This window comes from Streptococcus pluranimalium, assembly GCF_047785745.1.
Classification (GTDB): Bacteria; Bacillota; Bacilli; order Lactobacillales; family Streptococcaceae; genus Streptococcus; species Streptococcus pluranimalium_B.
Genome location: NZ_JBLOJT010000003.1, coordinates 1 through 51826 on the forward strand (window position 1 = coordinate 1; position 51826 = coordinate 51826).

Genomic DNA, 51826 nt, shown 5'->3' on the forward strand with positions numbered 1-51826 from the left:
GCTTAAATAGTCATCTTGCCAAACTAAAACTAATGATTTCTTTGACGCCAATATCTTGTAAGGCTTTCTTTGCTAGAAATATGGTTTGCCCTGTAGTATAGATGTCATCTACAATAAGAACTTTCTTTGGTATTTTAATATCCAGTTTTAGTTCAAAGACTTGTTCTGAACTTAATCTTTCCTTCTTAGTCTTAGTTGTTTGTGAATCAACATCCTTTTTTTCAAGAATTCTCTCATAAGAAATTTCTGCTGCATCCAGTAGGGCTTCGACTTGATTAAATCGTCTGGTTGCCATTCGTTTCTTGCTTAAGGGAATTGGAACAACTGTAAAACCTTTATATAATTTTAATGTTTGTTTGATTTCTTCTGCAAATTGCCACGCCATCAGATAGTCACCTTGAAACTTAAATACTGAGAAATAGGCCTTCATCGCTTGATTATATCTATAAATACTTTTATGCTTAACCTCATTTCCTTTTGTTTCCCAGTCCAAACAATCTTGACATTTTTCTAAAGTTGTTTTTTGGTAACACGAAAAACAGGATTCTTCGTCAACTTTTTCAAACTGCTTTAGACAATCTTCACAAGTTTGAAAGCTTCTTCTTTTTAAAAATAGTACTGAAGTGAAACATCGCTTTTCACTGATATTTTTATAACAAAACTGACACGTCACTTGAAGCCTCCCAAATTGTTCATCTGTCGAATTTCTTTTTTAGTCTTTTTGATAGCCTTTGTAAGTCCTTCATGAAAGAATAGTAAATCTCCTGTCGGTCTCTCTAATGACCGCCCTACTCGACCACCTATCTGAATCAGGGGTTAGAAACTTTGTAATTCTATCGAAATATCAGAGACAAATCCAACTGTCATCGAAATAATGGATAGTAAAATTAGCGATAAAAAACCCCAATGTTTAGATGCATAATCTAAGCATTGGGGTTCAGTTTATATTCGTTTTTTAAGATAATTCTATACTAAGCAAAAAGTATTTTTCAATTTCAAATCATTACTTCCAGGTCTGTTGATTTTCTTCGTCTTCTCACTAATGTCAATTATTCCTTGAATTTTTGTATAGTGTTTTTCCGCTACACTTATTAAGATACATGCCAAGAAATACCATTTTATCACTTGCATAGCTGTTTCATTATTTTGTGTAATAGCAATATCTATCTCTTCGTGTAGTTTGTCTTTTAATTCTTTAGGAACTGTTCGTGTATGTTTTAATATTTTTTTTGAATCAAATCTATCATCAGAATATGTCATTGAAGATACAATTTCTGATATAATTGGAAATTCATTTTTTAAGGATTTAGCTTTTATTTCGATTAATTGTTTTTCTTGCCAATGAATGTCTTTTACTGATTTTATCATTAGTTTTTTATGATTATATGTATCCCATGCATAGAAAAACAATGCTAGCAAAACGCAGATGATAAATAAAAATAAAACACTCATATTACTTACCCCCTTTGCTCATCATTAGAGCATGTAACTCTCCTTCTAGTTCTCTTATAACTTTCTCTCGTTGAGATAATGTTTCGTTGAGTTGATTAATCAAATCTTTATTACTATTTAAGGAGATTTCATAATCTTTTCGTCGATTGGATTGTAATTTCATATATCCTGTTAAAAACAGTAGGCTTATAAAAATATGAACCCCAAGTGGAACATTATAAGATAAAAAATTTTTGAAATGAGTTAATAACTCTATAATAAATTTCACAACTTTTCCCTTTCGCCATAATTATAACGAAATATTATATTACGAGCAAGATACAAAAATGTTATGACCATGGGTATATTTTCATCAAAACACAATATATTGTACTTTAAAAAAAAGTAAGATAACAACTAGCACAATATATTGTTTAAAAATATTTTAAAACAGCCACCAATTTTCCTTCATCAATTGTCTATTTAATTTTAAAACTTCATAAGCATGGCTAAGCAATTCCTTTACATCAGATAAAACCATCTTTTCGATAATAGCCATATCTAAAATCACATCCTCATTAAGAATCAATTTTGTTAGATGGTAAGTTTTACGATCAATCTGGTATGTGATATCTACCCAGTGCTCATAGCCTAATTCTGTCTGTTCTGGTTTATTCATCTTCAATTCAATTATTTTCATGATTTTATTTCCTCCTACTTATTTATTCGTAAATTTTTTTGGAAATTCAAAATAATTTTTAAAGTCCACTAAAACAGACTTTTTGCAATAAGTCCGTTATAACGGCAATAAAAAAAGCCCTCGCAAATGCGAGGGTTGTCTTAATTACGTTTCTATTTTTATTTTTTTCCTATTACTAGATGGTTTTTGTTCCACGCAGACAGCCAAACTTCGCCAAATTGACCAAACGTAAACTTACGCCAGTAGTACCCATAGTTATAACCACCGACACCAGTATCAGAAATATGCGCTTCGTCTCCTGCAAAGGTAAAGTACATGCCTTTTTTAAATTGGTTGTCTTTACCGTCTGTAATGTTCTTGCCGTTTTTATCTACCCAGTTGACCATTGCGACGGGAATCCCGTTTTCAAGCCAAGTAAACTGAGTCGGCGTTAGATTATTACACTTGATTTGCCATAGGCCAGATAAAAATTTTACGTCGTCTGCAAAATAGACTTTATAAGTCTTTTGCGGAGCTGGTGTTGCTTTGACAGTGCTTCCGCTAAAGCCATTTTTTAGGTCTTTAGCGAATTGCGCTTTACTGATTCCCCACTTAGCTAAGTAAGGATAAGGATCAACATGATCAGACGCATTGTTTGGTTGGTGAGCTGTCGCATAAGCGTGCGTAATGATCCCTGACGTGCCAGTATCAAGGCTGTTGGATAATCCAGCTTGCTTAGCAAGGTCACGTAACAGTGTCACATATAGTTTGTAGTCTCGCTCAAACTCTGCTTTAGTTTTATGACTTTCTATCAATTCTACTGCTGCGTAGGTTTCGTAGTTCCAACCTCCGCCGACGTCCCAAGCACCGCGATTCACATTTGCCACTTGGATAACACTGCCGTTTCCGACAACATGTGTGTAAAAGCCTGTGTTAATATCCTTACGAGACATATAATCCGCTTCGTTTTGTGCGGTACTGTTGGGGTTACCTGTCGAATGCGCATGGATTTGCGTATATGGTGTCACACCGACTTGCGGGATACCACTTCTGATTTGTCGTTCCACTTGATTATTTCCTTTCTTTTTAATTCTAAAAGCAGTTGGATAGGTAGCTTCGTATGGTAATTTGACGAGATTAAAAGCACTACCTCCTTGCGGATTTGTGATTGTAGACCCTTGATTTTGACCTAAAAAGTAACCGTACTTACCGTCAATATCGCTATCAAAGATAGCTACATGACTATCTGGCGTCCATGGGTGTTTTTTAAAGATTGCTACATCATTTTGTTCCATGATTTTTACTTCGTCAAAATATTTAAGCATTCCATTGGTTTTTCTAAATTCCCATAAGTCTTGTACGTAGCCAGTGCCTCCTTGATTTACAGGTTTAGTGTTTATTTGCGGTATGCCATTTTCCTTGCACCACTCCACAAATCCGTCCCAGCATTGCCAGCCGTAATATCCGTCATGATCATATCCATGGTTTAGCACTCTATTTTTAAATGCTGTATAGTCCATTTTTCACCTCCATACAAAAACAAACCGCCCATTTTGTGAGCGGTCTTAATATTATCTGGGCTCTGTATAGCTCATCGCTCGTGAGCTGTCTGATACCCCTGTGGTCGTTGGGTCATTGACGATACCTAGAATTGTTGCAAATGCAAATACTGAATTAACAAATACTAGTAACTTAGCCCCAAAATCGTCCACTTCCAAAGTGTAGCCAAAGATCGCTGCAAATGCTTGGATAACCAACAATGCAGCTGGAATAGCCGCTAGCCAAAAGTTTTTATTTTTAAGTCTTAATTTCCAATTAATGTTCATGTTATTCTCCTTTTTCAAATTCATCCATTCGGCTATTCATTTGAACCATTTCCTTTTGAATATCACCGACAGCGTAAGTAATTGCACTTAATTCCTCAGTTGTTTTTTCCAGATGAGTCATCAAGCGTTCTTCACGTCTATTAGAGTCAGCTTTGGATTGTTCGTGAAAATCCATCAACTTCTTCTCCCGTTTGTCAGACGTGCGGACCAAGAAGCCCACAACCACAATGAAGAGGATAATGAATAGGATTTCCCAAGTCAACTGACTCTCTGCAATCCGTTGGGCTTCGTCAAAAGGCATAGTTTATTCTCCTTTCCGCACGTAATTCACAACTTTCTCATCCGCAAGTTCTGGATGCCCCATAAGCTCAAGCTGTGCTTTCACTTTTTTCTTGAAAATACGTGGGACATCCTTAAATGCAAAATTAAAGTTTTCATCAACAATATTCATCGCCATTAACATTACCATCATTATATTACTCCGTTTCTGTTTCTGTGTTATCGGTAGGATTGTCGCTACCGCCGACATGGTTACCTGTGTCAGGTTCTTCAATAAATGATTCATCTTCCACACCTTCCTCTGAACTTGCATAGAATTCCGTCAACATTTCCATCACCGAACCATTCAAGATTTGGAATTTATCTTCAACAACTTTGAAACGATCATTACGTTCTTTTTCCGCAACTTCTAAACGTTCAAGTAGCTCTGTTTGAGACGTCTCCATGCTAACGATCTTTTCTTCAGCTTCTTTCATGAACTTTTTGGCATCCTTTGTGATGATTTCCAGTTCATCTATTTTACGGACAGACTCAGCCATAGCACGGTCGGAAAACTCCGATTTAAAAAGCCCATCAAGCGCTAATGTAATTAGCTCTTTTTCAGTCTTATTTAGATGATCTCCAGCCACTCTCTCTGTAAAAGTCGCATAGCCATTAGAGGTTGATGCGATAACGATTTCGGTATGTGAAATTTTATTTTCATCATCGTAAATAGGATATTTACCAACTACAGTCCAATTTCTCATATTAGCCCTCCTGAGGTTTTGTGGCTTGGTCTAACTCAGCTGTTAATTGCTCAATCTGAGCTTGTAACATACCATTTTCTGCTTGTAGCGTCGCTTTCTCGAGTGATAATTGAGCGATTTGTAACGCTAAATTTGATTTAATTTGTTCTTCCATTTTTTACTCCTAAACCTTACTAGACCTTGGCAGGTATAGAGTATCTATAACCTCTTTCGGTCGTCTTGTTGTTGTGCAATAAATTTAAGTTATCGATAATCGAGTTTATCGTGTCTCGTAGACTAGAGTAAGTTGAGCTGTTTTTCCACAACCAAACATCACCGACTTTTACCCTCGAAGAAACACGATGATTAACATTGTGAGCGTCAATCTCTAGCTTGTTTGGCAAAGTGATGACATCCCAACCGTCTGCACTGTCAAAAGCAGAGCTGGCCAGTCTGACAGTGTCTCCTACAACATCTATCGTGTCAATGTTTGCACCGTTCCAAGCACGGATTCCAACAAATCCACCATCGTTAGACGATTCCGTTCCGTTTCTATTTGATCCAATGACCGTTACGCCAGCAAGACCTTTACCGGAAACAGTACCAGTTGCAAACTTGACAAATTGAGTCGGATATCCGCTCAAGATACGCTTCATAGCAGCCTGGTCTGTATAATGAAGTATCTGACCGCCATTAAGGTCTATTTTCATGGCATCGTTTTGGGCACTAATCGTCTTACCCCTCATCCAATCAATTATCGCTAACCCTATTTTAGACTTGATGAAATTTGCATCCAAACCAACAATTTTATTAGCATTTAAATTGATAACATTGACCTTACCTGCATCTAGCGTGCCTGTTGTCATCTTGCTTGCGGACACACTTGCTATATTTGCGTCTTTGATGACGGCTCGGTCAATCAACGTGCTACCAGTAATGTGCGTCAAACGACCGTCAATACGGTTAGTTCCGTTAGCCATCAGATTGATTTGATTAAGCACAGTTCCAGCACTCGTCAGATTTTTGACTGCCCACGACCCAGATAGCTGGCTTTGGACCGTAGATATCCCGCTTTGGACATTATCAACCCTGCTAACAAGCCCTTGAGCCGTCTGTACAACTTGGCTGATAGATTTGCCTTGTTCAGAGATGGTACGTGTATGACTGTCTACTGTATCTTGGATTTCGTGGAATTTTTGGGTATCTAAAGTTGCATCTTCAATCGCAAGTGAGTAATCTGTTGCAATCGTGCCAGTTTCGACCTTTATGCCTGTAACCCAAGCAGTCCCACTAGTAGCTCGCTCGACAATAAAATACAACTGTGTTTTGAGTTGGTCATAGTTAGTGTTTTGACCGTAGTCGTAAGTTACTGTTATTTTCTGCCAGTCAGATGTGCCAGTAAAACTTTTTAAGGTCATGTAGTCAGCTTTTGAGGTTGCACCCGTATTGCTATTCTTGCGATATAGCACATGCTTAAAGCAGTTAAAGACATTCCATGCATTAGCCCCTTGCACCACATTTTCGTACTTAACCCAAGCTGTAAACGTTACTTTGCCGTAAAGTCTAGAGCTAAATTCTGGTTCGATATTAAAAATTAGACCTGCCCCATTTTCTAAACGATAGCATTCTGTCTGTCCTGTGATGTGATTTTGTGGTAATTGCTCAATAGTGCTAGCACCAGTACTATCTTTTTTAATCCAAAGATTTCTACCACCGATCGACGTAGGAATCTTACTCTCAACCTCAGATATGCGCTGGATAGTCCCTTGCTCGAACTGCGTGATAGCATTTGTGACAATCTTATCTGCGTCAGTCTTAGACAGTTTTGTATCAATCTGGCCAGCGATTGCTTTGATGGTTGTTTCGGCGCTAGTGACTCTACCAGTAACTGTGTCAAAGTCTGATTTTAAAACTCTAGCTTCGATGGCATCCGACAGCATGGATAGACTTGCTGAGTTTTGAGACACTAGCTTATTGACAGTATCGACATAGCTTTTGTCCGCTTTAAGCAAAATCTGGTTGGCCTGCTGACTCAGCGTTGTCGCTTGACTAGAGACTGTATTGTTGAGTCTATCAAAAACTGTTTGTGAGACCTTGCTAGAGACCTCACCGATTAACTGATTTATTTGAGTCTCGGCTTTTGTGATTTTGCCTTGAGCCTGTGTCAATTGCGTTGATAGTTGCTCTTGACCTCGTGCAGTCTGATTGATTGTTGTTTTGACTGATTCGATGTCCTCTGTTAGATCCTCTGGTGCCAATGTATGATCTGATGGGATTTTACCAGTCTCTAACTGTACGTCATCAATTGCTAAAATAGCGTTTGTTGTAAAATTATAAGCATAAATGTAAAATAGGATACTTTTGGTAAAATCAGCTTTATCCTTTTCAAAAGGTACAGCTACATTAACACGTTGCCATTTTCCAACTTCAAAAGTTGCAGTATCAAATTGAAAACGACCAGAATAAAAATTATAGCTACCAGTTTTATCCGCATAGTAAAATCCACCAAAGAGCTTCGTTCCAGCGCCCGTTACAAAGACATCTGCTGATAAAATAAAATTGTTTGTTGTTTGAGGCATTCTATCATTTAAACTCTGTTGAATAGCCTTCCAGTTTCTACTACCGTTACTTTCGTTGTAAATGACCGCATTCTTTCGACCTGCGTAGTCTGCTACGTATGCGTGATAAGATGTTGTAGCATTAGCCATCCCAGGGTTAAAAGTTACCCAATTTTCCGCTGTTTGATTAATGGTTTGACCATCAACAATGAAGCTATAGCCTTTCTTGACCTTTTCAAAGTCACTATTGAGTAGTAAATTACGCCCACCGACTGAAGTCGGTATTTTTGCTACCGTCTCACTAATCTCCCTCTCAAAACTGCCAGCAGTCTCTCTGACTAATTGTTGCATGGTTGCGCTAGTCGCAAACCTCTTGTTGTTAACTAACTGCTCAACTTGTGTACTAGTCAAACGCTTGTTAATCTCGCTAGCATTTTGCTCAATTGCTGTCTGTTGGCTTGTAACTCTACCACTCAGATTGTCATATTCTGTTTGTGAGACCTTGCTAGAGACCTCGCCGACAAGTTGATTGATTTTGGTCTCAGCAGTTGAGATTTTACTATCGGTCTCTGTGACTTTTGTAGATAACTGCTTGACACCTTCGGCTGTCTGAGTGATGGTTGTTTTAACGGCTGTAATCTCGGATTCGAGATCTTCTGGGGCTGGAGACCAGTCGGTTGCTATATTCCCTGTCTCTAATTTCCAGTCACATAAATCTAGGTAAAAATCTTCTACAAATGCCGAGATGTCCGTTAAAACAGTCATAGGATTAGCTCTGATAAAACTGATATCACTACCCAAAGGGATGCTAAAACTAAAGGTTTGCCAATTCTGGCTAATAGTAATCTCTCTATTATCCCCATTTTCAGTTGTGCCGTTGTTTTTTATTGCGGCAATCATTGTTTTAAAGCGTAGATTGTGACTAGCTCTTGCTTTAAAACTAACGATTCCTTTTTCGAGTAATTTTACATCTTCGCTAAGTCCCGAAATAGAGGTATAAATAGAAAAAGTGTCAGGTCTCTTCTCAACCTCTATCCGTTTTGCTCGTATAAATGATTTTTCATTTTCTGTTTTAATTTCGGATGTTATAGGATATAAAATATTATTATTACTATATACTTTTTGAGTCTGACTACCTAAAATATAATTCCGTCCGCCAATCTCAGTAGGTATCTTACCCTCAATCCTATTGATTTCGGTCTCAATCTTGTCGCTCATGTGAGTGACACTAGATTCTGTACTTGATAGACGATTGTTGACTGTATCAAGCTCTGACTTTTTGGCAAGTGTCTTGATTTCGTCGTTTGTTTTCGTAATCTCGGTTTCTGCGGATAGTAATCTTTCGGATAGCTCACCTTTCGCACCATCGATTAGTCGGCTAGCTTCTTCGATTGCTTGGCTCTTAGCTGTGGATAGCTTGGTTTCTGTTGATTGTCTTTCGATTGTGTCAAGTCTTTGAGCTTCTTCGATTGCTTGGCTCTTAGCTGTTGCCAGTTTGGTTTCTGTTGACTGTCTTTCGATTGTGTCAAGTCTTTGCGCTTCTTCGATCGCTTCGTTTTTTGCTGCTTGTGCACTGGATAGAGCATTAGCAGCATCTAATTTAGCTTGGTCACCAACCCGCTTCGCTTCATCAGCTAGATTCTCGGCAGTGTTAGCCTTAGCCAAAACCTCTTTAACAGCCTCATCTTGTTTTGCTTGCTCAGCTAGATAAGATTCGTTGAAGTCGTCAAACTGTTGGTTAATTTCCCTCTTGACTCGCTCTGAATCTGCTGTTCTGAGAACTTCTTCCCAAACTTCGCCCGTCCAGCGCAACATAATTTTGTGACCCTCATGCTCTGGATCGGGCTTGTACCAAATATCATTGATAAGCACTTTACCTGGGTATTTCTTGCTAGGGTCTTCAGCACCATACCAATTATTGTTAAAGCCGTCAGCGCTCGGCAGGTAATCAGGTAGATTTTGGACAAAGTTTGAGAACTCATTGGCTACAAACTCGTCAATGGCTTTGTCAGCTATAGCCTGGATTCTAGTATTGCCATCATTGCTACTAGCTTTTAAGTTATCCCCAAGTTTTATATCATTCGAAGAATCATCTAAGCGGTTGAAGGTTATCTCAAAGATTCGCACTTCGTAATCTAAGTGTTTATCGTGACGAACAACGCGTATCACATCACCGATATGGGCACCTTTAAGGTAAACTGTTGATGTTTTAAACATGACCTGTGGTCTGCTGACATCAATCAATGTCTGATAAGTTTTTTCTAAGACTACTTCTTCATCAGTATCATCTTGAAAGTCGACAAAACCAATTTTAGGGCGTCTTGAACCATCTGCATTTTTTATTCCATATCGTGCCGTCATCTCTGGGATTTCAACGTATAGTTGCCCAAGTGGTTTATTGACAGGGTTTCCTTTAGCAACCGACCATTCAACGTTTTCAAAGGTTATCTTACGACCAAAGCCATCCGATTCTTGGATTTTTTCGTCTTTGCCAATATCTCCAGCGCTCGAAACCTGTTCGCCTCGACCACGACCTACTAAAGCCGTGTAGATGTTAGTACGTTCAACCTCTTGCAAAATTTCTAAAGCGTTATGCCCATAAACCACTCGCTTTCCAACTGCTGCACCCGTTCGTTGTTTAAAATCAATATATCTAGCGCCAATCTTATTGCCGTTCATCTCGACAAAAAACTGCATTTCTAATCCCCAAACAGAGCAGACTTTTTTTAAAGCTTCAAAAGTAGAAATATAGTAAAAATTAGTGCTTCGTGGGATAGTTTCACCAACAAAACGCGCTCTCCAGTTAGTCCCAGTAAGCAAATCATTAATGACTTCTCGTCCTCCAAGATTGTGAGGACGTTTATCAATAACAACAGTCTTCCTGAGTTCTTCAATCCCTGATTGCACACCGACAATTGTTGTGATGTTATCAACCATTGATTTTTGAGCTACCCAAAAAAGATGGAAATCGTGAGTATCTTCAATGGATTGAATACCCATAAATTCAACTGCTTCAAGCTCATCATTAAGGATGTTTTTCAGCTCGACAGTCAACCTGTCCGAAACGTAACCTTCTTTTAGCTCGTACTTCTGAAGAGCTGTCTTAACAGCCGTTTTTCTGACAATTTTGATGAGTTGCTCATCCTTATCAAATAAATAAATCATAAGCGCTCATCCCTCCAAATAATTTGCTTTATTGTTGCGTTTTTAGCGGTTACTCTATCGCTATTTTTAAGATAAAATGTTTCTAGCGGACTGTAGAGTTGTAACTCACTAAGTATATTTCTGCCACTATAAGTAGCCTTAACTTCGTCACTACCATAAGTAATGATGATGTCCGTTCCAGCGCTATAAGACCCTTTAAAATCAAGGATTTTATCACCGTTGACAATTTGTATCTGATTAACCGTGCCAGTTGCTTGCACCACGATTTTTTCAGGTAAAACTTGGATAGCATCAACCAAAGAGATAAGCCCAGTCGATGACTGAGCCTTTTTCTTTTTATAACCATCTGGGACAAGCAAGGTAAACTTACTGATGAGACTGAGTTTGGTTTCTTCTATATCTTCAGCGTTTAAAAGGTAGCCGTAATAAATATAGTCAGGCTCATCTTTAAATATAATTTCTAAAAAGCCATTCTCAGAAACCGTCCGCAAAACTTTATTCATTTTCGCAAAGCGTTCACGTAGTTCCTCGCTCGTTTGCGCTTCTAAACGATATTTAATTTCAAGCTCGCGCTCTGGATCTGATATATCATCTACCCATAGCCCTCTACGCCCTCTTATTTCCTGCGTTTTAACACGTTGACCGATAATACCTCTACCAGTTACTGTGAGGTGCCTGTAGCCTTCAACAAGCTGGTTTAAGGGTGTACCATTGACGGACATATTATCAGACGGCACAAAACTGTCTGATTTATCCGTTTTTTTCAAAGAATAGTAATCGTACATCGTACCCCTTCCTAATATGCTCCAAGCATAGCTTCCGCTGCTTGGTCATCCATAATGTTATTTGTAAATGCTCGGAAGTTTTGACCTCCGATGCTGACATTGATGTTAGCTGGTTGTTGATTGATCGAGAGTGAGCCGCCGTTAAAAGTTAAGTTTGGATCACTCGCTGTTAGAGCGTTAAGATTTCCTTGGACGTCATTAAGTCCGATGTTATCAGCAACACCGACGTTGTTAAAACCATCAATAGCACCTTGTGCCATATTAGACATTGTGCGTTTAACTTTATCAGCTTTAGCGTTGATACCAATCATAAAGCCTTGGTCGGTATAGATACCAAACTGTCTAAACACACGAGACGGTGAATGGATTCCAAGCAAATTTTTTGCAGCACTAATCGCATTACCGACTGCATTGCTAACAGCACTAATCAGCCTTCCTGCCGCTGAAGCAACACCATTGACAAAACCAGAAATCAAATCCCTACCGGCTGAAACAGCTTGACCAACAAAACTTCTAGCTGCGCTCACTGCGTTATTAAATGCATTTCTAACAGCGCTGACAATACGGCTTCCAGCGCTAGTGACAGTGCTAACGAGATTGTTCCAACCATTTGAAACAGTGGATTTAACATTGTTGATAGCATTGCTTACCGCTGATTTGATATTGTTCCAAGCTGTGCTAATTGCTGATTTGATACTATTCCAAATGCTTGTAGTTGTTGATTTTATTGCTGACCATTCTCTTTGCATTTCTGATTTTACAGCATTGATTTCTGATTTGACTGTATTAGATATAGTATTCCAAATGCTTGATAAAAAGTTTGAAACAGCTGACCATATGGTTTCCCAAAAACTTTTGATAGCTTCCAATTTATTTTGAATAAATTGTTGAACAAAATTCAAGGCGATATCAACAAGCTGTTTAATACCTTCCCAGATTGATGCAAGTGTTTCTTTGATGGTTTGCCAAGCACCAGACCAGTCTCCGTTGATAAGTTGCATTATTGCGGTGATAACCCCAGCGATAACAGTCAAAGCTGTTTCGATAATAACCTTGATAAATTCCCATGCCGTTTGAACCGTCAAGACAATTGCGTCCCAAGCGGTCGAAATGAATGGTGCCAAAAATTGAATGACTGTCATTATCACATTTTTTATGTTGTTCCATGCGTTTATAGCAGTTGACATAAACACATCGTTTTCTGTCGTCATTGACTTGAATTTATCAATCAACTGAATGATAAAATCTTTGATAGCAGTTACTGCCTGCATAACTGCTTCTTTAACGGTATTCCAAGCGCTGGTCACCATTGTTCTAAAGGTTTCGTTTGTCCTCCACAAATCCACTAATGCAACGACAACAATAGCGATAACAGTCACCCAAAACATAAAAGAGCCAGCCAAAGCTGTTAATGCCGTTCTAAGTAGCGTAAAACCTGCTTTGAGAGTTGCCACAGGGTGCATAATTGCTGAAAAAAACGTTTTTAATAATGCGGGTATTGCACTGAATGACGATAAGACTGTCCTACCGAAATTCATTATTGAAGACCCGACGCTTACAAAAACACCCTTTAAGGCCACGAAACCTGCTTTGAGAGTTGCCACAGGGTGCAGTGCGGCCGAAAATGCAGTTGAAATAACTGAACTTATCGATTTAACAATACTAAGACCTTGTAGAGCAACTTTTGCTAACAAAGATTCTCTTGCTAACATCTGTAACCCCAAAGACGCTGATTTAGATCCCATCGAAGCTGCTACAAAAGCTTGAGCAATGTTCAATGCAGGTGCTAAACTCATAGCGGCTAATTTTACTTTTCCGAATGCTGAAACAACCGGCGCAAGAGCGGTCACTATATTACCGAATGCTACTAATAATGGCCCTCCAGCTGTAATAATCAATCCCACCCACTTTTGCCATTCGGCCATGGGTAAGTTGTCCCAGATATTACCTAAAACACGCTTGATATTATCTACAAAAATACCGATTGACTCACTTAAATTAGACATCAATGTTTTGATATCTGCGTTCTTTTGACTAAACCCTGCTAAAAGATTTTGCCCGGCAGATACCATCTGACCAAAAGAGCCACTAACAGTTTCGCTAGCTTCTTTGGCAGTTGTGCCAGTGACTCCCATTTCCTCTTGAGTCTTATGTATAGCTTCGATTAATTTATCAAATGGAATATCCTTGACATTCTCAGCAGTAGCCTTAAAGGATTTGCCCATAACGCCAGATTCGTTAACTAACCTTGCCATTTCAGCTTGTGTGCCGCCAAAACCAAGTTTCAAGTTGTCCAGCATGGTAAAATTACCCTTTGCAAACCCTTGATAAGCATGCTGGATTTCGCCAATGCTTGTACCAAATTTATTAGCATTATCAGACATATCCACAATGGCCATATCTGCATATTTAGCAGCCTTTTTGGTATCTCCACCAAGACCCTGTAAGAGTCGTGCAGAGAAAGAGGTTACTTGTTCCATATATTTAGTACTGGAAACTCCAGCCGTCTTATATGCGTTATCTGCGTTTGAAATAACGGTTTTAGCATGCTTGCCGAACATGGTATTAACACCACCAATTGCCTGCTCTAAATTGGCAAAAGATTTAACAGACGCTGCAACAGCTCCCACGACAGGAAGCGTGAATGACTTGGTCATTCCCATACCAACAGCACTCATCGCAGAACCTGCTCCTTTTAGTGTTCCAGCTATTTTTTCAAAACTAGAACCAGTTTGTTGCTTTAGACTGTCTATAGATGTTTTAGCTTGAGCTATACCTCGTTGAAAGTCTGAGACATTCGCACGTAGAATGGCAGTTACATCAAAATTTGCCACTTGTTACCCTCCTTCCTAACGCATTCTTTTGCGTTGATTCATCATTCTATTTCTGTCGGCAATAGATAATGTTTTCGCTTTTTTTTGTTGTTTTTTCGGAGCTTCAAACAAGTTATTAAAGGCTTCTTGGTGATTGTAAAAGTCATCGAATGTCTTATAAGCAGATTTCGTGTTATTTCCTTTGCCTTTTGTAGCTTGAACGCTTTGATTAAACCAAGCTTGGATAGCAAGATGATGACGTTTTTCCTCGAGTTGTATAGCATAAGCGAGATTGTAGACCTGAAACTCAACTAATGTCGTATTGTAAGCCTCTTGATAACTCATTCCATGACGAGCAATCAGCATAGCCATTGCCTCGGTTGGTCCTATCTCTGGACTATTGTCACTTTGAGACTTTATTGCACGTTCATTGCTAGTTTTAAGAGTGGTGACTTTTTTAACTCGTCAACAGTTTCGTTGACAACATCTTGATATTTACCGTTTTCAGCAAGTTCGATGATGTACGCTTCGATATCTGCGTCGCTTGGTTTTTGTGGCTCGTTTGCAGTTGCAGCCTTGATGATATCCACAAATGCCATCGGATCGTTCATCCCAACGCCGACATTCAAAAGCGTCATAGCGCCATATTTGGTATTCATGCCCTCAATCGTTGCAGCATGCATTTCGTTCATTGTTTTCAAAAAGCCAAGACCAAATTTCAAAGTGTAGTCTTTCCCACCAATTGTTAAAATCATGTTTGTTCTCCTTAAAAAATCGTAAAAAATAAAAGGGAGCCACTTGCTCCCTAGTATTAAACTTCCTCGTCGTCGCCTTTCTCTGCTGCGAGTGTGTGGTAGTCGTACATCGCTGCTTCGACTGCCGCAAGTTGTGTCTCTGTTAGCGTGTCTTTTGCTTCAATACCGTTACCATTAATTGCCATTTCGTAAGAAAGTTCCACTTTGTCGTCAGCAGGTGCTGAAATTTCAAAATTGCTAAAGTAGCCTTGGTAGTATTCGACATCATATTTTCCAGATTCATCTTTAGACCCAAGATCTACCTGCCATACTTCAACAAGGTCTTTAGCTTTGTACCATTTGCGCAATTCACGCCACATATTAACAGTTTCTTTATCGTCTTCACGATAAGCAAGTGATGTAAATTCCCCGCTTGAGTCACCATCAGTAATTGTGTTGACGTTACCGTCTTTAGTGATGGTACTTTCTGTTTCTTTTTCGGTATTCAGCGTATGTTCCGTTTGAAAGCGAACCTTACCAGCATCCTGCGTGGTACGGTCGGCAAAACGACGGAAAAACACAATTAGGTCTTTACCATTAATTAATGTTGCCATTTAGTCTCCTTTTTTTGTAAATGTAAAAGTAAAATCCAGCACTATGTGTAATAGTGGCTGGACATCTGTGTTATCGGGTATTAGTTGTTTCGTGACAGTCTCGTATGACAAATGATAATCATATCCGTCGGTAATACGCCTTGCCTCGTTTTGAATATAGGCGCTTATATCATCTAAATTAGCCCTGTCAGTGCGTAATCCGTAGATGTGGACTGTTTGCCTCACCGACCCAAATAAATCGTTATTTGAGGCTTCTGTGGCGTTCTGTTCACCGATATACGCAAAGGGATATTTAGTTTGAGCGTCTGGCACGTAATCGTATGTATCAACACGGATAGCAGACAAGCTAAAGAGACGTCTAAATAAAGCATGATTCGGTGTCATTTAAACGCTCCTTTCATAACATCAGTCATCATTTTCTTAAATTCCGGTTCGATTTTCTCAATCATAGGACGAATGTGCGGCGTGCCTGGCTGGAATCTAGTCCCGTATTCTTGGTAACCTGCATATCCTGCACCTGAGGTAATATGTGCTTCCATCCCTTGATAAGACGAGGTGATAGATTTTTTCAAAAAACTAGTATCAACCGGTGCTAGCTGTTTAGAAATAGATTTTCCTTTTTCGCCCATATTCTTGACAACTTTGACCGATTGCTCAACTGCCTTTGGATGAGCATTGCTAATAGTTGCAGTTAGCTTTTCCATACCCTGCCATTTAACAGACATATCAACCACCTACCTTTTTGAGCCTGACAGCTCCCTTGACAGGAGCATCAATCTGATCCATAGGGACATATTTGCTACCGTCATAGATAGCGGTAGCAAAAGGCTTCTGCTTCTGCTGAAAACGGCAAATCATGACAACATCTGTCTGATTGCCATACTCTTTCAAGACCTTGGCCTGTTGGATGAAGTTGACCAGGCAGGGCACAACTTCTTTTTGACCTTCAGCAACCTCATAGCTATCTGTTTCAGGATTGTACTTAGGCTGACTGTTCTCACGGATGAGAGTAATGCGGTGGGGTGTCTTCATAGAAACATCACCTTGCCTTTCTCCCTCAGAGAGCCGTCAAGACCAAAATCCTTATTCAAAATTTTCATGTAAGGCTTAAAGAGGTCATCCAGTTCCTGGTAGGTAACTGAATAGCCATCCACTGTCTCAGAGGTCACTGCTTCAGAACCTTTGCGACCATAGAGCTTGTAAACGACGTTCTCAATCATAAAATTGTATTTTGCATCAATTTTAGTTGTATCTGTCAAGAGTTTGAAGTAACTTTCAGCGTCATCAACTAGATCTTCAATGAGTTCCTTTTCTTCTTTATCGTCGGAGGAAATACCCAACCGACGTTTGATTTTAGCAAGTTGGGTATCTGTCATATTATTCCCCTTCAGCAGCATCAAGCAAAGCTTTCAATTCATCCTTGCTAGCACGGGAACCGTATTTGATACCAAGTTCATCCAGTTTGGCTTTGAGTTCCTTGACACTCAAGTCACCTTCTGTCTTAGTATCTGGGGTCAAATCCCCTTCAGCACCATTAGACTCAATGACACCCTTACCAAGCAGTTCCTTGATACGATTGTCAGATACGTTCAACCCTTCGCGGGGGAAAGTGTCCCCCTCTTCGTAAAAACGACGGTTGTCTTTGGTGTCGATGATGTTACGGGTTACGATGTAAGCCATATTAAACCTCCTCGCCAGTAGCGGTCAACTTCGCAAAAGCGTTAGCCTTAGTGATCATAACGGCCACATCCATAGTAGCGCGAATAGCAATCATTTCCTGTTCGAAGAGGTTTACAGGCGTGTCATCAGCGTTCTTGACGGTCGAAATCTGCCCTTCCTCTGAAATCTTATAAGTGATGTTGTACGGAATACCGTACACCAAGTTGTCAAAGTCACCAGCGATCAAATCACCTTTTTTGAGGTTGGATGATTTCATGTCTACTGCCGTGATCCCGTCAATGATATTTTTGGATTTGTCATAGATAGACACCTTGTCACCATCACGAGCCTCACGAAGAGCAGAACGGTTCTGCACCTTAGAAATAAAGGCGTTAGGCTCGATGTCAGAATCATAAAGAGCATCTTCCAACTTCAAGATGTTTTCGTAGTTGATAGGACCCACGATGACCTTGCTAGCGTCCTTGGCTGCCTTAGCCACAGAGTTTTTAAATGGTGTCTCAATGCCCAAAATACCAGCTTCGTCAATCTTCTTGTAAAAGGCCTCAACGATTTGTGGCTTCATCTCTTCGAAGAAACGCTGCCAAGTGTAAGTCAAGGCTTCACGAGATGCCAAGAGGATAACACCAAGCTTATGGGCACGGATAACACCTTTGGCCAATTCTGGCTTACTGGTCTTGATTTTCTCGGTTTCGTTTACCCAGTAAGCTGAAATGCCATCTGTTTGGAAAGTGAATTCTTTCTCTTGCTGGCCATCCATTTCAATGTACTTGCCAAGTTGCATGACAAGAGAGTTTTGAGCGACTTCCTTCATGATGATGTCTGTAAATTCTTTGTGCAATGTCCCATCTTTCTTTTGAGAGACAAGGACGTTTTCAGGGTTAAAAGTTTGTACTGTCATTTATTGACTCCTTATTTGATAATGCGAGAGCCTCGGAAGATGTCGCCAGGGCTCTGTTTGCTAGAACCACCGAAAGAAGACGACACTTTTGGAGGTTCGGACTGCGTAAATTCAGCTTTAATTTCGCTGATGATACTTTCAAAATCAGCAATTGCCTGCAAAGTTCCATCTGCGGTATCTTTGACCACAAATCCAAGCACCTTGTCATTAACTGGCAATTTTCGGTCTGAAAGTGTTTTGATAGCTTCATCTGTCAGCTCACGCTTGGTTTGTTCCTTCTCTAGGTCAGAAATCTTATCAAGCAATTTTTGTTTTTCAGCTTCAGCTACTTGTTTGCGGTACTCTTCCAGTTCCTTTCCTGAGAGTTCGTTCTCGGCCTTGTACTGTTCAAGAGCTTGTGCAATAGCTTCTTGTGTCGCCTGGGCATGCTTTTCTTCTGCCTGCTTCAAACGACGCTGCATTTCAGCAAGTGAGACTGTTTTTTCAGGTTCTGGCGGATTGCTAGCCTGTCCGTTTTGACCTTGTTCAGGATCAACTGCTGGATTGTTATGTTCTTCTGCCATTTTATGGCTCCTTTCTTTTACGCTTTTACGTGCAACCTCCACGAACTCATGCAGCTTTTAACGAGAATCAGCACGGTTTACTCATGTCTATATAAAAAGACCATGTAAAAACACAGTCTTATCTATATTTCTGATTACATAATAAAGATAAATAAGGAATGCTAACTCCAAAGAGTTCTGACAATTCTCTTAATTTTACTCCAGATTTTCTCATCCTCCTTATTGTATCCACCTCTTTGTCAGACAGCTTCGCAGATGGATTATTTTCGCCCGACATATTAACTTTTGAAGTATTCTTAGCAGGTATAAAAAGTTTTGTTTCTAAAGCATGCGCAACATTCTCTTTTCTTGTTACCCATTCCAAATTAGATATACGATTATCATTTTTTATACCATTAATATGATTTACTTCTACTTGTTCTAAACGTCTACTGCAAAAAACTTCGGCCACCAATCTATGTACTTTACGGGTTATGCATCTATTTTGTATTGATAAAGTTATCCGCTCGTAACCTTGCTTATCAAGTGTTTTGGAAAGAAGATGTCCTTTATAAAATACTTGCTTACCATTGCGATAAGTAATAATCCTATCTTTTGTAGCAACGTTCCCCAAATTACTTACAATGAGCACTTCAGGAAATTCAAGCGAGTCTCTCCAAATTTCCTCAGTCACGCTACACCCCCTTCTTAACAGCTTTTTCGATAATTTCTCTGTGTTCCGTGGCTAGGCTGTCCATGCGATATCTAACCAAGTTGAGAAGAGCAAAATGCTGTCCGTGGCAAGCAATCAAATCATGATACGTCCAGTAATCATCAAATTTTGGCTCTTTAGATAACCAATCATGGATAAGGTCAAGGCTCTCCCTGATTTCTTGCATGTTAACCAGCGAGTCCTCGTAACTAAAAATCAAATCTGCTTTAGCCATAATAAAAACTCCTTTAGTGTATGACAAAGAAGCTCTTTTCTGATATAATTATTTCAGAAAGAGTTTCTTTCGGGTGATACCATGTACTAGTCGGCTTGGCGGTTTGAATAGTACCTGGTATTTTTTATTTTTCGGATTTCAAAAGGTCAATTCCCTTTAAAATCGCCTCAGATTTGCTTAATTTCTTAGCATTGGCTACATCTTCTAGCGTCTGAAACTCTGTCTCAGTCATTTTTACTGTAACCTTACGATTTTTAGGATTTTCACTTTTAGGTCGTCCTACTTTTGCAGTCATTTCATCACCTCTTTTCAGACTGTACCAAAATTATATAATGGTACAGCCTAAAAGTCAAGAGGTTTTTGAAATTTTTTTGCCATAATAAAAACCGTCTGGATTTCCAAACGGTTAAATGATAGTCTTTCCTGCTGTCAAGATGTGGGACCACCTCCTAATCTTTGATTGCTCGGTTTGAAACTTTAGTATAGACATCTACATAAGTTTCTGCTTTGTCGCCATTGTAAGTAACCTCAGCGTAATCTCCGCACATTTCATCGGATTTAAGCTGATTAGTGCCGACCAACGCTTTCCAGTTCTTTAGAGTTTTACTAAACCAGACGACAAAACAGTCTTCAGTCTTGATTTCACGACCTGACAGATGCGAAAATTCTTGAGCTGCCAATTTCTTTCGCTTTTTCTAACATAATTTCCTCCTTAACGTTTCCAAAACGGTTTCTTAGTTTTTTTGATTTCTGCCACATCATCTTCGAGGATTTTCTGATAGGTTTCCAAATCGTCAAATCGCTTGTTGGTTGCCTCTACAATTTGTGAGTTGACCTTCTCCATCCGCTCCACAATCTTCCAGAGTTGGTTATTCTGGTCAAGCAGAAACTCTATGGCACTTCCAGCTATTCGTAAAGAGTTTTCTAGTTCACGTTTCTTCTTAATACGTTTGTTCATGGTTTCCTCCTAAAAATTTATCTTTAATTTGAATAAGTAAATCATACTCCGATTTAGGAATTGTTAACATTTCCGGACCTGTTACTTTAAATCCAGTAAATTCGCCGTTATTTATCTGATGTTTCATTTTTTTCTCCATTTTTGGGTACAAAAAAAGCACCTAGATTATAATCTAAGCGCTCTAAGAGTAGTGGACGGTGTGCCTGTCCCGTCATCTCATGCTATGAAGCTGCGTAGCGACACTAAATCTCTACTTCACCTCTCTTCACTAGAATTATATCAAAACTACTCATCTTTGTCATAGATTTTTTTATTTTTTCTCAATATCCTTCGGATAGTTTTATCAGATACCCTCATAGCAGTAATAATAGAGTTATCTCTTTCATCACTAGATAACCTAACTGCTACATTGACATTATTTTCAATCCCTTTACCAATGACTAACAGACTGTCCTTGTTCTTATGATCCACAAGAATTTTATCTGGTTTCTTGATAACTTGATGGACACTGCCTTCAACATTTTTACCGATGTCAGCATGTCCTTCAAGGATATGTTCTAATCTTTCTTGCCGTAAAACAATAGCCGACCTATTAAAAAAGGGAAATTCTTTTGATACTTCTTCTTCAGCTTTTTTGGGGAAATGCTCTTCAAAAAGGACTTCTTTAGGATTAAAAACAATTCTTTTGCCCTGTTCACCGGTGACTTGTGCCTGTTTTGGTTTCTTTTTGATTTCCTCACCCCAAACACCATTTGGGGCTTCACGGTCAAGCGTGCTACCACCAGCTCTGTAATCCATCTTGATATGACCATAACTAGAACACCTACAATTGGGGTGCATAGGGTACATATTTACCCCTTTTTCCACTTTATCAATCGGTATCGCCTTTTTATCTAATGGAGTACAAATGTCACAAGCACCAGGTTCTGCCACATAGATTAAGTGGGTAAAGTCGTTTTCTTTTAACATAGCCAATTGGGTGTCAGCGTTAATCCGTGCTATCTCTGTCTTTAATAAACGCTTAGCATTCTGTGCGCTGGTACCATATTTTTTAGCTAATCGCTTCATTTCCTGCTTATAGCCCATCATATCGGTAAAAATACGGTTGAGAGAACCAAAAACATCACGTTGTAGGGTTGCTTGAAGCCCTAAATTTCCCCATACACGATTCGAAAAAGTCTGCCCATAGAAATCAGCGTCTAAAATGCCCTGTAATCGTCTTTTTACTCCAGATGAAGAATTACCCAAAATGCCAGATTGACGCTTAAATTCAAGCTGTTGTTCATCATGACGTGCCTTATCAAAGATTTCATTGACCTCTGCGGTTAGATTTTGGATTTCAAGCGCTAATTCCTGTTTGAGTAGCTCTAAACGGCTAACTTTCATCTTGAGATTGTAAGTTCTTAGCCATTGATTTGTCCCAGGACTAAAATCTTTCTCTCTGACAGCCTTAGCAGCCTTGTCATTGAACTTGGTCACGTCCATTTCAGAGACCCTTTTCATTGCCTCCTGCTTGGTCAGACCTTCCTTTCCAGCGTAGGCCATGTAGAATTGGTCAATCTGTGCTTGCATTCGGTCATAGGACTCTTGGTAAAGCTGAGCAAGCACCTTGTCCCTCTCCAAGTCACGCTTCATCAACTCTGCTTGAGCTTTTCGCTCTGCATTATACCTTTGATTATCAATTATCCGCTTGTCCGTCATCTGACTCACCTACAATCTGGCCAACCTCAATATCACTGGAACCACCCTGCTTCAAAATCCGACCTTGCTCTTTCTTATAGTCAGTAAAGCTGGCATTTTCCATGAGTGTCTCTTGTGAAATCTCACCGCCAGCCTCAATATAAGCCTTGATTTCCGTCCAAACATCTTGAGGGATATTTGGATGAAAAGTAAAGGTCAACTTGTCAGCTTCAATCACTGGGGCACTAATGGCCTTATGAATGTTGCTAATAAGCTCATACCGTCTACGCAAAGCCTTTGTAAAATAGGTTTCCTTGTCTTTTCGGACCTGCTCCAGTCCAATCATCTTGTACAGCAGTGCGATTCCTGAAGATGTTGAGTTAAAGCGGTCATCATCTAGATTGGGGATACGACTAAAACGGTAAATGTCATTTGCCAGACGATTTTTATAAGCCTCTGTACCGTTGACATCATATTGCTTGTAGATGTAACCTGCATCCGCTGTCGTTTGCTGACCTGTTTGAGAAATTCCAGTCTTCAAAAGAAGCATGTTTGCGTCTTTCATTTTGGCTGCACTCTCCGGATCAAGTTTGATGCTATCAAGATCTCCTTTAATCAACAAAAGAGCATCATTCAGGTCTGACATATAATTGGCCGTGTCAGACTGGCCAGCGTCGTAGGCATCAATGAGCGAGATCTCACTTTCATAGTCACCCGTTCTAAAACGATTATTCCACCATTCAACAACTGGTACATCATTGTAATTGTGCTTGTTTGCACCTTCCACAATCAGCCTAACTGCATTGTGAGAAAATGGCTTGTAAGTGATGACCTGGTCTTTTGTATAAACCGTCATGTTAACCTTGTCAGCATAGATTGGCAAATGCACAGCTGCAATGATGTTTTGTTCAACCGTCAAATCACGGATGACAAACATTTCAAGTGGACTGATGAGAACTACCCGATCAATCTTATCTTTGTCTCTAAAATGATACTCATAAGCTCGACCATAAACAGAAGCATCAAAAGCCAAGTCACTGTTTAAGGCATTAATGTCATTTTGCCACTCAATTTCTTTGAGGGTGTTCAGCTGTTCACCGTTGCCATCTATTACCCCCAGGGTTACGGGATTTCCAATGACATAGCTAGTAGCAAAACTGGAGATATAACCGCCCCACTTATGTCTTACTCGGTAATCTGCCTTTTCATCATCAAGGCGACGGTGTCCAGCCAAAATGCTGAAATTATCCCCTTGAGCATATGAAGACAGAACCTTCAAACGGTTTTTCTGACTACCAAAAAAGGCTGCCAGCATATCTCTGAAAGCCTTTCTGCCTTTATCAGTATTCAGCAAGTCATCTGAACTGCTGTACCTGAATTGTTCATTTGCCAGGTTATCAAAAACCAGGCTGTCATTCCTAGTCTTGGTCACAGTATCAATACCGTGTTCAAACTCATTTACTTTATCCACTGCTTACCTCCTGAACAGTCTATTGATTTTCTTAATCGTCTTATCAACGTTTAGGTCTTCCTTAGCCTGGTAAATCCTATCTTGGATAGCATACCTGATTGCATCTAAGCAGTGGTTATAGCTATCAACTGGTTCATTGATGTATTCATTTGTCTTCTTGTCTTTCTTCCAAGTGTAATTCTCAAGCTCTTCAATGGTCTTCACGCATCTTTCATCAACAACAATGTCATATTGAAGAATGTACTGAATGCCCTGCATGACTGATCCAGGACCTTTCAAAGCGTCAACCACTCGGCTGATGCCACGGTTACGCAATTCCTGATTAGATTTCTTTTCCGCTGAGTCAGCCCTGATTTCTTCCTTGCTATATCCCAGGCTTTGAATAGCCTCAGCGATCTTGTCATTGGTCAGGTTCTTTCTCACATATTCTTCCATGATGTAGAGCTTTCTGTTTTCGTCATCAATCTTGACATGCAAAAATGCTGACGGGTCATTGATGAAACCATAGTCAAGGCCAAAGTAAGAGGGTAAATGTGCTAGCTTGTCTTTGTTAAGCAGCCTTTTCTCATACTTAGGGAAAACAAGCTTATCCAGGGTTGCAAACTCACCCAAAGCGTAAATCTTGTAATAGGCTTCATTTCTGTTCGCTAGTTCCTCGATATTTTCCTTAGTCACATCATCTAAAAAACGATTGTCTTTATAAGATGTGTGATAAACCACGGTATTTTTAGGAGACTTTACAAAAAAAGCATTATAGGTCCAGTTAACCTTGGACACTGGATTAAACATCAAGTAGATTTGTTTTTGCTTATGCTTGCGATCACGTAGACGTAGGGTTAGCTGTGTGTAATCGTCCAAGGTAAACTCAGAAGCCTCTTCCATGACCACATCGGACACACCCTTGATAGATTTGATTTTTTCAGGGTTGTCTAACCCCTTAAAAATGAACTGAGCACCGTTGGGCAACTCAATCCTGTATGCTGAATTGTTGACCTTGCACTTGTCCAAAAGGTCCCAGGCATCAAGACACTGTTTGACATCCTCAAAGATTGAGTCATAGACCGTTGAACCAACCTTCCGTAGAAACAGAACCTTGCGAGGATGCTTCCAGTCTTTGCAAGCCTTGTAAACAACTTTCTGAATAACGCCGTGGCTTTTTCCAGAAGAGGCACCGCCATAGTGAATTTCAGTGAAGGTGTTATAATCTTCAAGCTTATCATAGATATGCTTGTTAAAAACCCTGCTAGGATACTGAATGAGAATGTTGATTTTCGGCCTAGTCTTCGTCAGCATCCCACTCACCTAATTTAATTTCGATAGTGCGCTGAGTAATATCAACATTATTTTGATACATGCCCAAAGTTTTAGCGTACTTATCAGAGGCTGATAACATCACAGACAGGTCCGGAGGCACTTCTTTGACAGTTTGATAACCCTCACCGTCTCCTACAAGCTTCACATCGTTGATTTCACGCCTAATAACCTTGGCCCAAAACTGTTGAATATCAACTGAATTAAGCAGAGAGAGTTCCGTTCTACGTTCGTCAAAGGCGTTTTTAAGCTGTTCAATGACTGGCGGAATATGTACATACTTTTCCATACCAGCTAACATGTTATGAGCTGTTTTTCCTGCACTTTTTTCGCTAAATCCAGCTTCTTTGGCTGCCTGCGTAGCGTTCTGAAATCCGTTAGCCATGTAAGCGAGAACGAAAGACTTCTGTCTATTTCTGGAGGCTGGCCAATCTGACATCAAGTCAATAGCCTCTGCTTTTAATTCTTGAATTGCTAATTCTTCACGTTCATTCATTGCCAACCTCCTTTCTGACAAAACAAAAAGCAAGACACTTGATAGGTGCCTTACCCTTATTTCTGGATGGTACTATAATAGCACGATAGTTACTGCAACGAACTGCAAATTTACTGCGTTTTACTGCAAATTACTGCACAAAACTGCATCTAGCTGCTTGATAGCTAGTCGTTTTACTGTATAAAACTTACGCTCTGTGTAATACTTGCCGATGCAATCACTAGGATACTCTTCGGAGATATACGCTCTGATAATCAACAAGCGATACTCTGCGTCTAACTGATCAATCACATTAATAATCTCTTGCTTACGTTTTAAAAGCTTGTCAATTTGTTCTCGGTTGTAATCAGAAGTATCTATGATAGCGATATTTTTATCCTCTTGCGACTTCCGCAGTCCACCTGACACACGCATATCGGACCACTGCGGGCTAGAAAGCAAGGAACTCTTTGTGCGCTCGATATCCAATTTTAATTCCATGATAATTTTCGGGATTGTCTGCAATTCTTTCAGCAACTTTTCCGCCTCTGTTTGACCTTTACTCACCTTTGCCCTCCGTGATATAATTATAGTGCGAATATAATTATGGGCTGGCTCGGGTGAGTCGGTCTTTTTTTATTTAGGCAAAGGCTTTTTAGTGATGTAGGAATCATCAATGACTATTCTCTGACGTTGCCTAACTGGCAATGGCTTATCCTTTCTTCGAGCAGGCACACGATCTTCTCTTTCACGCTTTCTGAGACCTATTCTTCGCGCCTTTTCTTTTACAGACCTCTCTGTCCTCTCTAATTTGTAAGCCAGTTGCTCAAATGTCATTCTGCTAAAATTCTCTTTTAAAACGTATAGTTCCCTTTGGGTCCAAGGACGGACAAGTCCTCGTTCGCTATCTCTTATATTTAATTTACGATTTAGCTTTGTGACAAAATCTTTTGATACACCCACACGAGAAGCAATCTCGTTGTTTGATAAATCAGTTTCTTTTAGTAAATCCACTATTTTAAATTTTATTTCGTCAGATATTATTTTTGCCATTTAATCCCTCCAAAAAAGTAAAGTTTATACATGTCATTCTTCAACTCGCTCATCTCCCACCTCTTCAACATCATAATCATAAAAAGTGTACCCATTCTCATCACACCACAGAGGGTAACCATGTGTAGTAAGTACACTCTCGGCTTTGGTAAACGCTTCATCATAATTTCTTGCTACAAAATATAAGTTATCAAACTGATTTTCATTAGTAGCTACTGTTATGTATTCTTTCATTCTTCAAATTCCTCCATCAAATCTGGGTTTTCATAGATATTTCCGCAAACTTGTAAATCTAAATAATCAGACAGGTACTCTTCGCCAACACCTACCCGCAATACTTTCCATGCCAAATCTTCTGAACTATAAAACACTCTGCCAATAATACGACCTGTCCACGGTTCGAGTACAATATCAGCATCAAATATATCAGAATTATTACAATCTTTTTTACCTGTGGATTGCATAACAATTAACCCTGATTTTTCAATAGGTACAGCACCAATTAAATTTCTATGTTGCCTACCCATATCGTAAATTAGACCATTTTCTGTAATATAAAAGTGTTTGACCCACTTGTTATGAAAGGTATCCCAAACCCTATACTTCGTAATCATCGTTTACCTCCTGAAATAAATCTATAGTCCTCTCTTTTTGTTCGACAAAATCCTCGATTCTCTTACGAGCTGTGTTAAAAATGTTCTCGTCAATTTCAAATCCTACATATTTTCTATTTTTTTCAATACACGCTATTGCAGTCGAACCCGAACCTATGAAACAATCTAACACTAACTCATTTTCTCGACTAGAATTTTCGATAATTCTTGACAAAACTTCAATTGGCTTTTGCGCAGGATGGTATCTTATTCCTGTAAAATTAACCGGTTTCATTCTCCAAACATCTGGCTCTGACATAGAGAACCTTGCTTTTGTGTCGCCTTTTGTGCAATAAATTATAAATTCGTGCCTAAATCGATAGAAAGAACCAGCTTTTATCCACTCGTAATCCCAAACGATGCAATTTCTGATTTTAAATTTTTGCTCTAACAAAGGATACAGCAAAGGATACGTACGCCAATCAGTAAAAAGATAAAGTTCCCCACCATGTTTCAACACACGCTCCATTTGTGAAAATAATTCCTTGAAAAATGGAACAATTAAATTATTATCAGAAAAATTACTTCTTGCCCCATTACTTGAAACTCCTATTGAATATGGTGGATCTGTTACGATTAAATCTACAGATTCATTTTTTAGCTTCAGAATTCCATCTAAACAATTTTCATTTAATATTTTGTTTTCCATCACTCCACCTCCTTCGCGAACCCTGCTTGCCAAACCCATTCAAAGTCTTTTCTAATTTCCTCTTCTGTTAGTTGGTTATTTATATCCGTTTTCCATGTTTTGTTACGTGTATACTTAAGACATACCCTACCTGCTAACCATCCAATAATAATGCTGTACCCATCACAATTAGGATTAGGTATCTCAACTGTGTATAATTTAGGGTTTTCTACTGTATAACCGTAGCCATATGCCAATGTAAAAACAATTTCATTATCACCAATAGATAACCACTCTTCGGTCTTACCATAACTTATCCTAATAGAGTGAAACATTGTATAACCTTCCATTTTACAATGATCAATCCAATCTGCTACATATTGAGGAATACTTGGTCGCTCAGGTATATCCGTAATAATATTCTCAGGTTTTGCCCAAAATTCTCGTTTATTTTCACTTATAAGAGTTACTTCTCCATCTCTATCAATATTAGGATTTTTAATTTTGGCTCTAACTAAGACTTCCTGTCCCTGTTTAAATTCTGAATTATTCATAGTATTACTTAACCTCCACTGGCTCAGCCCACTTCCAAGCCCATTCAAAGTCCTTACGTATTTCTTCTTCTGTGAGTTGATAGTGATGGTTACATTTCCAATCTTCACCATCAACTTTAGTTAAAAACACTTCACCATCTAAATCTTTCCCTAAAATGGTATATTTAAAGTTTGGGTCATTACGGTTAGGTATCTCAACCGTGTACAGTTTTGACTGTTTGACTGTATAGCCATTGATGAGAGCATTCAGCAATAGTATTTTCAAATCATCTATGTTTTTCAGACTTCCTCGTAATTCATTGTACCTAGTTGTTCCAAAACCAATTTCTTTTCCTTCATTGTCAGTTAAAAAATAGCCCCATCCTACCCTACTGATATAATGTAGTGCTTTATTTTTGTTATAAAAAGATTCTAAAAACTCTGCTTGTTCCTTCGTTAACTCTACTTCGTTTGTTTCTGACATAATTTCTTCGGGTTTTGCCCAAGTTTCCCAATCAGAGTCATTACCAATTAGTATCTCTCCATCGCTATCAACATTAGGGTCTTTAATACTAAACTTAACCCAAACTTCCTGTCCTTCTTTAAATTCTGTCATAATAAATCCTTTCGGGTTCTTCCACATTTGGTGCATTTGTAATCTGCGTATGTCAACAGTGGTGGTTTATAATAATCATGCTTACACCATAACTCTTTGTGTAGTCGTTTTATCTTGTAAATCATGTCCCAAATCATTCAACTCCCCCTCTCCAAAATATACTGCGGTGCTTTATCACCTTTATCCAAAAACTGACTTTCGTCCTCGTTAATCACAAACCGTCCATAACCAACAACATCGATATAACTATCTGTCTTGCCGGAAATATACCCAACACCACCAAATGATTCTGGCAATTTTGAGACACGCTCGAGAAGGGCTTTGTTTTGCTCTCTAAGCGTTTTATTTTCATGTGCGGTAAATAGTGCCACAATGACAATTAAAACTCTACAGGCGATTAATACGACTGTAATTAGAGGTTTTAAATTAAATGATTTACGTTTCATTTTCTAGCTCCTCGAATACAACATAATAGCAATAGTTATAACTACCGTAGTCGACAATAAGCTCAGCTTCCTTGTGCCAGTGACGATAATAAGGGGAGTTAAACTTATTAATTTCTTTGACATGTTTCTCGATAAGAGCAAAAGCTTCGCTAGTAGTTTTGCAAGTTCCAATCAATGTGCGTTCTTCGCTGTTTCCGTGATAGACTTTCATCTAATACCTCTCAATAGTGATTTCTCTTGCATACTGCAAGTTAATATAACTGGTTCGACCTTCACCCGCTGACAATGGCATTAATTCTCTTTTGTTAAAGTGATAAATCAACTTATTTTCAAATTCATCAGGCAGGTTATATAAATCAAGACTTTCGAATTTACTATCGGTCATTCTGATACTTACTTTTTTAATCATATTCCTGTGCTCCCAAATCCGATTCTTTTACAAACGTTCCGCCAATCATCTTGCCTTTACGGTTTTTGATTTCGTTGTAAGCATAATTTAGACACCCTTCAACGTCTAAATTCAGTTGGTCAGCTAGCACAATCAATGTGACTAGACTATCACCAATCGCATCGCGCAGGGCAAGGTATGGTTCTTCATATTTCGTTGGCTTCAAAAGTACATCTCGGATTTCTCCGACTTCTTCTGTTACCCGCATCCATTGGATGTTTGGGTCTGCAAGGTGTAGGTTTCGGTCATGCGACCATTCGATAACTTTAGTGATTAGTTCGTTCATTTCAATTCCTCAATTTCTATTTCAATTTTGTATTTTCCTTTGATGCCACTCAATCCACCATATTCAAAAGACAAACGTTGTAAAATCTTGTAATTATCATCTATCCAAAGACCGCCCTCGGTATATCCATCAATCAAAGCTTTAATCGTTGGATATAAATTTGGTGGGTCTAGCCGTCGTCTTGTTGGACTAAACACTGTTACGACTACTTGACAAGGACAGCTCTCGGAAAAGCTATCTCTGTCTTCTGGTCGTATGTCAGCTTTAGCTAGATATTTTAATTGCTTGGTTATCTTCGCTTGTTTGTGATAATGCAATCGGTCATTTGAGTTGATCATTTGTTTGAGTTGTTTCGTGTTCGATAAAATGTACTCAAATTTCATCGTTAGTCAATTTCCTCGTCATCATAACCAATACGTTCAGCAACAATACCATTAGCTGTCCGTTTTTGATACGACGGTGACGCGTACCAGGCAATCGTTTTAGGCTCAACATCGAATTTTTCAGCTAACTCATATTTAGTCCCTATATCCAAAAATTCATCACCTCTGTACAGAGCGTATAACATATTTCTCATAATTAATCCACTATATGTTTAATTAAAACCAAGCCCGCCTTTTATTGTGTGAGAATATGGCTAAGCGGGACTTGTGAAATCCTTATATTATCCGACCAGTTCATGATCAGTAAAATAAAGCGTAATTCTAAGTTGCTTTTTTCGTGATTCCTAGCACGTTATTTTTATTTTTCTTTTTTGCTATATTCAGCTACTTGTTTTACTTGCTTATTTATTCTCACCACCCACACAATTCATTGAGTTGTTCTTGAGTTACTGGCTCTATGTGTTGATAACCACTGACTTGATAGTTTTTCTTGTACTCAAAGCCAATGCTTTTCAAGCCAGATTTGAACAACTCTTTTTCTGCAGTGTCTTCAAAATACACTTCCAAGAACATTTTTTGCTTGTATTGTTTTGAGTCATTTTCAGCCCCTGTGAGCGTTTCTTTCTCAGGGCGGGATAATTGCCCTTCATCCAAAATCTCACCCGTTTCTGATTCAATTTGGGGCAAATCCTGACGATTTTGAACTTGTTCTTGTTCCTTAGCTCGCTGAGCTGCTAAAAGTTGCTCTCTTTCTTCCTCGGCTTTCCGCATTTCTGCCTTTTGCTTTTCGAAGAGGTAGTCAGATTTAATCTGTTCTAGTACCTCTACAAGAGTTAAATCTTGTAGCATACGGATATAAGGCTGGTCAGTCATACCGTACTCCGCACATTGTCCTGAGATAGCCGCTTTAGCTTTCTCATACTCCTGCTGCTTTTGATATTCAAATGTGACTAAGTCATCAAGGCTTTTCATCGTCACTTTTTTCAAGGTCACACCGTCTGCCATAAAGTCAGCCGCTTTGATATATTCTGTGGCTTTAGCGTCAAAAATACGAGGGTCTAGCATATACTCAGCCGCTTTGTTGGCTAGGTAGCCTTTGACTGTGTCAAGACGGACTTCTTTCTGATGTGTCTCAATAGCTTTGATACTCTTGTCAAATTCGCTAACAACTTCTTCAAAGGGTTCAATGATTGATTTTGCATATTTGTCCCAAGCATTTGCCGTCTCCGATAACAGATTTTTAGTATCGATTCTGATGCGGTTTTTATTCTCAATCATTTTGTTGAGTTCAGCACGTTTTGTTTTATCATCTTTTAAGGTAGTTGCTGTAGCAATATACCCCTTATATTTTTCAGTAGCCTCTTTCAAATCATTCTCAAAGGACTCCCGGGTTAATTCATCAGTTGTTACCAGTTCATAGATTTTACTGATTTCCTGTCCATCAATTACTTGTAATTCTTGCATAGTTTCCTCCTAGTATTCCAAATCTTCCAGTAGCTCACCTTGTACTTGTTCATCACCAGGATCAATCACATCATCAGTTGGATAGCTTGTGTCCTCTTGTTTTTGAGTCTGTTCTTTCTTCATCTGCTCAATCTGCGCCATCTTACGTGCTTTTACTTCTTCTTGGGTTTCAACTGGTGTAACATCTTTAGGCGTTGTATCAAGTTGCAACTCATCAGCATCATAAGAGCTGCCTAACTCCGCTGGAAAGGCTTCTCGATAGGCAGTTACAAGAGCAACTTTACGAATCATCACGCATGGCATATTATCCCAAGTATTTGGTTTGTTTGGTTTCCCGTAAGAATTCACTTCACCTTCTTTGCGGATTTTAGAATTGTCGTACTCTTCAAAAGATACTTCAATTTCTGTGGGATGTGATCGGTCTTTTCTGTATACCTTAGCCCATCCACCCAATATGTCAGCTCCTTTCGGAATGAAGGCGCCATTCGAACGCTTGATTTCACCATTTTGCTCATAAATAACTCCTGACTCACTACCATCAAATTGCGGATGACTATCAGCTTTTTTTTCAAATGCTGCCTTAGCTGTCACAATCTGAGCTGGCTGGTTTCCGTACTTGATAAAGTAAATTTCCTTGGTAAATGGGTTCAAGTTTTGAGCCTTAGCCTGAGCGATAAAGTAGGCTAATTCCTCATCACTTGCCTTACCTTGAGGGTCAAGGTATTTTCTGATAATGCCGCTGTTAAGTAGCTGAGGGTTGGTCAGAAAATCCCCTTTTGCTTCTACGATTTGATTATTAGTCATCTTCTTCTCCTTCATAGTGTTCTTTGTTCATAAGCTACCTCAAAGAGTTTTATCTTTGTATTTAGCAAGTTCCTGTGCCATCATTTCCGACAATTGTGTTTTCTGAGTTTGATATTTCTCTATCATTGGTACATTGGCATCTATCAGTTGTGAAACCCACTCACCTACAACTTCAGGAACAGTTTTACCTTTAATTTCAGCTAATATCTCTAACTTCTCTCTATCGCCCGCTCGCAATTCATACCGACCGAACGCTTTTCCTTTTGTCTTACTTGAATAATGGACCATGATAACCTCCTAAAACACATAACCGCCATCAAAATTAGCCTCGAGCATTAAATCTTCACTGTCACAAACAATGCACACGTCTTCTCTCTCGTTGCTTTCAAAACGGTAACCACATTCTCTGCAATAATATAGTCTTGTCATTGTTTATCCTCAAATAATATTCTGTTAGCTTCTTCTGATGTAATTCCTAAACCAAACGCATATAGATTAATTGGATTTAGTATCGATTTGACACCACCCACTATTTCGCCTTTTTTTGTGTACTCCACAAATTTGTTAAACGTCTCTAGACTAACTGTTCTGCCATAATATTTTTTTATGCTTCTTTGGTATGCCTCAAAAAGCGTCTGGGTCTTCAACATAGTCCTCCGGTATTTCCACCTTCAAGCTATCCAAGTCAGGGGCTTTATAGTCTGGATTAGACCATTCAGGAACATTTGTTTTTGGTGGAGTTGGTGATTTTGATTTCTGCTGTTCAAATTCTTCTTGTTCTTTGTTAGCTTGGTCAACAGTTGTAAATCCTTTTTTCTTCCAGTTATCCAGAATGCTAAAGGTGTAAGCTGGTGCTACTATCCCTTGTTCTGTCGTTCTAACAACGGCTATTTTGACCAAATCCATATCCATTCCATCAAGACCGATATAGTCCAGTAGTCGTTGGATGTGGTTATCATTTGCTTTCAATCCCTCGGCTCTGACGAATTGACCAAAATTAAGATTCGATTTTGGTGGTGGAGGATATACTCCTCTATCCTCCTCTAATCTATCCTTACCTATACTATCCTTACCTATACTAGGCGGACATTTGGTTGTCATTTGGTTGCCGTTTGGTTGCCGTTTGGTTGTCATTTGGTTGTCAAATTGGTAAACCCCAGTATTATCAAGGGATAACATGCTTTTTTCATCAGTATAAATTGTTGGTTTGATTCTATCTTTACGGATTTTATTGTTGACATTCCAATCTTTGACGACTGTCACACCACTTTCGAAAATGATAATGAAACCTTTAGCTTGGAGTAATTTCAAATCATCGATATTAGCCCCATAAGCTCGACTCAACATGCGAGCATTTCCGATAAAGCCTTCGTCATCAGCTTCCATTCCCAAGTCATAATAAAGAAGTCTAGTCGACTGGGGCATATCGACAAATTTATCGCTAGTCGTAATTTCTTTGCTAAACATTCTTCGCTGTGCCATCTATCCTCCTATCTCCCCTGCATTTGAATCACCGCTCCATACCTTACTAAGTATTCTGGTTCGGTTTTATTTTCTTGCTCTTTTTTGCCCTCTATTGGCTCGATTTTGCTCGGTGTTTTGGCTATTTGATAAATCAGCCATAGAGTAATAACAAACACGACAGCGAGCCAAAATGGGCTTAAATTAAGTTCTTGAATCATATTTCTAAAATTGCTTTCTTTAGTTATAATATCCTTATCAAAAGTAAAGGAGGTAACCCCTTATGCTTGACCCTTACATCCCTGGTCAATACATTCAAAGGGAAATTGATGAAATCATTGAATTAGTTCGTGACCGTAGCAAATTCGAACCTGTAAGAGTTCGTGAAGTCCAAGAACATATTCAAAAAATTCTTATTCAGCATGAAGCTGAGATTCTGGCTCGTCTTGAGCAAACTCAAAATCCCAAGGTTTAAGAAATACTAAATGATTTTGCTTAGCTTTTTCAATTGTTTCTTTTAAAGATTCGGAAGCATAGGGCAACTTGTCATTTAATTCTCTAATCGCCATTTTGTAATTATCGACTCTTTCTTGACTAGGGAAGGGTCGTTTTTGTGAGTAAGGGTATTTTTTAGGTCTCATTTTGTCATTTCCTCCAAACGTTTATCGTAACTTTCTAAAAAATTTATGCCCACCCGTATAAATCGCGTTTTTTGACGCCTTGATTGGCTAATTCTGCCATATTTCGGTTACTCATTGCGTCATGACGTGCTGCTTTAACTTCCCAAGGCTCCCATTTGTATTCGGGTTGTTTTGGTTGTTGTGTGAATAGTTTGTTGAAAAAATTCATGTTATGCTCCTTTAGCTTGTTTATTGTGTAGTAAATGTTCTACGTCATAGAAAACATGACCATCTGGAATAATTACCCCTGTCATATCATGATTGATAGTTCCGTCCATTAAGTGATTAGTCACTTGATATTCTTGTTGTTTTTTACGTTTCATGGTATACTCCTCTTAGTTAATTAAGTATGAGTCCGACTGCAATCGGACTTTTTTTGTGTTCTCCAAAATCTGCTATAATTTATCTGATTGACGATTTGATTAAGATTTCTACTCCTCATGAAAATCGTTAGTCAAATAAAATAGAAAGGAGGAATTTTATGAGTTTTAAAGTTAAAGGTTTAGATGATGCAACCCGTGGTTTGGATAAACTTATAAACAATGCCAAGTCTATCTCTGGCACTAATAAATATTCTTTGAATGAAATTTTTACTGCTGATTTCATGAAATCAAACACTAATTTTGATTCAATCGAAGAATTTTTAGAATCCAGTCCAGAACATATCACCACTCAAGAAGGGCTTGAAGCAGCGGACGAAACTGTTTTAGACACATTCGTTTCTGCAAATTCCAATTTCAAAACCTGGGGAGATATGTTTGGTGAAGCCACTACATCAATGATCGCTAGCAGGCTTGGTCTCTAGTTCTAATTCAAAGTCATTTAGCCTTTTAATTGCTTCTTGCAGTTCTAAGGCTTTTTTTGATACATCAAGCGTTAGTTCTTCAAACTCTTTAGAATTTTTCAATTCAACTGATACGTTTAGTTTTGATTTCATAGTGTCCTTTCTCTAGTTGTCCTTAACTGCTATAATATGAGCAGAAAGGAGGTGAAATCTATGACTAACGATAATATTTTAGACGTTGTCAACAAATCGATTAACGATAATTTCAACGTTGACAACCAGCTTGTTGAATTTGTTGTGGCTGAGTTAAATCAAATGAACCTGAGTATCAGCCAAGAACAAGCTCAACACATTGTAAACATCATCGAATATATTTCTAAATCGTCCGCTAAGAGTGGTGCCGTTGCAGCCATCAACGCCATCAATGCCTTAGTGGAATCGAATGAGCAGAAATAGTTCCTGATGTTATCTTTTTAGAGTCTAGCGGTAAAATGCTAGGCTCTTTCTTTCCACGATAAGGCCATCTATTTGGCTTCACTCCCCTCACCTCCTTTCTAATTTTGGTATAATGAAAATAAAAATAGTGGGAGTATACATATGAATATTCATTTTCTCGAAGCTTTAACAACTCAATTATCCGATGCACTTTCACATAAAGAAATCAGTCAAATGTTTATCGATTTACGCCTTCCCAAAATCGATATAGGTAATAGGCAAGTTCGTTTATACAACAGCGTGATAAGTATCTCTAATATCACTCAGTCAGACTATTCTTGGAAAAAAATCACTGAATATATAGCTCAAAAAAGAATATTTTCTCTAAATAAAAAACAATGGGAAGAGTTCAAATTATCACTTAACAAAATTCTTGTTTTTGAAGGTTTAGAATTAAATGATAGTGGAAAGTTACAACAAACAGAACGAGCAACTACATATACAGACGCTAGTGAGCGTTTTAGTAAATTGTATCCAAAGCTAGAGTTGTTAGATATACATCGTGATACTCTAAAATATTGTCAAGAGGAACTTCTTGAAGAAAATTATTTCCATGCCGTATTTGAAGCGAGCAAGGGCTTGTTTCATAAAATACGTAGCATGACCGGCTCATCACTTGATTCGGCAAGGTTGATAGATCAATGCTTTAATATCAAAAACCCTGTAGTAATTATCAATGGAAATAAATTGCAAACGTTAGATGAACAAAGTGATTATAAAGGGTTGTACAATCTACTTTTTTCAATAGCCCACCTTTACCGTAATTCAAAAGCTCACAAACTCAAATATTACAAGCCGGATAGTATCAATGACGCCATAACCGCTTTTTCTATGCTATCTCTCGCATTTAAGTTCCTTGACAATTGCAGTAATGTTAGGAGACTGGATTAACAAATCACAATATTTTGCATGGATCTCTGCCAATCTCAAAGTATTTGCATCAGGGAATGTATTTGCATCATCAAGCTCTATAAATCGCTGTGTTAAAAAATGGGATAAAAAACTAATTTGTCCAACTAAATTTCTCTGAATATCCTCGTGATACCAATTTTTTCTAGTCGGCAATCGCAAGGGTAATGTTTTTTCTTCCATAGGTCTCCTTTCAGGTTATTTGTCGTCTTCCAAAATTAAGCGTTTGGTTGTGATAGTCACTTCTTCAATCCGTGCCCGTCTCAAGCCCTCGCTGATGAAATAATCAACGATAGCACTACGGCTCATCCCTGTACCAAGTGACAAGCTGTCAACCTCGTCATAATTTTCACGACTGATAACCACTGTGGGGCGGTTGTTTCCTTTTTGCCCTGTGCTTGGTCGTCCGTATTTTTGTTTTGGCATTATAAAATCCTTTCTAACGCGATTTTTCGTGTTTTTGGTTTTAAAATTAAGCAGTTTCAACTGCTTTACTAAAAAGATATTCCAAATCGTATTCTGGGAAAAATTTTCGTTGTAAAGAAAGAGCTTCGGTAAATTTAAAATCATAAGTTCCATTGATTTTATCACTTATCGTCTGAGCTCTTACGCCAAGAAAATCAGCCATATCTACGATTGCCACACCTTTTTCTTTTCGTGCTTTATCAATGTTTAACATACTACTCCTTTCTAACGCGATTTTTCGTGTTTTTGGTTTTAAAATTAAGCTCATCTGAGCTTGATATAAGTTTATTACATTTTTTCGTGTTTGTCAACACCAAAAATCATGTTTTTTGTGTTTTTTTTGATAGACAAACGAAAAATCGTGTGTTATAATGAGAATCAGAAAGGGAACAACTATGAATGAAGAAGATTTGAAACAACTTATCCTGTCTCGTTATAGTTCTGTAAAGTCTTTTGCGGAAGATAACGATATGCCTTATTCAACTGTTCGCTCAATATTAGAGCGTGGGATAATGAACGCCAACGTTGAGAACGCTATAAAAATTTGTTCAGCTTTAGGTATTAGACCTGAAATATTCTCCCCGTTGCTAGATACAAATAAAGACAACCCCCAAATCCTCACCATCTACAACCAACTTGAGCAACAACGCCAAGAAAAAGTGGTTAAGTTTGCTCAGGAACAATTAGATGAGCAGGAGCAAGAAGAAAGCGACCTTTTTGAAGTGACTGGTATTTCTTACGCTGCTGCTGCAAGCGGACTTGGTAGAGGATTTGATGCTGATGAATACGATAGCTACACAGTTTACACAGATGAAGAACCACCACACTATGACTATGCTATCGGTGTCCGTGGAGATAGTATGTTGCCAACATATGAAGCTGGAGATATGCTTTATATCGTTGATAAAGGCATGTCAAACTATTCCGGTCAGCTATGTATAGTAGCCTATAACGGTCAGACTTTTTTCAAAAAAGTCTATACCGAGCCTAACGGACTGCGTTTAGTTTCTCTCAATAAAAAATATGATGATATTTTTATTGAGTATCCACCTGCCGAAGACACCTATATCAAAATCTATGATGTAGTTGGTAGCTTTGTTCCCGTGGAAGTTTAACAAAATAAAAAAAGCCTTATGCTCAGAAGTTTGCCGACCGAGAGCATAAGGCTAGTAAATGTATAGTAAACCTCCTAATTTCTTAGGCTGTTTTACTATACTCTATTTTACCATAGAATGGAGTAAAAAATGAAAAAAATTGATAGACCCTCAAGAGAAATTATTGAAAATCTGTATCACACACAAGGTCTCACTCTTGAAGAATGCTGCCAAGAACTGGGAATTAAATCCCCTATCACTCTTAGAAACTGGATGAAAGAGCTTGGAATTAAAACAAGAAACGTTAATAAGTTAAATTCCTTGGAATATAAATTGGGAGTGACAGAGAGTGAACTGAAAACAAAATTAGAAACCATGTACTTCCATGAAAAGAAGAGTCTAAATAAAATAGCTAAAGAGCTAGGTGTCACTCCTACAGTTATTTCTAGAAGATTTGAAAAGTTTTGTATCAAAAAACTTGACCCTAAAACCGCTAAGACTGTTTTTGGTTCAGGAGAAAATCATGGAAATTGGGGAGGAGGCAGAAAAGTACAGAATGGTTATTATATGGTGCATTGCCCTAGCCACCCTAAAGCAATATTAGGATACGTTTATGAGCATAGGCTTGTTATGGAGCAACACATAGGGCGGTATCTACAAAAAAATGAAATAGTACATCACAAAAACAGAAACAAACAAGACAATCGCCTAGAAAACCTTGAAATACTTACACCATCTGAACATAACAGAGTACACCGTGAGGAGCTAAATGCTCAAAGATGGGGAGGTAATAGATAATGAGAAAGGTAGCGTTATACTCAAGGGTTTCCACACTGTCCCAAGCTGAAGAGGGATATTCTATACAAGGGCAGCTAGACAGCTTAACTAAGTATTGTGAAGCTATGGGCTGGACTATCTATGAAGAATACACGGACGCTGGATTTTCAGGGGGTAAAATTGACCGCCCTGCAATGTCCAAACTGATTACAGACGCAAAACATAAACGCTTCGATACAATCCTAGTATATAAGCTAGACCGCCTTTCTAGGAGCGTCAGAGACACCTTGTATCTAGTCAAAGATGTTTTTAATCAAAATGATGTCCATTTTGTCAGCTTGCAAGAAAACATAGACACTTCCTCTGCTATGGGAAATCTATTCCTTACATTGCTATCTGCGATTGCTGAGTTTGAACGTGAGCAAATTACTGAACGAATGACTATGGGTAAGGTGGGTCGTGCAAAGACTGGGAAAGCCATGGCTTGGAGATTCACTCCTTTTGGTTATGATTACGATAAAGAGACCGGGGAACTGGTTCTAGACCCTGCCAAAGCCCCCATAGTAGAAATGATATTCACAGACTATCTCAAGGGTATGTCCATTCAGAGAATAGCAGATAAACTCAATGGGCTGGACTACAACGGAAAAGACCGCACTTGGTTTCCGCATGGGGTCAGCCACCTTATAGACAATCCTGTTTATTACGGAATGACACGATACAATGACAAACTCTTTCCGGGTAACCACCAGCCAGTCATCACAAAAGAGCTATTTGATAAAGCCCAAAGAGAACGACAACGTAGAAGATTAGGGACAGAAGAAAATCACAATACAGTTCCATTTCAAGTAAAATATATGCTGAGTAAGTTTTTGAGGTGTCGTAAATGTGGCTCACGCTTGGCATTAGAGCTGGGCCGTCCTAGAAAAAAAGACGGAAAAAAAGTTAAAAAATATTACTGCTTAAACAGTCGCCCAAAAAGTTCAGCTACTTGCGATACCCCTCTCTATGATGGCGAAATCTTAGAAGATTATGTCCTACATGAGATAGCAAAACTACAAAAAGACCCGTCCAGAATGAACCGTAGAAAAAAGATTGATGACTATGAGCTAAACCGCAAGCGAAAGCGAATTATAAGCAATATTGACAAAACAGATGGTCAACTTTCTAAACTTAATAATCTATATCTCAACGACTTAATAACCTTGGAAGACCTAAAGGCTCAAACTGATACCCTCATAGCAAAGAAAAAGCTCCTTGAGAATGAGCTAGAAAAAACATACGATAACGGAAAAGAGCTAGATAGACAAGAAACAATTTCAGATTTTCTTGCTTTGCCAGATGTTTGGAGTATGGACTATGACGGCCAAAAATATGCTGTTGAGCTCCTTGTCAAGCGTATCAATATTGATAAGGACAATATAGACATCCATTGGACTTTTTAATACTCAAAATTACAAAGTTTCTAACCCCTAATCTGAATGAGACTAGAGCTAGTAAATAATCTATGATGAGCTAATAAAACAAAGACATCCACTTTAGGGAATGTCACTCCTCTTTCTAAAATGGTCGTTGATATGAGCACTCTTAAATCACCACGTCTGAACTCCTCTACTTCTTCTAGTCTACCTGAACTATTACTGGAGACAAAACCTATAGAAACTTCGGGATATTGCTGGCAGAGAACTTTCTTTACTTTTTTTCCAAAAGCTATATCTGGTACAAAAATTAAAAGTGGGTAGCCTGTTTGAAATTGCCTATCTAGGTACCGTTTTAGTTTCAATGGTATCTTACCAGAGTTAACCTTTTTCTCTAGCCCAGTTAGCCAAATATTCCGTGGTTCTATTAAGGGATTCCCATGAAACCTTCGCGATAAGGTCCGTTTCTTTAAGATCCCTTTTTTAACTTGTTTATCTAATTCTTCTGTCGAAGTTGCTGTCATATAGATGGTTAGACCATCTGCTTTTTTCGCTGTTCTAACAGCATGATAAAGTATGTTATTATCGACGTAGGGAAAGGCATCTACTTCATCAACTAATATAAGATCAAAAGAGTGGTAAAACTTTAACAGCTGATGGGTAGTTGCAATAACCAAAGGAGAGCCACTATATGGTTCAGAATCACCATGTAACAAATCAATATCACAAGAAAAATCCTTGCTAAGTCGCTTGTATAATTCAATACAAACATCTATACGAGGACTAGCCAAACAAACTTGTCCACCTTCATCAATTACTCGAGCAACTACTTTGTAGATCATTTCCGTTTTTCCAGCTCCTGTTACGGCATGTACCAAGCTATCTTTTATATCCTCAAGTGATTGCACAAGACTATCTGAAACTTCTTTTTGATAACTGGTTAATTTGCCTTTCCATTGTAAAGCATTTCTTTTTGGGAAAGTTTTCGGCGGAAAATAATAAAGATAATCATCTTCCGTCAATCTACCTAATAAAATACAGGAACGACAATAACGTGTCCCATCCGGTAACTGCCAGTCAGTTGTAATCTTTTCTGCACATCTATTACAAGTAAGATTCCCATTTTTTTGAGTGAAAGCAGGTATCTTTATGGCTTCTTCTCTTTCCTCTGCCGTGATACTAGAACCTGCAAACCAACAACCACTTTTTTCTTTTATCTTTTTCATCACTTATTTATTCGAAGTTATCTTAAGCTTATGGTAAAATTTTTTTATGAATTATAAAACAATCACATCAAATCACACTACTGAAGAAGAAATTAAGAAATCACGCTTTATCTGCCACCTTAAACGTGTCACAAGTGAAGAAGAGGCGCGTGACTTTATTACAGCTATCAAAAAAGAGCATTACAAAGCCAACCATTCCTGCTCTGCAATGATTATTGGAGAAAATAGTGAAGTCAAACGTTCCAGTGATGATGGTGAACCCAGTGGAACTGCTGGCGTTCCTATGTTAACCGTACTTGAAAAACAAGATTTGACCAACATCGTCGCTGTTGTTACACGGTATTTTGGAGGAATTAAGCTCGGTGCTGGTGGTCTGATTAGAGCTTATGCAGGTAGTGTCGCCCAAGCTCTCAATGAAATCGGTTTAGTAACTGTAAAAGAACAAGTGGGCTTACAAGTAGATTTAACCTATCCGCAATACCAAACCTTTGCTAACTTTTTAGAGCAAGAAAAGTTAGAAGAATTTAACACGCAATTTCTTGAACATGTAACCAGCGATATCTATACTGACGAAGATAGGTTGTCTGATCTTCAATCTGCTTTAACGGAATTTTATCAGGGTAAGGTCTCTTTCCAAAAAATTGATTCTAAAATTGTTGAAGTTCCTATTCCTTAATGATAAACGTTCCTTATTAGATTAGTTACTCTTAACCATTCTTAACTGTCTACAAAAGCCTATAAAATAAGGATAGTTAATCAAAATAGTAGCCATAAGCAATCACAAATATTTTTAGTTGGTTGTTAATGAGTTGTTAATAGACGAGTTCAGCAAGCAAGATTAGCACCTTAACGGGTGCTTTTTTTTACTGCTTCATTCAGCATACCACATTGAAAGGCGCGTGAGAAAAATTAATGTTTAGGGGTATAGCTTTACGAATCAAAATCCTATAAAATCGGTACTTCAACTTCATGTAATAGCCTTTAAAAAAATTCAAAAAGGGAACTTTTTGCGCAAAAGAGAGCGGCGTTCTCACTCTCCGAACATTCCCACCCCCGATAAAAAAGATAGGGGGTATTCCCGAATAATCAACGCCTGCTTTAGTATTAACCGTTATCTTAGCTTTGATTCAGCAATACCTCGTCCAAAGCTTCCATTGCTTTCTTTTTCTCTCTAAAGAATTTTGACTTACCAATTTCTAGTTTATCCTGTGCTTCAGTCAATGTCTCGCTATTGATGATGGTGAGCAATACTAGAACAAGTTTCATGTCTTTAACCGCATAAACGTACTCAAGCATTCTTTGACGCTCTTGGTGTAACTGTTCGATATGCTTCAACATATAATCGTTTTTATCCAAATAAGCCACTGTTTTAGCTTCCTGTGCGTTTGTTTTACTGGTCTGCACTCTTGTATCAGAATAACTGTGCGAGCCGTAAACGAGGCTTAGAGTCGCTTGTCGGTCTTCTTCCAAATCTCTGATAAACTTAGGAATCGTTTGTAACTCTTTGATTAGTTGTTTAGCGTCCATATTACCCTCCGTGGTATAATGATAAAGCAATGTTTATTAACACGGAGGACGGTCAGCGATGGCTGTCTTTTTTGTTCCTAATCTAACGTCGTTTCCGACATTTGCCTATATTATTTCATGTTCTTAGGTTTTCTTAGGGTTATTTCAAGTTTTATCAAGTTTTTTCAAGTTCTCGTACCCAACAATTCCCAACATTTAGGGATACCCCCCCCTTACGCGTGAGAAGACAAATACTTGTATAGTTGACCCCATCCACCGGTTTCAACTTGCGATTAAAAAGCTATTTTTTTAGATGGGGGGGATGGGGAGCTTTTCCTATCCAAGCTATTCATCTATCGCTGTTTTTATATAAGGTTTTTTAAGGTTTTACAGCACAATAGACGCCCTAAATTAAGGCGTCCTTTTTTATGCTGTGCGATATTTCCATAGCGCGTGGAATTGTTTTAACTCTGATTCTTCATCAACTTTATCTAAGTCTTTCATCAATCGCAAAGCGTCATTATCCAACCTATCAAGATTTGACTGTACGCCATGAACTGCCATGAACGGGTAATCATCATCTAGCACGCTGTCAGACAAGTCCATGAACTCCACTTCAAGGCTTGCGATATACTCGGCAAGTTCTTTCTTTGTCATGTTTAAAAGTTCTGTCACGCGCTTATTGTAGTATTTTGTAGTAATTTCTTCTTTTGGTGATAAATTTGTTGTCATGTTACTTCTCCTTTGTAATTAGTCCTGTAGCAATTAGATCACTAGCCAATGCTTTGATGTCAATGTCCTTGTTCTCTCGTTTAGCAAGTCCTAAAAATTGGTTCAACCCTTTTAAGTCAGTTTGATAAGCTTGTTTAGCTAACGTATTGACGAATTGTTTTTCTAGATAGTCAATAAAATTCAGTTTGTGCGCCTCTGTTGGATTCAACTCCAAAGCCATATAACAAGCCTCTGCTACCTGCCTAAACAATTTGGCGCGTGCCTCTGGGTGTTTCTTTAATTCATATAGATTTAAACTAGTATCTTCATTTCTTAGTTTCTCAGCGATCACCATTAGCTTTTGTAAGTCCGTCTCACTCACTGGTGTATCGTCTGCCATGTAGGCTAAGCGGTGTTTCTCAATATCTTCCATAGATTCTACTATTTCTTTATCTGAAAATGTCTTCATGTCATTCTCCTATCTGTAAATCTTTTCCATCTTTATCTACTGGGATGGCAAACCCGCAATCAAATACCCACTGATAACCTCTTCTTATCAGTTCTTGTTTTGTGAAATCTAAGTCACCGGGTTTTGACTTTGTATTAAAATTAATCTTGCTGATAAAGTCATACCCTCTCTGCCCGTTTGGTAACTCTAAGCGATAAAGTTGATTAGATGGAAATTTGTCATAATCATATATTAGGTCTAATTTACCTTTCTCAGTGTAATTCCAATTCATTTCTTCCTCATTTCTTTGTTTCGTGGGAGTTTTTTGCAACTTTACAACTAAAATGCAACCAGCGCTATCCTTAGAACGCCAAGAGGTTTACCCCCACTGGTTGCAAAATTGCATTTTTTTCGCCCCACAAACCTATAGGAATATCCTGTATATATAAATAATATAAATAGTTTATAGTAAAAAATATGCAACTATGCAACCAACGCTATCTAATCCCTTATGTATCAAGGGTTTAGGTCGGTTGCACTTTTTTTCAAAAGTTGCAAAAAGGCTGTTTTGGTTGCATTTTTACTTTTTAATCCAACCACTTGTAGTCTTTTTCCCAAACTTAATAGCCCGACGAAACTCCCAACCATCTAAATTATTCATGTAAATCTTGATTTTATTCTTCAAGTTACGGTCTGATTTCTCATCTTGGAAAATATCATTGATCACGCCTTTTAGAAAAATCCTGTCACGTTTAACAGTACCGACCCATGGTGTCCTGTTCTCACCGTCTCGGTAGGCTTCCCCTGTTTCCTCTAAATCCCAATAATAGTTATGGCGGTTCACACTGCTTGTCACTGGCTCATAAAAGTCTTCTGGTATCAAGGTATCTAAATACCATTCTAAGCGCTCTATGATGTCGTCTTGGGCTTTAAACTTAGCACGTTCCTTGACAATAAGCTTACCCTCACGGCTATCTTCTGTATAGAAAAGCACTTGATTAGCCTTGTATGCCCTGTAATAATTGCCCCAAATATCTCTTAAATCATCATCACTGATATTGTGACCGTGTTCTTGAGTCTTTGGCTCAACTTGTACCGCTAGGAAACGTCTGTCGCCTGTAGCGTCCTTTAAATGCCCCGTGTCGTTTGTTGTCCGAGTGATAATGTAGTCTACCAAGAAACTCTCTGTAATGCGCCCGTATGGTCGTCTAATTAGGTGTTCCGTTGCTGTGATAAAGCTTTTCAATTCCCCAAAGGATAGTTTACTAGACGCGATCAATTCATCATCATTGACCGCCCAAAGTCTCATCATCTTTAAAAGGTCATCTTTATCAGAAAAACCTGTCACGTTTGCTTGAAATCCTTTAAAGACTTCTCTGAAAAAGGTTGTTTTCCCTGTTCCTTGTCTTCCGACAAGGTCTAGACAATAATCAAATTGAATACCTGGTGTCATTACTCTAGCAATCGCCCCACGAAAGACCAAATCAAAGACGATTTTATTATATTCAGTATCTTCAACATTCAAATAGTGCCTAATAATCTGAAAAGGGTCTCTATTCTCGGCTGTCTCAACAACGTCATTCAGAAAATCTTTAATAGGGTTGTATCTATTGCCCTGTGCCACGATAAGGCAAGCATTGTAAATATCGCTATTGTTAAACTCAAGCCCCCACCTATCAGCAATGTAGCCCCATAGGTTAACGATGGCTGTATCGTCTGCCACTCCTTTATTGAGATGATAGCCATTATTAAGGTTCACTGACTTAGCTATTTCAATATCATTGATAGCCTCGTTGTAAGCAAAGACGTCTCTAAAAGCTTCATCACCACCCTTTAGTAACGTGATTAGATTAGTGCGGGTCTTTTTAACCTTACCACTTTCGGTGCGTGCTAGCTTCTGATATTCAATGCTGACCACTTTTCCACGCGCTTCCTCATGTTCTTCTTGTAGTTGGTTTAATTCTTCTTTTTCGATAGCTAAACACCTCTCTTTCTAGTTTCTGCTTTAACGATACTTCTAAACGTGTTATCTAATTCTGTCACTGGCAAAGGCTCGGCTGTCTGCTCGTTTGCTATCCTAGCCAACTCATAAGCCGTTGGGACGTCACAATCAACCCACTTATTCAAAAGTAAGCCCACAAACTGCGCTAGACTTTGATTTCTACCACCCTCTGCGCCATATCCATTCATCAGTGTATGAATAACTCTCATGGTCATTGAAACGCCTGTACGGGGCTTATATGATGTTTGAATAGGCTTGATAACTGTTCCACCTTTAATCTCGTAAGGTCTGCCCTCGTTGATAAGACAATCATAATGACCAGCGTCCACGGGTAAGCCCATTAACTGCGACCATGTTAGGCTTGCCATATCAAATGGTAAGCCAATAGCTTGTGTAATCTCTTCAATAGTTGACCTATACTGACCTTCTTTCATAGCTTTATCAACGTCCACTGCTAGCCTGTATCTTGGCTTCTCAGGTCTGTGTTTTATCGTGCTATAAATCATGTAGTTAAATTCTCCCAAGGCGCGTGAGACGGCTGTTTTAAAGTTTTCTGCGTCCTCTAGATCATCATAATCAATCAAAACAATGTCACGATTGATAAGACTGTCATTATTGCGCTTGTAGATACCCTGTTCGTTAGGCTTTATCTTTCCACTAATAAAATAAGGGGCTTGTTGACGTTTGTAATCGTCAATCGTAACCCCTTCAGGTACTGGAATAGGCTTAAACTCTTTAAGATAGCGAAACGGGGACTTTTTATCATAAGCATGTAATGGCTGACTATAGCCCACTGTCTCATATATTGTCATGCGTCTACTCCTAGAAACTTCAAAATGTCATCAACTTTATAAAAAATAGTTCTGCTATCTTCTAACGGGGGCTTATACTGCTTCAAACCTGTCTCTTCCCAACGCTTGATCGTCGTCAAGCTGATGTCTAGTTCATCTTGTAACTGCGCCCGTGTTACTAGCTCTAATAATCTAGGCTTTGGCTTGGTCTGCTCTTTCAAGTATTCGGAAACAACCTCAAGCACTTCCATTTTCAATTCACGGCTAGTCTCCTCACTCAATACTGCCATCTAACGCCCTCCTAAACTCTCCTAAATCAGCATTCAATAAAGCTGTGATGGTTTTACGTTCTTCGTTAGCTTGGTTTTCAAGCGCTCTGATACCCTCTAGGCGTTCGGTATCGTTAGCTGGGATATAAAGTCCCTTAGCGCCTGTCTCACGTCCACCAATGATTGCAATACCATGCTTTAACCTAAGGCTTCTAACAAGGTTTCTAATTGTCCTAATATCAATTTTTAGCAAGCTAGCAAGCTCTGACGTTGGTATTGCGTTTTCTTTGCCGACTTTTAAAAGCCTAAGTAGTCTAACCTCTAAATTTGTCAAATTCCCAAACCCCCATTAATTTAATGCTCTCTTTTGGTATATCACTAAATGTCATGTAACATTTTGCCGTATCTGAATTGATTAGTTCTTTGAAATAATCTTCATTGTGGTCATAACTTCTAACAACTGCATTAGGTGATATAGTCACTTCAAATATTGCATAAGGTGTCCAATTATAGGTTACTGCAAAAGCTCGCGCCAAGTTTTCACTTTCTGCTAAAAAAGTCATGCCATTTGTTGCTTTCAAACCAAACTTAAATATTTCCGCCATATTGTCAACTGGCGTAGCATGGTAAAGTTTCATCTAGTTCCTCCTTAATGTTCTTGACTGCTGACCATAATCTGACCTCTGTACCACATATCAGAAAAATCGCACAAGGTCTCTAACACTCGATCTAGCTGATTTTGTTCTTCGATACTGTAACAGTCAAATTTATCTTCTAGGGAAAAATCTAGCATAGTCTCATAAGCTTCATCTAACCATTTTCCAAAGTTTTCTGCTCTTGCTTCAGCAAGATTGAAATTCTTATCTGCCATTTTAGTTCCTCCCTTGCATTTGTATTACTGCCCCATATCTTGCTAGATATTCGGGTTCATTGCTTTTTGGTTGCTCCATAGCATCCATTTTAGGCGCTCTCATGCTTGGCGTCTTCAGTATTTGAATAATCAGCCATGTCACAATGGCAATCAATATAACGTATCCTGTGGAGCTTAAATTAAGTTCTTGGATCATTGATTAACCTCACTCATTACAATATTCCAATCCCTGGTTTTTCTATCCTGGATAACTTTTTCAATAACACCGCGGTCTTTTAAATCTCTGACAATCAATCCACGTAAATATAACCAAATATTAGTCGTTGAATCCTTAGCACAACCATCATCAAAACTTCTGATAGCAATATCTAAAATATTGAAAAATAACCAATTAGGGGCTTTCTGATAACGTGACGAACTGTCATCATCATAGCGTTTCAACTCGCCTAACAAATTCTCCATGTTTGCTTTCACAACTTCTTCATGGTTTGCTTCTGCCTTGATATAGTTTTCAGATAGCTTGTAAAATTCTATCCAAAGCTCTGTGATGGCTGTTCTACATTGTTCAGCTATATCACTAGCCCCATCGTGACCTTTTGCGATATGCCATTCACTTAAAATATCTAGTTTTTCTTCTGCGCTTTGTAACTTGCTTTCAAAATCTTTAAAATATTGTTTCATATTATTTCTCCTGTTGGGTATTTTTGCCTGTCTTTACTGTACATGGATTCTTACACCGCTACAGTTGTCACTGTCTGAGTTGCCGGACGGTGTGTTGTGGGGTGTTGCCCCCGTTAAAATGTCATTATTTGTTGGGTATCACCATTTTGATAAAGCTAGAAACTTGTCTTAGTCCTTCATCAATAGCGGTAAAGTCTGTTAGCTGACTAATATCTTTTAGCTTGGTTTGAATGTAAGTCAATTCAGGACTTTCTTCAATCTGTTTTTTTGGCTCTGAAATAGACTCAGTGGATGGTGTCGGTACTTCTTTGAGTGCTTGTTCCATACTGTGGAATGCTTCGATATACTGCGCTGAAAATCTCAAGCCTTTCTTACCTGTCATCTTATTAGCAATTAACTCGCACCCCTTGCGACTGCACCAATAAAATTTATAAGAGCGTCCACCTTTTTCTGATTGGTAAGTATCTTCTACAAAATAGCTCTCAATCCGCATGGTTAAGCCAGAATCCAAAATTGGATTCTGATCATCGTCAGTTAAATAGCTGATGTAAGTCTCGATTTCTCTATTAAGATGGCTATGTTGTTTCTCCGTCCACTCTGCAACGCTTCGGCTTGAAATGTACTGCGTTCCGTCGTCGGTGTTTATAATTCAGCGGTTAAGCCATAAGATTTTAAAACCTGTAAGGCGTATTTATCTTCCAAGTGTTTCAGCGCCCGTTGTTTATTCTCGGTTGCTTTTATCCGTTCAGTCGCCTTAATAGCTGGATTGTCAGCAAGTTCTGCCATGTTTATAACGTCTTGTACATAGAGCTTTATTTTAATTTGTGATAATTCAATTTTTTCGTTTTCATCTTCGATAATATTCGTTAGTTTACTATCTGTTAGTTTAAAATCATAAAAACGCTTATTTTTACAAACAAAGGAAATTTTACCCTTTCTACGCCAAGTGTATAGCCCTGACTTTAACGTGCCAACTTTCTTAGCGCTAGTCCCTAGGACTTCTATCATTTCATGAATGGTTAAACCCTCTAGCTCATCTAATCGTTTAGCAACTTCTCTGAATGGAAATTTATTCATTTTTTCTTATTTTCGAGCACACAAAAAGCGCACTCCCTTTCTGTTTTTTGTGTTGACTGAAAAAGAGTACGCATGTATAATATTTACGTACTGGTTTTCCAGTGCTTCCCCTGTTTAGTTGCTCGGTCGCCAAACTAAGACAACTAGGCAGGGGGCTTTGTTTTATTTGAGTAATTCGTCTATCCCTTTACGGATAGCGTCCGCCCTAGTGATATTATGCTCTTTGGCATATTCTACTAGATTTCTGTTGACTGTCTTTGTAATTCTGACCTTAACATCAACATCAAGCGGTTCTTCTCCTTTTTGGATTCCAATCACTCGTTTTTTTGTTTCGCTCATAAAATTCATCACTCCTTCCATGAGTTCCACGAGATGAATTATATATCTTCATGAGTTCCATGTCAACCCCTAAATCAAACTTTTAAAAAAACATGCGTATTCTATTTTCAATGTGCAAATGGTTCACAAAATAGAGTACGCATGTTATTATATTTACGTACCTACTTTGTGGGTGCTGGAGCTCTTAACGTGTACGGTCGCCAAACTATACCACGTTGAGGGCTTTTCTTTATTTGAGGCGGTCAAACTGTTCAACTATACCATTTCTGATTATTTCTGATTTTGATTGTGACGTTTTCGCCTCAATCTCTTCGAGTTTAGCTCTTGTTGCATTATCAAGTCTAACTCTCAGCATATAATCCTTTTTGCTGTCAGTAGGTCGCCCACGTTTTGGGGTAGCTGTCATTTTATGCTCCTTTCTGTCGCTACAAAATACATTGTAAATTATGTCGCTACATAAATCAACCCCTAAATCAAACTTTTTTTATCTGCGTACTCTATTCAGTTTTCAAAGGACCATTTTGAGTACACAAAAAGCGCACTCTTTGTTTTGTGTGTTTGACAAATAAGAGTACGCTTTATATAATAAAAACGTGCTCGTATTTGTTATGAATATGGGTGCGTTCCCGCCTAACGCTCTCGCCGTCCAAAGTTTGAGCGTTGGGCTTTTTTTATTTGTCAAAAAATTCTTCGACTGCTTTTCTCACAACTTCCATTTTTCCTATACCGTTCTGTTCAGCATATTCAGTAATATTGTTGTGCATTGTTTCAGTCATTCGAACAACAAGTTGTTTGTCCATCGGTTCAGAACCTTTGACAGGTCGCCCCATTTTTGCTGACATGTTATTTAGTAAAATACCAAATAGCAAGTCCTAGTAAAACTAGTCCGACAAGACCTTGAATTTTCTCTTTTCGGTTGGTCTTCTCGATGGTAACC

At 38.6% G+C, this 51826-nt stretch carries 81 protein-coding genes and 2 pseudogenes (1 of these 83 cut by a window edge); 8 read left to right on the plus strand and 75 right to left on the minus strand.

Translation table 11 applies throughout. The features are described 5' to 3' along the window. Positions 1-10 precede the first annotated feature (10 nt). The 52 genes and pseudogenes from ACMZ6U_RS00830 to ACMZ6U_RS01085 form a co-directional block, all read right to left on the minus strand. A complete protein-coding gene (locus ACMZ6U_RS00830) occupies positions 11-385 on the minus strand; it encodes a ComF family protein (RefSeq protein WP_416105785.1) in 375 nt (124 codons plus the stop codon). Between the two features lie 284 nt (positions 386-669). Beyond that, a pseudogene (locus ACMZ6U_RS00835) lies at positions 670-813 on the minus strand (DNA/RNA helicase); the annotation flags it as partial. A 153-nt stretch (positions 814-966) separates the two neighbouring features. Then, on the minus strand, positions 967-1452 hold the full coding sequence (locus ACMZ6U_RS00840; protein ID WP_416105786.1) for a hypothetical protein: 486 nt from the start codon (positions 1450-1452) through the stop codon (positions 967-969). Between the two features lies 1 nt (position 1453). Then, positions 1454-1720 (minus strand): hypothetical protein, encoded by a 267-nt coding sequence (locus ACMZ6U_RS00845; protein ID WP_416105787.1) that lies wholly within the window; start codon positions 1718-1720, stop codon positions 1454-1456. Between the two features lie 156 nt (positions 1721-1876). After that, entirely contained in the window at positions 1877-2131 is a 255-nt protein-coding gene (locus ACMZ6U_RS00850) for a hypothetical protein (protein ID WP_416105788.1), read from the minus strand. Between the two features lie 158 nt (positions 2132-2289). Next, positions 2290-3177 carry a lytic exoenzyme target recognition domain-containing protein gene (locus tag ACMZ6U_RS00855; RefSeq protein ID WP_416105867.1) on the minus strand — a complete coding sequence of 296 codons (888 nt, stop codon included), beginning with the start codon at positions 3175-3177 and terminating at the stop codon, positions 2290-2292. Between the two features lie 504 nt (positions 3178-3681). Then, complete coding sequence (locus ACMZ6U_RS00860; protein ID WP_416105789.1) at positions 3682-3936, minus strand: phage holin; 255 nt, start codon at positions 3934-3936, stop codon at positions 3682-3684. Between the two features lies 1 nt (position 3937). Further along, positions 3938-4237, minus strand: coding sequence for a hypothetical protein (locus ACMZ6U_RS00865; RefSeq protein WP_416105790.1), 300 nt, complete (start codon positions 4235-4237; stop codon positions 3938-3940). 3 nt (positions 4238-4240) lie between these two features. Beyond that, complete coding sequence (locus tag ACMZ6U_RS00870; RefSeq protein ID WP_416105791.1) at positions 4241-4408, minus strand: hypothetical protein; 168 nt, start codon at positions 4406-4408, stop codon at positions 4241-4243. A 4-nt stretch (positions 4409-4412) separates the two neighbouring features. Beyond that, on the minus strand, positions 4413-4961 hold the full coding sequence (locus tag ACMZ6U_RS00875) for a DUF1366 domain-containing protein (protein WP_416105792.1): 549 nt from the start codon (positions 4959-4961) through the stop codon (positions 4413-4415). 1 nt (position 4962) lies between these two features. After that, positions 4963-5115, minus strand: coding sequence for a hypothetical protein (locus ACMZ6U_RS00880; protein ID WP_416105793.1), 153 nt, complete (start codon positions 5113-5115; stop codon positions 4963-4965). A 19-nt stretch (positions 5116-5134) separates the two neighbouring features. Then, the gene (locus tag ACMZ6U_RS00885) at positions 5135-10663 is read right to left on the minus strand and encodes a phage tail spike protein (protein WP_416105794.1); all 5529 of its coding nucleotides are present in this window, start codon (positions 10661-10663) and stop codon (positions 5135-5137) included. Continuing rightward, positions 10660-11448 carry a distal tail protein Dit gene (locus ACMZ6U_RS00890; protein WP_416105795.1) on the minus strand — a complete coding sequence of 263 codons (789 nt, stop codon included), beginning with the start codon at positions 11446-11448 and terminating at the stop codon, positions 10660-10662. Before ACMZ6U_RS00890 ends, ACMZ6U_RS00885 begins: the two co-directional genes overlap by 4 nt. Before the next feature lie 11 nt (positions 11449-11459). After that, on the minus strand, positions 11460-14282 hold the full coding sequence (locus ACMZ6U_RS00895) for a phage tail protein (protein WP_416105796.1): 2823 nt from the start codon (positions 14280-14282) through the stop codon (positions 11460-11462). A 15-nt stretch (positions 14283-14297) separates the two neighbouring features. Then, a complete protein-coding gene (locus ACMZ6U_RS00900; RefSeq protein WP_416105797.1) occupies positions 14298-14633 on the minus strand; it encodes a hypothetical protein in 336 nt (111 codons plus the stop codon). A 44-nt stretch (positions 14634-14677) separates the two neighbouring features. Beyond that, positions 14678-15016 carry a tail assembly chaperone gene (locus ACMZ6U_RS00905; protein WP_416105798.1) on the minus strand — a complete coding sequence of 113 codons (339 nt, stop codon included), beginning with the start codon at positions 15014-15016 and terminating at the stop codon, positions 14678-14680. 56 nt (positions 15017-15072) lie between these two features. Then, positions 15073-15609 (minus strand): phage major tail protein, TP901-1 family, encoded by a 537-nt coding sequence (locus ACMZ6U_RS00910; protein ID WP_416105799.1) that lies wholly within the window; start codon positions 15607-15609, stop codon positions 15073-15075. Continuing rightward, positions 15610-15993 carry a hypothetical protein gene (locus ACMZ6U_RS00915; protein WP_416105800.1) on the minus strand — a complete coding sequence of 128 codons (384 nt, stop codon included), beginning with the start codon at positions 15991-15993 and terminating at the stop codon, positions 15610-15612. Further along, the gene (locus ACMZ6U_RS00920) at positions 15990-16334 is read right to left on the minus strand and encodes an HK97-gp10 family putative phage morphogenesis protein (RefSeq protein WP_416105801.1); all 345 of its coding nucleotides are present in this window, start codon (positions 16332-16334) and stop codon (positions 15990-15992) included. The genes ACMZ6U_RS00915 and ACMZ6U_RS00920 overlap by 4 nt, the downstream gene beginning before the upstream one ends. 1 nt (position 16335) lies before the next feature. After that, positions 16336-16641 carry a hypothetical protein gene (locus tag ACMZ6U_RS00925; protein ID WP_416105802.1) on the minus strand — a complete coding sequence of 102 codons (306 nt, stop codon included), beginning with the start codon at positions 16639-16641 and terminating at the stop codon, positions 16336-16338. Then, entirely contained in the window at positions 16638-16985 is a 348-nt protein-coding gene (locus tag ACMZ6U_RS00930) for a phage head-tail connector protein (RefSeq protein ID WP_416105803.1), read from the minus strand. The genes ACMZ6U_RS00925 and ACMZ6U_RS00930 overlap by 4 nt, the downstream gene beginning before the upstream one ends. 1 nt (position 16986) lies before the next feature. Next, on the minus strand, positions 16987-17289 hold the full coding sequence (locus ACMZ6U_RS00935; protein WP_416105804.1) for a hypothetical protein: 303 nt from the start codon (positions 17287-17289) through the stop codon (positions 16987-16989). Between the two features lies 1 nt (position 17290). After that, complete coding sequence (locus ACMZ6U_RS00940) at positions 17291-18187, minus strand: phage major capsid protein (protein ID WP_416105805.1); 897 nt, start codon at positions 18185-18187, stop codon at positions 17291-17293. An 11-nt stretch (positions 18188-18198) separates the two neighbouring features. Beyond that, a complete protein-coding gene (locus tag ACMZ6U_RS00945; RefSeq protein ID WP_416105806.1) occupies positions 18199-18750 on the minus strand; it encodes a DUF4355 domain-containing protein in 552 nt (183 codons plus the stop codon). Positions 18751-18868: 118 nt separating this feature from the next. Beyond that, positions 18869-19423 carry an HNH endonuclease gene (locus ACMZ6U_RS00950; protein ID WP_172004650.1) on the minus strand — a complete coding sequence of 185 codons (555 nt, stop codon included), beginning with the start codon at positions 19421-19423 and terminating at the stop codon, positions 18869-18871. Between the two features lies 1 nt (position 19424). Further along, positions 19425-19676: a hypothetical protein gene (locus ACMZ6U_RS00955; RefSeq protein ID WP_416105807.1), complete on the minus strand. Its 252-nt coding sequence runs from the start codon at positions 19674-19676 to the stop codon at positions 19425-19427. Between the two features lie 124 nt (positions 19677-19800). Beyond that, complete coding sequence (locus tag ACMZ6U_RS00960) at positions 19801-19971, minus strand: hypothetical protein (protein ID WP_416105808.1); 171 nt, start codon at positions 19969-19971, stop codon at positions 19801-19803. 154 nt (positions 19972-20125) lie between these two features. After that, positions 20126-20378, minus strand: a pseudogene (locus ACMZ6U_RS00965) (DUF6275 family protein). Positions 20379-20388: 10 nt separating this feature from the next. Further along, positions 20389-20634 (minus strand): hypothetical protein, encoded by a 246-nt coding sequence (locus ACMZ6U_RS00970; protein ID WP_416105809.1) that lies wholly within the window; start codon positions 20632-20634, stop codon positions 20389-20391. Next, the gene (locus tag ACMZ6U_RS00975) at positions 20618-20761 is read right to left on the minus strand and encodes a hypothetical protein (protein ID WP_416105810.1); all 144 of its coding nucleotides are present in this window, start codon (positions 20759-20761) and stop codon (positions 20618-20620) included. The genes ACMZ6U_RS00970 and ACMZ6U_RS00975 overlap by 17 nt, the downstream gene beginning before the upstream one ends. A gap of 158 nt (positions 20762-20919) precedes the next feature. Further along, positions 20920-22335, minus strand: a complete 1416-nt coding sequence (locus tag ACMZ6U_RS00980; RefSeq protein ID WP_416105811.1) for a minor capsid protein — start codon at positions 22333-22335, stop codon at positions 20920-20922. Next, positions 22313-23785 carry a phage portal protein gene (locus tag ACMZ6U_RS00985; protein ID WP_416105812.1) on the minus strand — a complete coding sequence of 491 codons (1473 nt, stop codon included), beginning with the start codon at positions 23783-23785 and terminating at the stop codon, positions 22313-22315. The genes ACMZ6U_RS00980 and ACMZ6U_RS00985 overlap by 23 nt, the downstream gene beginning before the upstream one ends. 3 nt (positions 23786-23788) lie before the next feature. Continuing rightward, complete coding sequence (locus ACMZ6U_RS00990) at positions 23789-25078, minus strand: PBSX family phage terminase large subunit (protein WP_416105813.1); 1290 nt, start codon at positions 25076-25078, stop codon at positions 23789-23791. After that, entirely contained in the window at positions 25062-25592 is a 531-nt protein-coding gene (locus ACMZ6U_RS00995; RefSeq protein ID WP_416105814.1) for a terminase small subunit, read from the minus strand. Before ACMZ6U_RS00995 ends, ACMZ6U_RS00990 begins: the two co-directional genes overlap by 17 nt. A gap of 120 nt (positions 25593-25712) precedes the next feature. Next, positions 25713-26138, minus strand: coding sequence for a DUF1492 domain-containing protein (locus tag ACMZ6U_RS01000; RefSeq protein ID WP_416105815.1), 426 nt, complete (start codon positions 26136-26138; stop codon positions 25713-25715). A gap of 69 nt (positions 26139-26207) precedes the next feature. Then, positions 26208-26624 carry a hypothetical protein gene (locus ACMZ6U_RS01005; RefSeq protein WP_416105816.1) on the minus strand — a complete coding sequence of 139 codons (417 nt, stop codon included), beginning with the start codon at positions 26622-26624 and terminating at the stop codon, positions 26208-26210. A 33-nt stretch (positions 26625-26657) separates the two neighbouring features. Continuing rightward, positions 26658-26858 carry a hypothetical protein gene (locus ACMZ6U_RS01010; RefSeq protein ID WP_416105817.1) on the minus strand — a complete coding sequence of 67 codons (201 nt, stop codon included), beginning with the start codon at positions 26856-26858 and terminating at the stop codon, positions 26658-26660. Further along, on the minus strand, positions 26855-27238 hold the full coding sequence (locus tag ACMZ6U_RS01015) for a YopX family protein (RefSeq protein ID WP_416105818.1): 384 nt from the start codon (positions 27236-27238) through the stop codon (positions 26855-26857). Before ACMZ6U_RS01015 ends, ACMZ6U_RS01010 begins: the two co-directional genes overlap by 4 nt. Continuing rightward, positions 27222-27926, minus strand: coding sequence for a DNA-methyltransferase (locus ACMZ6U_RS01020; RefSeq protein ID WP_416105819.1), 705 nt, complete (start codon positions 27924-27926; stop codon positions 27222-27224). The genes ACMZ6U_RS01015 and ACMZ6U_RS01020 overlap by 17 nt, the downstream gene beginning before the upstream one ends. Next, the gene (locus ACMZ6U_RS01025) at positions 27926-28459 is read right to left on the minus strand and encodes a DUF1642 domain-containing protein (RefSeq protein WP_416105820.1); all 534 of its coding nucleotides are present in this window, start codon (positions 28457-28459) and stop codon (positions 27926-27928) included. Before ACMZ6U_RS01025 ends, ACMZ6U_RS01020 begins: the two co-directional genes overlap by 1 nt. A gap of 4 nt (positions 28460-28463) precedes the next feature. Next, entirely contained in the window at positions 28464-29054 is a 591-nt protein-coding gene (locus tag ACMZ6U_RS01030; protein WP_416105821.1) for a DUF1642 domain-containing protein, read from the minus strand. A gap of 137 nt (positions 29055-29191) precedes the next feature. Then, on the minus strand, positions 29192-29500 hold the full coding sequence (locus tag ACMZ6U_RS01035) for a hypothetical protein (RefSeq protein ID WP_416105822.1): 309 nt from the start codon (positions 29498-29500) through the stop codon (positions 29192-29194). Beyond that, positions 29490-29711: a hypothetical protein gene (locus ACMZ6U_RS01040; protein WP_416105823.1), complete on the minus strand. Its 222-nt coding sequence runs from the start codon at positions 29709-29711 to the stop codon at positions 29490-29492. Before ACMZ6U_RS01040 ends, ACMZ6U_RS01035 begins: the two co-directional genes overlap by 11 nt. After that, complete coding sequence (locus tag ACMZ6U_RS01045) at positions 29712-29885, minus strand: hypothetical protein (protein WP_416105824.1); 174 nt, start codon at positions 29883-29885, stop codon at positions 29712-29714. 16 nt (positions 29886-29901) lie between these two features. Beyond that, positions 29902-30234 carry a MazG-like family protein gene (locus ACMZ6U_RS01050; RefSeq protein WP_416105825.1) on the minus strand — a complete coding sequence of 111 codons (333 nt, stop codon included), beginning with the start codon at positions 30232-30234 and terminating at the stop codon, positions 29902-29904. Further along, entirely contained in the window at positions 30231-30617 is a 387-nt protein-coding gene (locus ACMZ6U_RS01055; RefSeq protein WP_416105826.1) for a hypothetical protein, read from the minus strand. Before ACMZ6U_RS01055 ends, ACMZ6U_RS01050 begins: the two co-directional genes overlap by 4 nt. A 2-nt stretch (positions 30618-30619) precedes the next feature. Continuing rightward, positions 30620-30811, minus strand: coding sequence for a hypothetical protein (locus tag ACMZ6U_RS01060; protein ID WP_416105827.1), 192 nt, complete (start codon positions 30809-30811; stop codon positions 30620-30622). 217 nt (positions 30812-31028) lie between these two features. Further along, on the minus strand, positions 31029-32081 hold the full coding sequence (locus tag ACMZ6U_RS01065) for a DUF1351 domain-containing protein (RefSeq protein ID WP_416105828.1): 1053 nt from the start codon (positions 32079-32081) through the stop codon (positions 31029-31031). Between the two features lie 9 nt (positions 32082-32090). Further along, positions 32091-32885 (minus strand): phage recombination protein Bet, encoded by a 795-nt coding sequence (bet, locus tag ACMZ6U_RS01070; RefSeq protein WP_416105829.1) that lies wholly within the window; start codon positions 32883-32885, stop codon positions 32091-32093. Positions 32886-32924: 39 nt separating this feature from the next. Then, positions 32925-33173 carry a hypothetical protein gene (locus tag ACMZ6U_RS01075; RefSeq protein WP_416105830.1) on the minus strand — a complete coding sequence of 83 codons (249 nt, stop codon included), beginning with the start codon at positions 33171-33173 and terminating at the stop codon, positions 32925-32927. 336 nt (positions 33174-33509) lie between these two features. Continuing rightward, positions 33510-34367 carry a DnaD domain-containing protein gene (locus tag ACMZ6U_RS01080; protein ID WP_416105831.1) on the minus strand — a complete coding sequence of 286 codons (858 nt, stop codon included), beginning with the start codon at positions 34365-34367 and terminating at the stop codon, positions 33510-33512. A gap of 8 nt (positions 34368-34375) precedes the next feature. Further along, entirely contained in the window at positions 34376-34567 is a 192-nt protein-coding gene (locus tag ACMZ6U_RS01085) for a hypothetical protein (protein WP_416105832.1), read from the minus strand. Positions 34568-34629: 62 nt separating this feature from the next. Between ACMZ6U_RS01085 and ACMZ6U_RS01090 the strand changes: the two genes are divergently transcribed. Beyond that, complete coding sequence (locus ACMZ6U_RS01090) at positions 34630-34821, plus strand: hypothetical protein (RefSeq protein WP_018379530.1); 192 nt, start codon at positions 34630-34632, stop codon at positions 34819-34821. A gap of 209 nt (positions 34822-35030) precedes the next feature. On the opposite strand, the gene ACMZ6U_RS01095 is transcribed toward ACMZ6U_RS01090, so the two are convergent. Beyond that, the gene (locus ACMZ6U_RS01095; protein ID WP_416105833.1) at positions 35031-35195 is read right to left on the minus strand and encodes a hypothetical protein; all 165 of its coding nucleotides are present in this window, start codon (positions 35193-35195) and stop codon (positions 35031-35033) included. 1 nt (position 35196) lies between these two features. After that, positions 35197-35349, minus strand: a complete 153-nt coding sequence (locus ACMZ6U_RS01100) for a BOW99_gp33 family protein (protein WP_416105834.1) — start codon at positions 35347-35349, stop codon at positions 35197-35199. Between the two features lie 158 nt (positions 35350-35507). Here ACMZ6U_RS01100 and ACMZ6U_RS01105 point away from each other — a divergent pair, with 158 nt between their 5' ends. Continuing rightward, positions 35508-35831, plus strand: a complete 324-nt coding sequence (locus tag ACMZ6U_RS01105; RefSeq protein ID WP_416105835.1) for a hypothetical protein — start codon at positions 35508-35510, stop codon at positions 35829-35831. On the opposite strand, the gene ACMZ6U_RS01110 is transcribed toward ACMZ6U_RS01105, so the two are convergent. Further along, positions 35802-35963: a hypothetical protein gene (locus tag ACMZ6U_RS01110; protein ID WP_416105836.1), complete on the minus strand. Its 162-nt coding sequence runs from the start codon at positions 35961-35963 to the stop codon at positions 35802-35804. The two genes, ACMZ6U_RS01105 and ACMZ6U_RS01110, sit on opposite strands and share 30 nt — an antisense overlap. A 60-nt stretch (positions 35964-36023) precedes the next feature. Here ACMZ6U_RS01110 and ACMZ6U_RS01115 point away from each other — a divergent pair, with 60 nt between their 5' ends. Together ACMZ6U_RS01115 and ACMZ6U_RS01120 are read left to right on the plus strand one after the other, a co-directional pair. Continuing rightward, positions 36024-36266: a hypothetical protein gene (locus tag ACMZ6U_RS01115; protein WP_416105837.1), complete on the plus strand. Its 243-nt coding sequence runs from the start codon at positions 36024-36026 to the stop codon at positions 36264-36266. Between the two features lie 141 nt (positions 36267-36407). Further along, positions 36408-37196: a TIGR02391 family protein gene (locus tag ACMZ6U_RS01120; RefSeq protein WP_416105838.1), complete on the plus strand. Its 789-nt coding sequence runs from the start codon at positions 36408-36410 to the stop codon at positions 37194-37196. A 216-nt stretch (positions 37197-37412) separates the two neighbouring features. Here the strand turns inward: ACMZ6U_RS01120 and ACMZ6U_RS01125 are convergent, their stop codons facing one another. After that, the gene (locus ACMZ6U_RS01125; RefSeq protein ID WP_416105839.1) at positions 37413-37640 is read right to left on the minus strand and encodes an antitoxin; all 228 of its coding nucleotides are present in this window, start codon (positions 37638-37640) and stop codon (positions 37413-37415) included. A 46-nt stretch (positions 37641-37686) separates the two neighbouring features. Then, complete coding sequence (locus ACMZ6U_RS01130; protein WP_136020204.1) at positions 37687-37893, minus strand: helix-turn-helix domain-containing protein; 207 nt, start codon at positions 37891-37893, stop codon at positions 37687-37689. 181 nt (positions 37894-38074) lie between these two features. On the opposite strand from ACMZ6U_RS01130, the gene ACMZ6U_RS01135 reads away from it, so the two are divergent. The 3 genes from ACMZ6U_RS01135 to ACMZ6U_RS01145 all read left to right on the plus strand — a co-directional run bounded on the left by ACMZ6U_RS01135 (position 38075) and on the right by ACMZ6U_RS01145 (position 40995). Then, a complete protein-coding gene (locus ACMZ6U_RS01135) occupies positions 38075-38794 on the plus strand; it encodes a LexA family transcriptional regulator (protein WP_416105840.1) in 720 nt (239 codons plus the stop codon). Positions 38795-38923: 129 nt separating this feature from the next. Next, positions 38924-39571, plus strand: a complete 648-nt coding sequence (locus ACMZ6U_RS01140; protein WP_416105841.1) for an HNH endonuclease signature motif containing protein — start codon at positions 38924-38926, stop codon at positions 39569-39571. Further along, positions 39571-40995 carry a recombinase family protein gene (locus ACMZ6U_RS01145; protein ID WP_416105842.1) on the plus strand — a complete coding sequence of 475 codons (1425 nt, stop codon included), beginning with the start codon at positions 39571-39573 and terminating at the stop codon, positions 40993-40995. The genes ACMZ6U_RS01140 and ACMZ6U_RS01145 overlap by 1 nt, the downstream gene beginning before the upstream one ends. A gap of 20 nt (positions 40996-41015) precedes the next feature. On the opposite strand, the gene ACMZ6U_RS01150 is transcribed toward ACMZ6U_RS01145, so the two are convergent. Next, entirely contained in the window at positions 41016-42194 is a 1179-nt protein-coding gene (locus ACMZ6U_RS01150) for a helicase-related protein (protein ID WP_416105843.1), read from the minus strand. A gap of 46 nt (positions 42195-42240) precedes the next feature. Between ACMZ6U_RS01150 and ACMZ6U_RS01155 the strand changes: the two genes are divergently transcribed. After that, on the plus strand, positions 42241-42870 hold the full coding sequence (locus ACMZ6U_RS01155; RefSeq protein ID WP_416105844.1) for a YigZ family protein: 630 nt from the start codon (positions 42241-42243) through the stop codon (positions 42868-42870). Between the two features lie 440 nt (positions 42871-43310). On the opposite strand, the gene ACMZ6U_RS01160 is transcribed toward ACMZ6U_RS01155, so the two are convergent. The 17 genes from ACMZ6U_RS01160 to ACMZ6U_RS01240 all read right to left on the minus strand — a co-directional run. Beyond that, positions 43311-43721 (minus strand): hypothetical protein, encoded by a 411-nt coding sequence (locus tag ACMZ6U_RS01160; protein ID WP_416105845.1) that lies wholly within the window; start codon positions 43719-43721, stop codon positions 43311-43313. A 405-nt stretch (positions 43722-44126) separates the two neighbouring features. Next, positions 44127-44432: a hypothetical protein gene (locus ACMZ6U_RS01165; protein ID WP_416105846.1), complete on the minus strand. Its 306-nt coding sequence runs from the start codon at positions 44430-44432 to the stop codon at positions 44127-44129. A gap of 1 nt (position 44433) precedes the next feature. Next, complete coding sequence (locus ACMZ6U_RS01170) at positions 44434-44880, minus strand: hypothetical protein (protein ID WP_416105847.1); 447 nt, start codon at positions 44878-44880, stop codon at positions 44434-44436. 1 nt (position 44881) lies between these two features. Continuing rightward, a complete protein-coding gene (locus ACMZ6U_RS01175; RefSeq protein WP_416105848.1) occupies positions 44882-45151 on the minus strand; it encodes a hypothetical protein in 270 nt (89 codons plus the stop codon). A 288-nt stretch (positions 45152-45439) separates the two neighbouring features. Next, positions 45440-46777, minus strand: coding sequence for a VapE domain-containing protein (locus ACMZ6U_RS01180; protein WP_416105849.1), 1338 nt, complete (start codon positions 46775-46777; stop codon positions 45440-45442). A 59-nt stretch (positions 46778-46836) separates the two neighbouring features. Then, positions 46837-47673, minus strand: a complete 837-nt coding sequence (locus tag ACMZ6U_RS01185) for a primase alpha helix C-terminal domain-containing protein (RefSeq protein WP_416105850.1) — start codon at positions 47671-47673, stop codon at positions 46837-46839. Beyond that, positions 47670-47942 carry a hypothetical protein gene (locus tag ACMZ6U_RS01190; RefSeq protein WP_416105851.1) on the minus strand — a complete coding sequence of 91 codons (273 nt, stop codon included), beginning with the start codon at positions 47940-47942 and terminating at the stop codon, positions 47670-47672. Before ACMZ6U_RS01190 ends, ACMZ6U_RS01185 begins: the two co-directional genes overlap by 4 nt. Beyond that, positions 47926-48255 (minus strand): DNA-binding protein, encoded by a 330-nt coding sequence (locus ACMZ6U_RS01195; RefSeq protein ID WP_160544747.1) that lies wholly within the window; start codon positions 48253-48255, stop codon positions 47926-47928. Before ACMZ6U_RS01195 ends, ACMZ6U_RS01190 begins: the two co-directional genes overlap by 17 nt. Next, the gene (locus ACMZ6U_RS01200) at positions 48236-48559 is read right to left on the minus strand and encodes a hypothetical protein (protein ID WP_416105852.1); all 324 of its coding nucleotides are present in this window, start codon (positions 48557-48559) and stop codon (positions 48236-48238) included. The genes ACMZ6U_RS01195 and ACMZ6U_RS01200 overlap by 20 nt, the downstream gene beginning before the upstream one ends. An 11-nt stretch (positions 48560-48570) precedes the next feature. Then, positions 48571-48792: a hypothetical protein gene (locus tag ACMZ6U_RS01205; protein ID WP_416105853.1), complete on the minus strand. Its 222-nt coding sequence runs from the start codon at positions 48790-48792 to the stop codon at positions 48571-48573. A 192-nt stretch (positions 48793-48984) separates the two neighbouring features. Further along, entirely contained in the window at positions 48985-49473 is a 489-nt protein-coding gene (locus tag ACMZ6U_RS01210; protein ID WP_416105854.1) for a hypothetical protein, read from the minus strand. A gap of 124 nt (positions 49474-49597) precedes the next feature. Beyond that, positions 49598-50122: a Rha family transcriptional regulator gene (locus ACMZ6U_RS01215; protein WP_416105868.1), complete on the minus strand. Its 525-nt coding sequence runs from the start codon at positions 50120-50122 to the stop codon at positions 49598-49600. After that, entirely contained in the window at positions 50116-50550 is a 435-nt protein-coding gene (locus ACMZ6U_RS01220) for a hypothetical protein (RefSeq protein WP_416105855.1), read from the minus strand. Before ACMZ6U_RS01220 ends, ACMZ6U_RS01215 begins: the two co-directional genes overlap by 7 nt. Positions 50551-50712: 162 nt before the next feature. Continuing rightward, positions 50713-50889: a hypothetical protein gene (locus ACMZ6U_RS01225; protein ID WP_416105856.1), complete on the minus strand. Its 177-nt coding sequence runs from the start codon at positions 50887-50889 to the stop codon at positions 50713-50715. A 229-nt stretch (positions 50890-51118) separates the two neighbouring features. After that, entirely contained in the window at positions 51119-51295 is a 177-nt protein-coding gene (locus tag ACMZ6U_RS01230; RefSeq protein WP_416105857.1) for a CopG family transcriptional regulator, read from the minus strand. Positions 51296-51560: 265 nt separating this feature from the next. Then, the gene (locus ACMZ6U_RS01235) at positions 51561-51731 is read right to left on the minus strand and encodes a CopG family transcriptional regulator (RefSeq protein ID WP_416105858.1); all 171 of its coding nucleotides are present in this window, start codon (positions 51729-51731) and stop codon (positions 51561-51563) included. Position 51732: 1 nt separating this feature from the next. Further along, positions 51733-51826: the 3' portion of a hypothetical protein gene (locus ACMZ6U_RS01240; protein WP_416105859.1), read on the minus strand. It continues 32 nt past the right edge of the window; only the last 94 of its 126 coding nucleotides appear in the window; its start codon lies off the right edge, out of view; its stop codon occupies positions 51733-51735.

What these genes read in the sequence shown, in the direction of transcription:
- ACMZ6U_RS00830 (WP_416105785.1), bottom strand. Translation starts at nt 385, where the DNA reads ATGGCGTGGCAATTTGCAGAAGAAATCAAACAAACATTAAAATTATAT.
- ACMZ6U_RS00840 (WP_416105786.1), bottom strand. Translation starts at nt 1,452, where the DNA reads ATGAGTGTTTTATTTTTATTTATCATCTGCGTTTTGCTAGCATTGTTT.
- ACMZ6U_RS00850 (WP_416105788.1), bottom strand. Translation starts at nt 2,131, where the DNA reads ATGAAAATAATTGAATTGAAGATGAATAAACCAGAACAGACAGAATTA.
- ACMZ6U_RS00860 (WP_416105789.1), bottom strand. Translation starts at nt 3,936, where the DNA reads ATGAACATTAATTGGAAATTAAGACTTAAAAATAAAAACTTTTGGCTA.
- ACMZ6U_RS00865 (WP_416105790.1), bottom strand. Translation starts at nt 4,237, where the DNA reads ATGCCTTTTGACGAAGCCCAACGGATTGCAGAGAGTCAGTTGACTTGG.
- ACMZ6U_RS00870 (WP_416105791.1), bottom strand. Translation starts at nt 4,408, where the DNA reads ATGATGGTAATGTTAATGGCGATGAATATTGTTGATGAAAACTTTAAT.
- ACMZ6U_RS00875 (WP_416105792.1), bottom strand. Translation starts at nt 4,961, where the DNA reads ATGAGAAATTGGACTGTAGTTGGTAAATATCCTATTTACGATGATGAA.
- ACMZ6U_RS00880 (WP_416105793.1), bottom strand. Translation starts at nt 5,115, where the DNA reads ATGGAAGAACAAATTAAATCAAATTTAGCGTTACAAATCGCTCAATTA.
- ACMZ6U_RS00885 (WP_416105794.1), bottom strand. Translation starts at nt 10,663, where the DNA reads ATGATTTATTTATTTGATAAGGATGAGCAACTCATCAAAATTGTCAGA.
- ACMZ6U_RS00890 (WP_416105795.1), bottom strand. Translation starts at nt 11,448, where the DNA reads ATGTACGATTACTATTCTTTGAAAAAAACGGATAAATCAGACAGTTTT.
- ACMZ6U_RS00900 (WP_416105797.1), bottom strand. Translation starts at nt 14,633, where the DNA reads ATGGCTATGCTGATTGCTCGTCATGGAATGAGTTATCAAGAGGCTTAC.
- ACMZ6U_RS00905 (WP_416105798.1), bottom strand. Translation starts at nt 15,016, where the DNA reads ATGATTTTAACAATTGGTGGGAAAGACTACACTTTGAAATTTGGTCTT.
- ACMZ6U_RS00910 (WP_416105799.1), bottom strand. Translation starts at nt 15,609, where the DNA reads ATGGCAACATTAATTAATGGTAAAGACCTAATTGTGTTTTTCCGTCGT.
- ACMZ6U_RS00915 (WP_416105800.1), bottom strand. Translation starts at nt 15,993, where the DNA reads ATGACACCGAATCATGCTTTATTTAGACGTCTCTTTAGCTTGTCTGCT.
- ACMZ6U_RS00920 (WP_416105801.1), bottom strand. Translation starts at nt 16,334, where the DNA reads ATGTCTGTTAAATGGCAGGGTATGGAAAAGCTAACTGCAACTATTAGC.
- ACMZ6U_RS00925 (WP_416105802.1), bottom strand. Translation starts at nt 16,641, where the DNA reads ATGAAGACACCCCACCGCATTACTCTCATCCGTGAGAACAGTCAGCCT.
- ACMZ6U_RS00930 (WP_416105803.1), bottom strand. Translation starts at nt 16,985, where the DNA reads ATGACAGATACCCAACTTGCTAAAATCAAACGTCGGTTGGGTATTTCC.
- ACMZ6U_RS00935 (WP_416105804.1), bottom strand. Translation starts at nt 17,289, where the DNA reads ATGGCTTACATCGTAACCCGTAACATCATCGACACCAAAGACAACCGT.
- ACMZ6U_RS00940 (WP_416105805.1), bottom strand. Translation starts at nt 18,187, where the DNA reads ATGACAGTACAAACTTTTAACCCTGAAAACGTCCTTGTCTCTCAAAAG.
- ACMZ6U_RS00945 (WP_416105806.1), bottom strand. Translation starts at nt 18,750, where the DNA reads ATGGCAGAAGAACATAACAATCCAGCAGTTGATCCTGAACAAGGTCAA.
- ACMZ6U_RS00955 (WP_416105807.1), bottom strand. Translation starts at nt 19,676, where the DNA reads ATGGCTAAAGCAGATTTGATTTTTAGTTACGAGGACTCGCTGGTTAAC.
- ACMZ6U_RS00960 (WP_416105808.1), bottom strand. Translation starts at nt 19,971, where the DNA reads ATGACTGCAAAAGTAGGACGACCTAAAAGTGAAAATCCTAAAAATCGT.
- ACMZ6U_RS00970 (WP_416105809.1), bottom strand. Translation starts at nt 20,634, where the DNA reads ATGAACAAACGTATTAAGAAGAAACGTGAACTAGAAAACTCTTTACGA.
- ACMZ6U_RS00975 (WP_416105810.1), bottom strand. Translation starts at nt 20,761, where the DNA reads ATGAAACATCAGATAAATAACGGCGAATTTACTGGATTTAAAGTAACA.
- ACMZ6U_RS00980 (WP_416105811.1), bottom strand. Translation starts at nt 22,335, where the DNA reads ATGACGGACAAGCGGATAATTGATAATCAAAGGTATAATGCAGAGCGA.
- ACMZ6U_RS00990 (WP_416105813.1), bottom strand. Translation starts at nt 25,078, where the DNA reads ATGCTGACGAAGACTAGGCCGAAAATCAACATTCTCATTCAGTATCCT.
- ACMZ6U_RS00995 (WP_416105814.1), bottom strand. Translation starts at nt 25,592, where the DNA reads ATGAATGAACGTGAAGAATTAGCAATTCAAGAATTAAAAGCAGAGGCT.
- ACMZ6U_RS01005 (WP_416105816.1), bottom strand. Translation starts at nt 26,624, where the DNA reads ATGGCAAAAATAATATCTGACGAAATAAAATTTAAAATAGTGGATTTA.
- ACMZ6U_RS01010 (WP_416105817.1), bottom strand. Translation starts at nt 26,858, where the DNA reads ATGAAAGAATACATAACAGTAGCTACTAATGAAAATCAGTTTGATAAC.
- ACMZ6U_RS01015 (WP_416105818.1), bottom strand. Translation starts at nt 27,238, where the DNA reads ATGATTACGAAGTATAGGGTTTGGGATACCTTTCATAACAAGTGGGTC.
- ACMZ6U_RS01020 (WP_416105819.1), bottom strand. Translation starts at nt 27,926, where the DNA reads ATGGAAAACAAAATATTAAATGAAAATTGTTTAGATGGAATTCTGAAG.
- ACMZ6U_RS01025 (WP_416105820.1), bottom strand. Translation starts at nt 28,459, where the DNA reads ATGAATAATTCAGAATTTAAACAGGGACAGGAAGTCTTAGTTAGAGCC.
- ACMZ6U_RS01030 (WP_416105821.1), bottom strand. Translation starts at nt 29,054, where the DNA reads ATGACAGAATTTAAAGAAGGACAGGAAGTTTGGGTTAAGTTTAGTATT.
- ACMZ6U_RS01035 (WP_416105822.1), bottom strand. Translation starts at nt 29,500, where the DNA reads ATGAAACGTAAATCATTTAATTTAAAACCTCTAATTACAGTCGTATTA.
- ACMZ6U_RS01040 (WP_416105823.1), bottom strand. Translation starts at nt 29,711, where the DNA reads ATGAAAGTCTATCACGGAAACAGCGAAGAACGCACATTGATTGGAACT.
- ACMZ6U_RS01045 (WP_416105824.1), bottom strand. Translation starts at nt 29,885, where the DNA reads ATGACCGATAGTAAATTCGAAAGTCTTGATTTATATAACCTGCCTGAT.
- ACMZ6U_RS01050 (WP_416105825.1), bottom strand. Translation starts at nt 30,234, where the DNA reads ATGAACGAACTAATCACTAAAGTTATCGAATGGTCGCATGACCGAAAC.
- ACMZ6U_RS01055 (WP_416105826.1), bottom strand. Translation starts at nt 30,617, where the DNA reads ATGAAATTTGAGTACATTTTATCGAACACGAAACAACTCAAACAAATG.
- ACMZ6U_RS01060 (WP_416105827.1), bottom strand. Translation starts at nt 30,811, where the DNA reads ATGAGAAATATGTTATACGCTCTGTACAGAGGTGATGAATTTTTGGAT.
- ACMZ6U_RS01065 (WP_416105828.1), bottom strand. Translation starts at nt 32,081, where the DNA reads ATGCAAGAATTACAAGTAATTGATGGACAGGAAATCAGTAAAATCTAT.
- bet (WP_416105829.1), bottom strand. Translation starts at nt 32,885, where the DNA reads ATGACTAATAATCAAATCGTAGAAGCAAAAGGGGATTTTCTGACCAAC.
- ACMZ6U_RS01075 (WP_416105830.1), bottom strand. Translation starts at nt 33,173, where the DNA reads ATGGTCCATTATTCAAGTAAGACAAAAGGAAAAGCGTTCGGTCGGTAT.
- ACMZ6U_RS01080 (WP_416105831.1), bottom strand. Translation starts at nt 34,367, where the DNA reads ATGGCACAGCGAAGAATGTTTAGCAAAGAAATTACGACTAGCGATAAA.
- ACMZ6U_RS01085 (WP_416105832.1), bottom strand. Translation starts at nt 34,567, where the DNA reads ATGATTCAAGAACTTAATTTAAGCCCATTTTGGCTCGCTGTCGTGTTT.
- ACMZ6U_RS01090 (WP_018379530.1), top strand. Translation starts at nt 34,630, where the DNA reads ATGCTTGACCCTTACATCCCTGGTCAATACATTCAAAGGGAAATTGAT.
- ACMZ6U_RS01095 (WP_416105833.1), bottom strand. Translation starts at nt 35,195, where the DNA reads ATGAATTTTTTCAACAAACTATTCACACAACAACCAAAACAACCCGAA.
- ACMZ6U_RS01100 (WP_416105834.1), bottom strand. Translation starts at nt 35,349, where the DNA reads ATGAAACGTAAAAAACAACAAGAATATCAAGTGACTAATCACTTAATG.
- ACMZ6U_RS01105 (WP_416105835.1), top strand. Translation starts at nt 35,508, where the DNA reads ATGAGTTTTAAAGTTAAAGGTTTAGATGATGCAACCCGTGGTTTGGAT.
- ACMZ6U_RS01110 (WP_416105836.1), bottom strand. Translation starts at nt 35,963, where the DNA reads ATGAAATCAAAACTAAACGTATCAGTTGAATTGAAAAATTCTAAAGAG.
- ACMZ6U_RS01115 (WP_416105837.1), top strand. Translation starts at nt 36,024, where the DNA reads ATGACTAACGATAATATTTTAGACGTTGTCAACAAATCGATTAACGAT.
- ACMZ6U_RS01120 (WP_416105838.1), top strand. Translation starts at nt 36,408, where the DNA reads ATGAATATTCATTTTCTCGAAGCTTTAACAACTCAATTATCCGATGCA.
- ACMZ6U_RS01125 (WP_416105839.1), bottom strand. Translation starts at nt 37,640, where the DNA reads ATGCCAAAACAAAAATACGGACGACCAAGCACAGGGCAAAAAGGAAAC.
- ACMZ6U_RS01130 (WP_136020204.1), bottom strand. Translation starts at nt 37,893, where the DNA reads ATGTTAAACATTGATAAAGCACGAAAAGAAAAAGGTGTGGCAATCGTA.
- ACMZ6U_RS01135 (WP_416105840.1), top strand. Translation starts at nt 38,075, where the DNA reads ATGAATGAAGAAGATTTGAAACAACTTATCCTGTCTCGTTATAGTTCT.
- ACMZ6U_RS01140 (WP_416105841.1), top strand. Translation starts at nt 38,924, where the DNA reads ATGAAAAAAATTGATAGACCCTCAAGAGAAATTATTGAAAATCTGTAT.
- ACMZ6U_RS01145 (WP_416105842.1), top strand. Translation starts at nt 39,571, where the DNA reads ATGAGAAAGGTAGCGTTATACTCAAGGGTTTCCACACTGTCCCAAGCT.
- ACMZ6U_RS01150 (WP_416105843.1), bottom strand. Translation starts at nt 42,194, where the DNA reads ATGAAAAAGATAAAAGAAAAAAGTGGTTGTTGGTTTGCAGGTTCTAGT.
- ACMZ6U_RS01155 (WP_416105844.1), top strand. Translation starts at nt 42,241, where the DNA reads ATGAATTATAAAACAATCACATCAAATCACACTACTGAAGAAGAAATT.
- ACMZ6U_RS01160 (WP_416105845.1), bottom strand. Translation starts at nt 43,721, where the DNA reads ATGGACGCTAAACAACTAATCAAAGAGTTACAAACGATTCCTAAGTTT.
- ACMZ6U_RS01165 (WP_416105846.1), bottom strand. Translation starts at nt 44,432, where the DNA reads ATGACAACAAATTTATCACCAAAAGAAGAAATTACTACAAAATACTAC.
- ACMZ6U_RS01170 (WP_416105847.1), bottom strand. Translation starts at nt 44,880, where the DNA reads ATGAAGACATTTTCAGATAAAGAAATAGTAGAATCTATGGAAGATATT.
- ACMZ6U_RS01175 (WP_416105848.1), bottom strand. Translation starts at nt 45,151, where the DNA reads ATGAATTGGAATTACACTGAGAAAGGTAAATTAGACCTAATATATGAT.
- ACMZ6U_RS01185 (WP_416105850.1), bottom strand. Translation starts at nt 47,673, where the DNA reads ATGACAATATATGAGACAGTGGGCTATAGTCAGCCATTACATGCTTAT.
- ACMZ6U_RS01190 (WP_416105851.1), bottom strand. Translation starts at nt 47,942, where the DNA reads ATGGCAGTATTGAGTGAGGAGACTAGCCGTGAATTGAAAATGGAAGTG.
- ACMZ6U_RS01200 (WP_416105852.1), bottom strand. Translation starts at nt 48,559, where the DNA reads ATGAAACTTTACCATGCTACGCCAGTTGACAATATGGCGGAAATATTT.
- ACMZ6U_RS01205 (WP_416105853.1), bottom strand. Translation starts at nt 48,792, where the DNA reads ATGGCAGATAAGAATTTCAATCTTGCTGAAGCAAGAGCAGAAAACTTT.
- ACMZ6U_RS01210 (WP_416105854.1), bottom strand. Translation starts at nt 49,473, where the DNA reads ATGAAACAATATTTTAAAGATTTTGAAAGCAAGTTACAAAGCGCAGAA.
- ACMZ6U_RS01220 (WP_416105855.1), bottom strand. Translation starts at nt 50,550, where the DNA reads ATGAATAAATTTCCATTCAGAGAAGTTGCTAAACGATTAGATGAGCTA.
- ACMZ6U_RS01225 (WP_416105856.1), bottom strand. Translation starts at nt 50,889, where the DNA reads ATGAGCGAAACAAAAAAACGAGTGATTGGAATCCAAAAAGGAGAAGAA.
- ACMZ6U_RS01230 (WP_416105857.1), bottom strand. Translation starts at nt 51,295, where the DNA reads ATGACAGCTACCCCAAAACGTGGGCGACCTACTGACAGCAAAAAGGAT.
- ACMZ6U_RS01235 (WP_416105858.1), bottom strand. Translation starts at nt 51,731, where the DNA reads ATGTCAGCAAAAATGGGGCGACCTGTCAAAGGTTCTGAACCGATGGAC.